The 56,012-nt window shown below is 66.8% G+C and carries 53 protein-coding genes (2 of these 53 running past the window's edge); 27 read left to right on the top strand and 26 right to left on the bottom strand.

The window, feature by feature from the left end:
• Nucleotides 1–136 carry the 5' end (the start) of a DUF4148 domain-containing protein gene (locus BBJ41_RS25290; protein WP_069748979.1) on the bottom strand. 137 nt of this gene lie to the left of the window's left edge, so only the first 136 of its 273 coding nucleotides appear in the window; its start codon is at nucleotides 134–136; the stop codon falls past the left edge of the window.
• A 327-nt stretch (nucleotides 137–463) separates the two neighbouring features.
• Here BBJ41_RS25290 and BBJ41_RS25285 point away from each other — a divergent pair, with 327 nt between their 5' ends.
• A complete protein-coding gene (locus BBJ41_RS25285) occupies nucleotides 464–1,639 on the top strand; it encodes a porin (protein ID WP_069748978.1) in 1,176 nt (391 codons plus the stop codon).
• An 87-nt stretch (nucleotides 1,640–1,726) separates the two neighbouring features.
• On the opposite strand, the gene BBJ41_RS25280 is transcribed toward BBJ41_RS25285, so the two are convergent.
• The 5 genes from BBJ41_RS25280 to BBJ41_RS25260 form a co-directional block, all read right to left on the bottom strand.
• Nucleotides 1,727–3,199 carry an efflux transporter outer membrane subunit gene (locus tag BBJ41_RS25280; protein ID WP_069748977.1) on the bottom strand — a complete coding sequence of 491 codons (1,473 nt, stop codon included), beginning with the start codon at nucleotides 3,197–3,199 and terminating at the stop codon, nucleotides 1,727–1,729.
• Nucleotides 3,192–4,397, bottom strand: a complete 1,206-nt coding sequence (locus BBJ41_RS25275; protein ID WP_069748976.1) for an efflux RND transporter periplasmic adaptor subunit — start codon at nucleotides 4,395–4,397, stop codon at nucleotides 3,192–3,194. The genes BBJ41_RS25280 and BBJ41_RS25275 overlap by 8 nt, the downstream gene beginning before the upstream one ends.
• Nucleotides 4,387–7,641 carry an efflux RND transporter permease subunit gene (locus BBJ41_RS25270; protein WP_069748975.1) on the bottom strand — a complete coding sequence of 1,085 codons (3,255 nt, stop codon included), beginning with the start codon at nucleotides 7,639–7,641 and terminating at the stop codon, nucleotides 4,387–4,389. Before BBJ41_RS25270 ends, BBJ41_RS25275 begins: the two co-directional genes overlap by 11 nt.
• A 157-nt stretch (nucleotides 7,642–7,798) precedes the next feature.
• Nucleotides 7,799–8,473, bottom strand: coding sequence for a response regulator transcription factor (locus BBJ41_RS25265; protein ID WP_069748974.1), 675 nt, complete (start codon nucleotides 8,471–8,473; stop codon nucleotides 7,799–7,801).
• Nucleotides 8,474–8,495: 22 nt separating this feature from the next.
• Complete coding sequence (locus BBJ41_RS25260; RefSeq protein ID WP_069748973.1) at nucleotides 8,496–9,419, bottom strand: LysR family transcriptional regulator; 924 nt, start codon at nucleotides 9,417–9,419, stop codon at nucleotides 8,496–8,498.
• 243 nt (nucleotides 9,420–9,662) lie between these two features.
• Between BBJ41_RS25260 and BBJ41_RS25255 the strand changes: the two genes are divergently transcribed.
• Nucleotides 9,663–10,655 (top strand): IS5-like element ISBmu2 family transposase, encoded by a 993-nt coding sequence (locus tag BBJ41_RS25255; protein ID WP_006412423.1) that lies wholly within the window; start codon nucleotides 9,663–9,665, stop codon nucleotides 10,653–10,655.
• A gap of 37 nt (nucleotides 10,656–10,692) precedes the next feature.
• On the opposite strand, the gene BBJ41_RS41260 is transcribed toward BBJ41_RS25255, so the two are convergent.
• Complete coding sequence (locus BBJ41_RS41260; protein ID WP_167362217.1) at nucleotides 10,693–10,836, bottom strand: hypothetical protein; 144 nt, start codon at nucleotides 10,834–10,836, stop codon at nucleotides 10,693–10,695.
• 125 nt (nucleotides 10,837–10,961) lie between these two features.
• Here BBJ41_RS41260 and BBJ41_RS25250 point away from each other — a divergent pair, with 125 nt between their 5' ends.
• A complete protein-coding gene (locus tag BBJ41_RS25250; RefSeq protein WP_069748972.1) occupies nucleotides 10,962–11,336 on the top strand; it encodes a hypothetical protein in 375 nt (124 codons plus the stop codon).
• Nucleotides 11,337–11,482: 146 nt separating this feature from the next.
• Here BBJ41_RS25250 and BBJ41_RS25245 read toward each other — a convergent pair whose 3' ends face one another.
• From BBJ41_RS25245 to BBJ41_RS40640, 3 genes are all read right to left on the bottom strand, one after another.
• On the bottom strand, nucleotides 11,483–12,580 hold the full coding sequence (locus BBJ41_RS25245; protein ID WP_418222319.1) for a porin: 1,098 nt from the start codon (nucleotides 12,578–12,580) through the stop codon (nucleotides 11,483–11,485).
• Nucleotides 12,581–12,861: 281 nt separating this feature from the next.
• Entirely contained in the window at nucleotides 12,862–13,965 is a 1,104-nt protein-coding gene (alr, locus tag BBJ41_RS25240; protein ID WP_069748970.1) for an alanine racemase, read from the bottom strand.
• A gap of 86 nt (nucleotides 13,966–14,051) precedes the next feature.
• Nucleotides 14,052–14,189, bottom strand: a complete 138-nt coding sequence (locus BBJ41_RS40640; protein WP_122170222.1) for a DUF3563 domain-containing protein — start codon at nucleotides 14,187–14,189, stop codon at nucleotides 14,052–14,054.
• Nucleotides 14,190–14,365: 176 nt separating this feature from the next.
• Here BBJ41_RS40640 and BBJ41_RS25235 point away from each other — a divergent pair, with 176 nt between their 5' ends.
• The gene (locus BBJ41_RS25235) at nucleotides 14,366–15,268 is read left to right on the top strand and encodes a LysR family transcriptional regulator (protein WP_069748969.1); all 903 of its coding nucleotides are present in this window, start codon (nucleotides 14,366–14,368) and stop codon (nucleotides 15,266–15,268) included.
• A gap of 18 nt (nucleotides 15,269–15,286) precedes the next feature.
• On the opposite strand, the gene BBJ41_RS40635 is transcribed toward BBJ41_RS25235, so the two are convergent.
• Nucleotides 15,287–15,541, bottom strand: coding sequence for a hypothetical protein (locus BBJ41_RS40635; protein WP_156814867.1), 255 nt, complete (start codon nucleotides 15,539–15,541; stop codon nucleotides 15,287–15,289).
• 342 nt (nucleotides 15,542–15,883) lie between these two features.
• A complete protein-coding gene (locus BBJ41_RS25230) occupies nucleotides 15,884–16,876 on the bottom strand; it encodes an IS5-like element ISBmu2 family transposase (RefSeq protein WP_006415802.1) in 993 nt (330 codons plus the stop codon).
• A 236-nt stretch (nucleotides 16,877–17,112) separates the two neighbouring features.
• Here BBJ41_RS25230 and BBJ41_RS25225 point away from each other — a divergent pair, with 236 nt between their 5' ends.
• The 6 genes from BBJ41_RS25225 (at nucleotide 17,113) to BBJ41_RS25200 (ending at nucleotide 22,816) form a co-directional block, all read left to right on the top strand.
• Nucleotides 17,113–18,066 carry a choline ABC transporter substrate-binding protein gene (locus tag BBJ41_RS25225; protein ID WP_069748968.1) on the top strand — a complete coding sequence of 318 codons (954 nt, stop codon included), beginning with the start codon at nucleotides 17,113–17,115 and terminating at the stop codon, nucleotides 18,064–18,066.
• 61 nt (nucleotides 18,067–18,127) lie between these two features.
• Nucleotides 18,128–19,057, top strand: coding sequence for a 3-dehydrocarnitine:acetyl-CoA trimethylamine transferase CdhC (gene cdhC, locus BBJ41_RS25220; protein ID WP_069748967.1), 930 nt, complete (start codon nucleotides 18,128–18,130; stop codon nucleotides 19,055–19,057).
• 83 nt (nucleotides 19,058–19,140) lie between these two features.
• Nucleotides 19,141–20,106 (top strand): L-carnitine dehydrogenase, encoded by a 966-nt coding sequence (locus BBJ41_RS25215; protein ID WP_069748966.1) that lies wholly within the window; start codon nucleotides 19,141–19,143, stop codon nucleotides 20,104–20,106.
• A gap of 4 nt (nucleotides 20,107–20,110) precedes the next feature.
• Nucleotides 20,111–20,599 carry a thioesterase family protein gene (locus BBJ41_RS25210; RefSeq protein ID WP_069748965.1) on the top strand — a complete coding sequence of 163 codons (489 nt, stop codon included), beginning with the start codon at nucleotides 20,111–20,113 and terminating at the stop codon, nucleotides 20,597–20,599.
• A gap of 29 nt (nucleotides 20,600–20,628) precedes the next feature.
• The gene (locus tag BBJ41_RS25205) at nucleotides 20,629–21,597 is read left to right on the top strand and encodes an alpha/beta hydrolase (RefSeq protein WP_069748964.1); all 969 of its coding nucleotides are present in this window, start codon (nucleotides 20,629–20,631) and stop codon (nucleotides 21,595–21,597) included.
• A gap of 22 nt (nucleotides 21,598–21,619) precedes the next feature.
• A complete protein-coding gene (locus BBJ41_RS25200; protein WP_069748963.1) occupies nucleotides 21,620–22,816 on the top strand; it encodes a TauD/TfdA family dioxygenase in 1,197 nt (398 codons plus the stop codon).
• Between the two features lie 175 nt (nucleotides 22,817–22,991).
• On the opposite strand, the gene BBJ41_RS25195 is transcribed toward BBJ41_RS25200, so the two are convergent.
• The 3 genes from BBJ41_RS25195 to BBJ41_RS25185 all read right to left on the bottom strand — a co-directional run bounded on the left by BBJ41_RS25195 (nucleotide 22,992) and on the right by BBJ41_RS25185 (nucleotide 24,950).
• Nucleotides 22,992–23,291 carry a DUF4148 domain-containing protein gene (locus BBJ41_RS25195; RefSeq protein ID WP_069748962.1) on the bottom strand — a complete coding sequence of 100 codons (300 nt, stop codon included), beginning with the start codon at nucleotides 23,289–23,291 and terminating at the stop codon, nucleotides 22,992–22,994.
• Nucleotides 23,292–23,505: 214 nt separating this feature from the next.
• Nucleotides 23,506–24,492, bottom strand: coding sequence for an oxidoreductase (locus BBJ41_RS25190; protein ID WP_069750369.1), 987 nt, complete (start codon nucleotides 24,490–24,492; stop codon nucleotides 23,506–23,508).
• 167 nt (nucleotides 24,493–24,659) lie between these two features.
• Nucleotides 24,660–24,950: a DUF3331 domain-containing protein gene (locus BBJ41_RS25185; protein WP_039366241.1), complete on the bottom strand. Its 291-nt coding sequence runs from the start codon at nucleotides 24,948–24,950 to the stop codon at nucleotides 24,660–24,662.
• Nucleotides 24,951–25,617: 667 nt separating this feature from the next.
• On the opposite strand from BBJ41_RS25185, the gene BBJ41_RS25180 reads away from it, so the two are divergent.
• The 9 genes from BBJ41_RS25180 to BBJ41_RS25140 all read left to right on the top strand — a co-directional run bounded on the left by BBJ41_RS25180 (nucleotide 25,618) and on the right by BBJ41_RS25140 (nucleotide 34,858).
• Complete coding sequence (locus tag BBJ41_RS25180; protein WP_069748961.1) at nucleotides 25,618–26,382, top strand: SDR family oxidoreductase; 765 nt, start codon at nucleotides 25,618–25,620, stop codon at nucleotides 26,380–26,382.
• Nucleotides 26,383–26,432: 50 nt separating this feature from the next.
• Nucleotides 26,433–27,275, top strand: coding sequence for an ureidoglycolate lyase (locus BBJ41_RS25175; protein ID WP_069748960.1), 843 nt, complete (start codon nucleotides 26,433–26,435; stop codon nucleotides 27,273–27,275).
• A gap of 23 nt (nucleotides 27,276–27,298) precedes the next feature.
• Complete coding sequence (locus tag BBJ41_RS25170) at nucleotides 27,299–28,576, top strand: L-fuconate dehydratase (RefSeq protein WP_069748959.1); 1,278 nt, start codon at nucleotides 27,299–27,301, stop codon at nucleotides 28,574–28,576.
• 78 nt (nucleotides 28,577–28,654) lie between these two features.
• Nucleotides 28,655–29,431 carry an SDR family oxidoreductase gene (locus BBJ41_RS25165; RefSeq protein WP_069748958.1) on the top strand — a complete coding sequence of 259 codons (777 nt, stop codon included), beginning with the start codon at nucleotides 28,655–28,657 and terminating at the stop codon, nucleotides 29,429–29,431.
• A 21-nt stretch (nucleotides 29,432–29,452) separates the two neighbouring features.
• Nucleotides 29,453–30,991: a sugar ABC transporter ATP-binding protein gene (locus BBJ41_RS25160; RefSeq protein ID WP_069750368.1), complete on the top strand. Its 1,539-nt coding sequence runs from the start codon at nucleotides 29,453–29,455 to the stop codon at nucleotides 30,989–30,991.
• Between the two features lie 21 nt (nucleotides 30,992–31,012).
• Nucleotides 31,013–32,050 carry an ABC transporter permease gene (locus BBJ41_RS25155; RefSeq protein ID WP_069748957.1) on the top strand — a complete coding sequence of 346 codons (1,038 nt, stop codon included), beginning with the start codon at nucleotides 31,013–31,015 and terminating at the stop codon, nucleotides 32,048–32,050.
• 80 nt (nucleotides 32,051–32,130) lie between these two features.
• Entirely contained in the window at nucleotides 32,131–33,072 is a 942-nt protein-coding gene (locus BBJ41_RS25150; protein WP_069748956.1) for an ABC transporter substrate-binding protein, read from the top strand.
• Nucleotides 33,073–33,137: 65 nt separating this feature from the next.
• A complete protein-coding gene (locus tag BBJ41_RS25145; protein ID WP_069750367.1) occupies nucleotides 33,138–34,028 on the top strand; it encodes an L-fucono-1,5-lactonase in 891 nt (296 codons plus the stop codon).
• A 68-nt stretch (nucleotides 34,029–34,096) separates the two neighbouring features.
• Nucleotides 34,097–34,858 (top strand): FadR/GntR family transcriptional regulator, encoded by a 762-nt coding sequence (locus BBJ41_RS25140; RefSeq protein ID WP_069748955.1) that lies wholly within the window; start codon nucleotides 34,097–34,099, stop codon nucleotides 34,856–34,858.
• Between the two features lie 25 nt (nucleotides 34,859–34,883).
• On the opposite strand, the gene BBJ41_RS25135 is transcribed toward BBJ41_RS25140, so the two are convergent.
• Together BBJ41_RS25135 and BBJ41_RS41255 are read right to left on the bottom strand one after the other, a co-directional pair.
• Nucleotides 34,884–36,125, bottom strand: a complete 1,242-nt coding sequence (locus tag BBJ41_RS25135; RefSeq protein WP_069748954.1) for an NAD(P)/FAD-dependent oxidoreductase — start codon at nucleotides 36,123–36,125, stop codon at nucleotides 34,884–34,886.
• Between the two features lie 574 nt (nucleotides 36,126–36,699).
• A complete protein-coding gene (locus BBJ41_RS41255; RefSeq protein ID WP_167362216.1) occupies nucleotides 36,700–37,158 on the bottom strand; it encodes a hypothetical protein in 459 nt (152 codons plus the stop codon).
• Between BBJ41_RS41255 and BBJ41_RS25130 the strand changes: the two genes are divergently transcribed.
• From BBJ41_RS25130 to BBJ41_RS25110, 5 genes are read left to right on the top strand one after another with little or no spacing between them, the layout of a single operon-like run.
• Nucleotides 37,157–40,015, top strand: a complete 2,859-nt coding sequence (locus tag BBJ41_RS25130) for a type VI secretion system Vgr family protein (protein WP_167362215.1) — start codon at nucleotides 37,157–37,159, stop codon at nucleotides 40,013–40,015. The two genes, BBJ41_RS41255 and BBJ41_RS25130, sit on opposite strands and share 2 nt — an antisense overlap.
• Entirely contained in the window at nucleotides 39,990–40,556 is a 567-nt protein-coding gene (locus tag BBJ41_RS25125; RefSeq protein WP_156814866.1) for a hypothetical protein, read from the top strand. The genes BBJ41_RS25130 and BBJ41_RS25125 overlap by 26 nt, the downstream gene beginning before the upstream one ends.
• Before the next feature lie 47 nt (nucleotides 40,557–40,603).
• Nucleotides 40,604–41,428, top strand: a complete 825-nt coding sequence (locus BBJ41_RS25120) for a DcrB-related protein (RefSeq protein WP_083281967.1) — start codon at nucleotides 40,604–40,606, stop codon at nucleotides 41,426–41,428.
• A complete protein-coding gene (locus BBJ41_RS25115) occupies nucleotides 41,425–42,726 on the top strand; it encodes a PAAR domain-containing protein (protein ID WP_069748950.1) in 1,302 nt (433 codons plus the stop codon). Before BBJ41_RS25120 ends, BBJ41_RS25115 begins: the two co-directional genes overlap by 4 nt.
• A 34-nt stretch (nucleotides 42,727–42,760) precedes the next feature.
• A complete protein-coding gene (locus tag BBJ41_RS25110) occupies nucleotides 42,761–43,486 on the top strand; it encodes an SMI1/KNR4 family protein (RefSeq protein ID WP_236872145.1) in 726 nt (241 codons plus the stop codon).
• A 125-nt stretch (nucleotides 43,487–43,611) separates the two neighbouring features.
• Here BBJ41_RS25110 and BBJ41_RS25105 read toward each other — a convergent pair whose 3' ends face one another.
• The 8 genes from BBJ41_RS25105 to BBJ41_RS25070 form a co-directional block, all read right to left on the bottom strand.
• Nucleotides 43,612–44,337 carry a maleate cis-trans isomerase family protein gene (locus BBJ41_RS25105; RefSeq protein ID WP_069748948.1) on the bottom strand — a complete coding sequence of 242 codons (726 nt, stop codon included), beginning with the start codon at nucleotides 44,335–44,337 and terminating at the stop codon, nucleotides 43,612–43,614.
• Nucleotides 44,338–44,351: 14 nt separating this feature from the next.
• Nucleotides 44,352–45,734, bottom strand: coding sequence for an amidohydrolase family protein (locus BBJ41_RS25100; RefSeq protein ID WP_069748947.1), 1,383 nt, complete (start codon nucleotides 45,732–45,734; stop codon nucleotides 44,352–44,354).
• A gap of 82 nt (nucleotides 45,735–45,816) precedes the next feature.
• On the bottom strand, nucleotides 45,817–47,190 hold the full coding sequence (locus BBJ41_RS25095) for a nucleobase:cation symporter-2 family protein (protein WP_069748946.1): 1,374 nt from the start codon (nucleotides 47,188–47,190) through the stop codon (nucleotides 45,817–45,819).
• A 58-nt stretch (nucleotides 47,191–47,248) separates the two neighbouring features.
• The gene (locus BBJ41_RS25090) at nucleotides 47,249–48,364 is read right to left on the bottom strand and encodes a CobW family GTP-binding protein (RefSeq protein ID WP_069748945.1); all 1,116 of its coding nucleotides are present in this window, start codon (nucleotides 48,362–48,364) and stop codon (nucleotides 47,249–47,251) included.
• Nucleotides 48,361–48,975 (bottom strand): UbiX family flavin prenyltransferase, encoded by a 615-nt coding sequence (locus BBJ41_RS25085; protein ID WP_069748944.1) that lies wholly within the window; start codon nucleotides 48,973–48,975, stop codon nucleotides 48,361–48,363. Before BBJ41_RS25085 ends, BBJ41_RS25090 begins: the two co-directional genes overlap by 4 nt.
• Nucleotides 48,972–50,366 (bottom strand): UbiD family decarboxylase, encoded by a 1,395-nt coding sequence (locus tag BBJ41_RS25080; RefSeq protein ID WP_069748943.1) that lies wholly within the window; start codon nucleotides 50,364–50,366, stop codon nucleotides 48,972–48,974. The genes BBJ41_RS25085 and BBJ41_RS25080 overlap by 4 nt, the downstream gene beginning before the upstream one ends.
• Nucleotides 50,367–50,466: 100 nt before the next feature.
• Entirely contained in the window at nucleotides 50,467–51,372 is a 906-nt protein-coding gene (locus tag BBJ41_RS25075) for an amidohydrolase family protein (protein WP_069748942.1), read from the bottom strand.
• A 36-nt stretch (nucleotides 51,373–51,408) separates the two neighbouring features.
• Complete coding sequence (locus BBJ41_RS25070) at nucleotides 51,409–52,311, bottom strand: amidohydrolase family protein (RefSeq protein WP_069748941.1); 903 nt, start codon at nucleotides 52,309–52,311, stop codon at nucleotides 51,409–51,411.
• A 243-nt stretch (nucleotides 52,312–52,554) separates the two neighbouring features.
• On the opposite strand from BBJ41_RS25070, the gene BBJ41_RS25065 reads away from it, so the two are divergent.
• Nucleotides 52,555–53,445 carry a LysR substrate-binding domain-containing protein gene (locus BBJ41_RS25065; RefSeq protein WP_069748940.1) on the top strand — a complete coding sequence of 297 codons (891 nt, stop codon included), beginning with the start codon at nucleotides 52,555–52,557 and terminating at the stop codon, nucleotides 53,443–53,445.
• Nucleotides 53,446–53,482: 37 nt separating this feature from the next.
• Here the strand turns inward: BBJ41_RS25065 and BBJ41_RS25060 are convergent, their stop codons facing one another.
• Nucleotides 53,483–54,376, bottom strand: coding sequence for a LysR substrate-binding domain-containing protein (locus tag BBJ41_RS25060; RefSeq protein ID WP_069748939.1), 894 nt, complete (start codon nucleotides 54,374–54,376; stop codon nucleotides 53,483–53,485).
• A 128-nt stretch (nucleotides 54,377–54,504) separates the two neighbouring features.
• Between BBJ41_RS25060 and BBJ41_RS25055 the strand changes: the two genes are divergently transcribed.
• Complete coding sequence (locus BBJ41_RS25055) at nucleotides 54,505–54,999, top strand: (2Fe-2S)-binding protein (protein ID WP_069748938.1); 495 nt, start codon at nucleotides 54,505–54,507, stop codon at nucleotides 54,997–54,999.
• A gap of 1 nt (nucleotide 55,000) precedes the next feature.
• On the top strand, nucleotides 55,001–56,012 hold the beginning of the coding sequence (locus BBJ41_RS25050) for a xanthine dehydrogenase family protein molybdopterin-binding subunit (RefSeq protein WP_069748937.1). It continues 1,235 nt past the right edge of the window; the window shows 1,012 of its 2,247 coding nt (coding positions 1–1,012); it begins with the start codon at nucleotides 55,001–55,003; its stop codon lies beyond the right edge, outside the window.

Raw genomic sequence — 56,012 nt, 5'->3', positions numbered from 1 at the left:
GTGCGCCGGGCACGCCGTCCTTGGTGGCGGCCGGCGTCATCTGCATCGCCTGGGTGGACGTTTGCGCGAACGCGGGAACGGACAGCGCGGTGAATGCGGCGAGCATGGCGGCGGCAGCGATCTTGGCGGTTTTCATATTCGGATTCCTCATGATGATTGACTGGGTTCATCCCCCGGCGCGGCGTGTCGATGCCGCGCATCGGGTTGAGGACAAGCATAGAGAAGGGCCGCTAGCGGATCGGCATACGCAGGGTGAAAAGAAATTCATGCAGCGGTGACGCGATCTGCACGGACATGAAACCGGCGTATCGCGAGGATGAAGAAGGCTTCATTTTTCGGGCCGTTTTGATAACGGCGCTGTCATGCCCGCTGCCTAAATTGGGCGCCATCGCATCGCAGACGGATCGGCCACGCTACACGGGCCGGCGATGCGAGAAGACCGATCCACTCTAGCGAAACCATCATGAAGAAACATCTGGCAATCCCGGCGGCGATCGCGTGCCTGCTGGCGGGCGCGGCGCATGCGCAGAGCAGCGTCACGCTGTACGGCACGATCGACGCGGGCCTGGACTACATCAGCAACCAGAAATCGGCGGCCGGCGCAGGGCCCGTCTACGGCATGCAGAGCGGCAACGTCAGCACGTCGCGCTGGGGGCTGCGCGGCAACGAAGATCTTGGCGGCGGCCTGTCTGCCGTGTTCACCCTCGAGAACGGCTTCAACGTCGCGAACGGCAAATTCGGCAACGGTGGCGACGAGTTCGGCCGCCAGGCGTGGGTCGGTCTCGCGAGCCGCCAGTGGGGGACCGTGACGCTCGGCCGCCAGTACGACTTCCTGGTCGATTTCGTGGCGCCACTGTCGGCGACGGGTTCGGGGTTCGGCGGCAACCTCGCCGATCACCCGTACGACAACGACAACCTCGCGAACGACACGCGGATGAACAACGCGGTGAAGTTCCGCAGCGCGGACTATGGCGGCTTCACGTTCGGCGGCGCCTATGGCTTCAGCAACCAGGGCGGCGGATTCAGCAACAACAACGCGTACAGCGTCGGCGCGCAGTACGTGAACGGTCCGGTCGACCTCGCCGTCGCGTACCTGCAATCGAACCAGCCGGGCGGCGTGAACGCGCCGCAGAACACGGGCGGCTCGCTGAGCAGTTCGGACGGCGATGCGATGCTGGCAGGCGGCCGCTGGCGCACCTTCGGCGCCGGCGCGCATTATGCGTTCGATCATGCGGCGATCGGCTTCGTCTATACGCGAACGATCCTGAACGACCCGCGCGAGCTGTCGCAGGGCGGCGCGTACGGCACCGTGAACGGCCAGTTGCTGACCTTCAGCAACTATGAGCTGAACGGGCGCTACTTCCTGACGCCCGCCTTCTCGCTGGGCGGCTCGTACACGTTCACGCAGGGCCGCTTCGACGATGCGGGCCGCAATATCGAGCCGAAGTGGAATCAGTTCATGCTGCAGGCCGACTATGCGCTGTCGCGCCGCACCGATCTTTATCTCGAAGGCGTGTACCAGCGCGTGACGGGGGCGGACGGCGTCGCGGTGCTCGGCAACGCGGGGATCTTCAATCTCGCCGCGTCGGGCAACGATCGTCAGGCCGTGGTCGCGGCCGGTATTCGTCACAAGTTCTGATCGGCCGGGCACACGGAAAAAAAACGGCACCCGTCATGACGACGGGTGCCTCGAAACGCGACACGCTCAGTATGTGCCGCGCGCGACTCAGGTCGTCGAACGTGCCGGCAGCGCGACCGGCGCCTTCGCTTCGGCAGCACCCGCTGCTTCATCCGTCGCCCACCCGCCGCCCAGCGCCGCGATCAAACCTACCGATGCCAACTGCCGGCGCGTATTCAGCTCCAGCATCGCGACCTTCGTGTTGAGTTCGGTGGTCTGCGCCGTCACCACGTCGAGATAGCTGACGACGCCGTCCCGATAGCGCGACATCGACAACTGCAACGTGCGTTCGGCCGCGTCGAGCGCCTCCTGTTCGCGATCGGCTTCGTCGCCGAGGTGATGCGTGAGCGCGAGGTTGTCCTCCACCTGCTGGCATGCAGCGAGCACCACCGCGCGATACTGCGCGCCGTTTTCGGCGAGCTTCGCGTGCGCCTGGTTGGTGAGGGCCTGGCGGCGTCCGCCGTCGAACAGCGTCAGCGCGAGATTGGGCCCGAGCGACCAGATTTCGTTCGGCGCGCTGAGCCAGTGACCGAGTCCCGAACTCTGATACCCGCCGATCAGCCCGAGCGTGATGTCGGGGAAGAATGCCGCGCGCACCACGCCGATCTGCGCGTTGGCGGCCGCCATGCGCCGCTCCGCGGCCGCGACGTCGGGGCGCCGCTGCAGCAACGTGGCCGGAATGCCGGCAGGGATCGTCGGCAGGTAACCGGTGCTCAGATCTGGCGCGAGCGAGAACGACGAGGCCGGCACACCCGTGAGCGTCGCGATCGCATGCTCGTAGAGTGCGCGCCGCGCGCGTATGTCCTCGGCCGACGCGCGCGCCGAATCGAGCTGCGTCCGCGCGCGAGAGACGTCGAGATCGGACGCGATGCCGCCGGCGTGCCGGCTCATCGTCAGTTGCAGTGCGCGCTGGTACGTGTCGATCGTGTCGGACAGCAACTGTTGCTGCTGGTCGAGCCCGCGCAGGCTGAAGTACGCGTTCGCGAGGCTGGCCTGCAGGCTCAACTGCACCGACGCGAGATCGTCGGCGCTGGCTTGCGCGTTGGCGCGCCCGGCCGCGACCTCGTTGCGGACTTTCCCCCACAGATCGAGGTCGTAGTCGAAACCGGCGTCGAGCGTGTTGGAGCCATAGACGTTCGGCTGGTTCGAGCCGCGCAGCGGGCGCGTGGCCGATTGCCGGTTGCTCGAGATCTGCGCGCCCAGGCCGATGGTCGGGAACAGGCCCGAGCGCGCCTGATCGAACAGCGCGCCGGCTTCATCATGGCGGGCCACGGCGGCGGCCACGTCGGGGTTGGCTGCGGCCACCTGCGCTTCGAGCCGATCGAGCACGGGATCGCGGAATGCCTTCCACCAGCCGTCGCGCGCGATGCGGTCGGCCGGTTTCGCGGCCTGCCAGCCGCCCGCTTCCTTGAACTGGGCCGGCAGCATGGTTTGCGGCGCGTGATAGACGGGCGCGAATGAGCAGGCGGAAAGGAACGCGATGCTGGCGAGCATCGCGCAGAGCCGACGCGGGTTAGCCATTCGCACGCTCCGTGTCGCGCGCGGCCGAGGCGACGGTGCCGGCCGGCGCCGCGAGCCTGACCGGGTCGCCCGCGGACAACGAGTCGGGCGGATTGTCGATCACGCGATCGTCGGCGGCGAGGCCGGTCGCGATCTGCACGTGCGTGCCGAAGTCGGTCGCGATCGTGACGGGCTTGAACACCGCGCGGTTGTCCTTGCCGACCACGGCGACCTGCAGGCCGGCCTGGCGAAAGATCAGCGAGCTGGCCGGGATCGTCAGCGCATGGCTGCTGTCGGCCGGCAGCGCGAAATGCACCTCGGTGTATTCGCCCGGAATCAGCTTGCCGTCGCGGTTGTCGACCATCAGTTGCACGAGCAGCGTGCCGGTCGAATCGGCGATCGAGTCGTCGGTGTCGGCGAGCGTCGCGTGAAAGGTTTCGCCGGGATGCTCGGGCACGGTGAGCGTCGCGGTCATGCCGGGGCGGATCGCGGCGGCTTCGTTCTGCGGCACGCTCACGTACACGCGCATCTGGTGCACGTCGGACACGGCGAACAGCTCGGGCCCGGTGCCGCCGCCGGCCGAGATCAACTGGCCGATATCGGTTTTGCGGGCCGTGACGATGCCGTCGAACGGCGCGACGATGCGCTTGAACGCCTCCAGCGCATCGAGGCGCCGCACGTTGGCCTCGTTGGCCGCGACGATCGCCTGCTTGGCGGCGAGGTCGCTGGTTTTCTCGTCGGTTTCCTGCTGCGACACCGAATCCTGCGCGAGCATCCTGGTCCAGCGCGCGGCTGTGGATGCAGCCAGCTTCTCGTTGGCGAGCGAGCTTTGCAGGTCCGCACGCGCCTGCTGAAGCTGCTGGTCGAGCTCGGGCGTGTCGATCAGGCCGAGCAACTGGCCCGACTTCACGTGCGCGCCGATATCGGTGTACCACGCATGCAGGTAACCCGACACCTGCGCGTGGATCGGCGCGCTCTCGAACGCGGACAGGTGGCCCGGCAGCACCAGCGTGGCGCCGTCGGCGCCGGTCGTCGGCATGTACGCGACCACGGTCGGCACCGCCTGTTCGGCGGACCAGGCGGTCATTTCCTGTTTCGCGTGCGCGCGGCCGACGATGCCGCTCGTCACGATGCCGACCGCGATCAGCGCGGTGATCGTGGCGACCAGCTTGAGGTTGGGCAGCCGTTTCGGCGACTTGATATCGATCTCAGTGGACATGGGAAGCTCCGGACGCGGAAGAGGAGGAAGCGCGGGTGGCGTCGTGTTTCAGCGCATCGCGCCGATGCACGAGGCTGAACACGACGGGAACGAAGAACAGCGTCGCGATCGTCGCGCACGCGAGGCCGCCGATCACGGCGCGGCCGAGCGGCGCGTTCTGCTCGCCGCCGTCGCCGAGGCCGAGCGCCATCGGCGCCATGCCGATGATCATCGCGAGCGCCGTCATCAACACGGGGCGAAAGCGCGTGAAGCCGGCCTCGAGCGCGGATGCCAGCGCGTTGCCGGTTTCGGCCAGGCGCTCGCGCGCGAAGCTGACGACGAGGATCGAGTTCGCGGTGGCCACGCCCATGCACAGGATCGCGCCGGTCAGCGCCGGCACCGACAGCGGCGTGTGCGTGGTGAACAGCATCCAGACGATGCCGGCCAGCGCGGCCGGCAGCGCCGAGACGATCACGAATGCGTCGGCCCACGAGTGGAAATTCACGACGATCAGCAGATAGATCAGCAAGATCGCGCCGACCAGGCCGAGCAGGAGGCCCGCGAACGCGCCGTTCATGGTCTGCACCTGGCCGCGCAGCGTGACGGTCGAGCCCTTCGGCAGATCCTTCGCGGTGGCCTTGACGATGCCGTCGATATCGGCGGCGATCGCGCCGAGGTCGCGCCCCTGCGTGGTCGCGTAGATGTCGAACAGCGGCTCGATGTTGTAGTGCGACACCACCGCGTTGCCGACGCCGCGCGTGAGGGTGGCGAGACCGCCGAGCAATTGCGACTGGCCGTTGGCGCCGGTGACCGACAGGTTCTGCAGCGCCGACAGCGTGGTCATCCGGTACTGCGGCGTCTGCGCGACGATCGGATAAGACACGCCGTTGCGCGGATCGAGCCAGTAGGTCGGGTCGACCTGGCTGGTGCCCGCCAGCGTCGCGACCACCGAGTTCGTCACGTCCTGCTCGGTGATGCCGAGCTGGTCGGCGCGCGTGCGGTCGACCGCCACCGTGAACTGCGGGTAGGTGCTGGCCTGCTGGATGCGCGGATCGGCGACGCCGGCGATCAGGCGCAGCTTGCGGTACAGCTCGTGTGCATACGCGAGGTTGGCCTGCTGGTTCGGGCCGGCCACTTGCAGGTCGACCGGAGCCGGCGCGCCGAAGTTGAGGATCTGGCTGACGATGTCGGCCGGCAGGAACGAGAACGTGGTGCCCGGATACGCGCGCGGAAGCAGTTCGCGCAGCGTGCGCACGTAATCGGCGGTCGGCGCGTGATCCTTCGACAGCGAGATCAGGATGTCGCCGTCCTGCGGCCCGAGCGTGCCGCTGTTGTTGTAGGTCAGGTTGATCCCGCTCTTCGGCAGGCCGATGTTGTCGAGCACCTCGCGCAACTGGGCAGGCGGAATCACGCCGCGGATCGTGTTCTCGATATGGTCGAATTCGGCGGCCGTTTCCTCGACGCGCGTGCCGACCGGCGCGCGTACGTGCAGCGAGATCTCGCCCGAGTCGATCGTCGGGAAGAAGTTGCGGCCGAGCCACGGTGCGAGCAGGAACGACGCGGCCACCACGCACAGGAACGCAATGACGAACGGCTTGCGGCGCGTGAGCGCGAGGCCCAGCAGGATCCGGTACGACGCGCGAATCGCCTCGAAGCGGCGTTCGAACGCGCGCTGGAAACGCACCAGCGGATTGCGCGACGGCGGCACGTCGTGCGCGCCGGCGTGGCCCGCGTGCGAATCCATGATCGCGGCCAGCTCGCCCGATGCGTGGCCCGCCGACGCGTGCGGCTTGAGCAGGTACTGTGCGAGCATCGGCACGAAGGTGCGCGACAGCACGAACGACGACACCATCGAGAAGATCACGGCCTTCGCCATCGGCACGAACAGGAAGCGCGAGATGCCGTCGAGCATCAGCATCGGCACGAACACGATGCAGATGCACATCAGCGACACCAGCGCCGGCATCACGATCTGTTTCGCGCCGTCGACGATCGCGGTGCGTGTGTCCTTGCCCTGTTCGAGGTGCCAGTTCACGTTTTCGATCGTCACCGTCGCATCGTCGACGAGAATCCCGACCGCGAGCGCGAGGCCGCCGAGCGTCATCACGTTGAGCGTTTCGCCGGTGGCCGCGAGCAATGCGATCGCGCAGAGCACGGCCAGCGGGATCGACGCGGCGATGATCAGCGTCGAGCGCCACGAGCCGAGGAACAGCAGGATCATCAGCGAGGTCAGCGCGGCGGCGATGATGCCTTCGCGCGCCACGCCGCTGACCGCGCCTTTCACGAAGGTCGACTGGTCGCCCATCGTGACGAGCTTCAGGCCCGGCGGCAGCGTCTGCTCGATCAGCGGCAGCTTGGCCTTCACGCCCGCGATGATGTCGAGCGTCGACGCCGAGCCGTTCTTCAGGATGCTCATCAGCACCGCGCGGTGGCCGTCGACGCGCACGATGTTGCTCTGCGGCGGGAAGCCGTCGCGCACGTGCGCGACGTCGCGGATCGTGATGGTGGTGCCGTCGACCGACTTGATCGGCAGGTCGTTCAGCGCATCGAGCGCGAGCGGGCTGTTGTTGAGCTTGATGTTGTATTCGAAGCGGCCGATCTTCTGCGTGCCGGCCGGGATGATCTGGTTCTGCTGGGCGAGCGCGTGCGCGACGTCCTGCGCCGACAGCCCCTTCGATTGCAGCGCCTGCGGGTCGAGGTCGATCTGCACTTCGCGCGCCTTGCCGCCGTACGGCGTCGGGATCGCGACGCCGGGCACCGACAGCAGCTGCGGGCGGATGAAGTTCTCCGCGTAGTCTTCCAGCTTCTGCTCGTCGAGCGTGTTGCTGCTCAGTGCGATCTGCAGCACCGGCACGGTCGACGCGTTGTAGTTGAGAATCTGCGGCGGCGTGGTGCCGGGCGGCATCTGCTTCAGCACGGTCTGCGAGATCGACGTGACCTGCGCGGTGGCGGTGCGGATGTCGACGGTCGGCTGGAAGAAGATCTTCACGATGCCGAAGCTGCGGAACGACTGCGATTCGATGTGCTGGATGTCGTTGACGGTCGTGCCGAGCGTGCGCTCGTAGTACGTGACGATCCGTCCGGACATGTCGTCCGGCTGCAGGCCGGAGTAGTTCCAGACGACGCTGATCACCGGAATGCGGATATCCGGAAAGATGTCGATGGGCGTGCGGAGTGCGGCGAGCGGACCTGCGATCAGGATCAGCAGCGCCAGCACGACGAACGTATAGGGCCGGGTGAGCGCGAGCCGGACAATTTTCAGCATGAGGTGCTGCTCCGTTCAAAAGCGTCGTGAAGAAGAGCCGGCTGCGCGCGATGCCGGGAAAACACCGATGCGCAGCCGATGACCGTATTCTGCGGAGCGGACCCTAACAGCCGGTCGCTAAAAAGATGAAACAAGTTTTAGGCAGCGGCGCGCGGATTCAGCCGAGCATGTAGCCCGAGCCGCGGATCGTGCGGATCAGCGGCGCGTCGCCCGGCCGGTTCACCTTCCTGCGCAGTCGGCCGACGTGGACGTCGATCAGGTTCGTGCCGGGATCGAAGCGGCAGCCCCACACCGCCTCGAAGATCATCGTGCGCGTGAGCACGCGCCCGGCGTGGCGCATCATGAATTCGAGCACGCGGAATTCGGTCGGCAGCAGCGCGAGTTCGTGCGTGCCGAGCGTGACGCGACGCCGCACCAGATCGAGTTCGAGCTCGCCCGCGCGCAGGACCGTCTCGACCTGCGGGCCGCGCGGCCGCCGGCGGATCAGCACGTCGATGCGCGCGCACATCTCGTCGAGCGAGAACGGCTTGACGAGGTAGTCGTCGCCGCCCGCGCGCAGCCCCTGGATACGCTGGTCGACGTCGGACATCGCGCTCATCACGAGCACCGGCGTGTCGAGGCCGACGCCGCGCATCGTCGCGAGGATCGCGAGCCCGTCGAGATCCGGCAGCATGCGGTCGAGCGTGACGACGTCGTAGTCGGCGCTCATCGCCTTGGCCATGCCGTCCCGCCCGGTGCGCGCGACGTCGACCTGGTGGCCGGCGGCGCGCAGTGTGTGCGTGATGTGATCCGCGATCAGCGGATCGTCTTCGATCGTCAGGATGTGTGTCATCGATGAAGCGGCCCGGGTGGCGTCAGGCGGCGGCCAGCCGCGCGGCGGTGCGGTCGGGCGCGCGATAGTGTTCGACCACGTAGTCGATGAAGCTGCGCACCTTGGTCGACAGATAGTTGCGGCTCGGATAAAGCATCGAGACGCTGCGCGGCCCGCCGTTTACTTCGTAGCGTTCGAGCAGCGGCAGCAGCGTGCCGCGCGCGAGATCGTCGGCGACGAGCGGGTGCGGCAATTGCGTGATGCCCATGTGATTGAGCGCCGCGATCCGCACCATCATGCTGCCGGACGACGCGAGCGCGTTGCCGGTATAGACGCGGTAGGAGCCGTCCACATCCGAGAACTCCCAGCTGCGCGCGGTGCCGTTCGACACGGTCAGGAGGCTGTGCTCGTTCAGCTCGACGGGGTCGTTCGGCGTGCCGTGGCGCGCGAGGTATTCGGGCGATGCGACCACCACGTCGCGCACGCTCGTCAGCATCCGCGACACGAAGGTCGCGTTGACGAGGCGGCGATCGTCGCAGAAGCACACGTCGTAGCCGCCCTCGACCATGTCGACGTGCGTGTCGAACGTCGTCACGTCGAACCGGACGCGCGGATGATCGGCGCGGTACGTCGACAACAACGTGCCGAGGCCGGCCGCAACCGAGGTCGCCGATGCGGCGATCCGCAGCGTGCCGCGCGGGTCGCGGGTGGCCTGCACGAGATTCGATTCGATCTCGTCGAGCTTTTCGATGATCGTGCGGCAGCCGTCGAGATATTCGCGGCCGGTTTCGGTGAGCGACAGGCTGCGCGTCGTCCGGTTCAGCAGGCGCATGTTCAGGTGCGCTTCGAGCATGCCGACGCTGCGCGTGACTGCCGCAGCCGACATCCCGAGCTGGCGCGCGGCGAGATTGAAACTCGACAACTCGACTACGCGCGTGAAGACGCGCATCGCTTGCAGTTGGTTCATGGTCCGCGAAGGGAAGAAGTTGTTCCGGTGCACGCGCCGGCGGCGATCCGTCGGCGCGTTCCGCTGTGCGCGGCCGGCACGGTAGCGATGAATTATGGAATTCGGGCCGGCATCGGACGCTTAAGAAACGGCGCGGGATGGATGAAATTTCGTTTAAGGAAACGCTGATTTATTCGGCTCGGCGGTCATCGCAGACGTAGCCGAGGACGTTTAGAAGACAGCTCACGGAACGGACCCACGACGATGAAGAGGCAGATCGGCTTCGCGGAAGCGGAAATTGCAGGCAAGAAGCGAGTGACGAGGCGCCAACGCTTCCTGGAAGAGATGGAGAAGGTCGTTCCGTGGCAGCGCTTGCTGTCGGCCATCGAACCGCACTATCCGAAGGGCACGCGAGGTCGCCCGCCGATTGGCCTTGAGCGGATGCTGCGAATCTACTTCGTGCAACAGTGGTACGGACTGTCGGACGAAGGACTGGAAGACGCGCTGTATGACAGCATCACGCTGCGAGCCTTCGCCGGCATCGATCTGGCGATCGAGAACGTGCCTGATGCAACCACGCTGTTGAAGTTCCGGCGCCTGCTGATCGAACACGAACTGACACGGAAGTTGTTCGACGAGATTGGCATCTCGCTGTGCGAGCGTGGGCTGATGATGAAGGAAGGCACGCTGGTTGACGCGACGATCATTGAAGCGCCGCCGTCGACCAAGAATGCCGGGAAGAGCCGTGACCCGGAAATGCATCAAACGAAGAAGGGCAACGAATGGCACTTTGGCATGAAAGCCCACATTGGCGTCGACGCCGACTCGGGCCTGATTCACAGTGTGGTTGGCACGGCGGCCAACGTGTCGGATGTATCGCAAGCTCATGCCCTGCTGCACGGGCATGAAGAGCAGGTGTTCGCCGACGCGGGCTACATTGGCGTCGACAAGCGCGAGGAAATGGCGGGCAAGGCCGTGAAGTGGCACGTCGCTGCCAGGCGGGGAAAGATCAAGGCGATGCAAGAAGGAGCGCTGAAGGACCTGGTGATCGCGCTCGAGCGAACCAAGGCGCAGATCCGTTCGCGGGTTGAGCATCCGTTTCATATCGTCAAGAATCTGTTTCAGCATCGCAAGACCCGATACAAGGGCTTGGCCAAGAACACCGCGCAACTGTTCAGCCTGTTCGCTCTGGCGAATCTGGTGATTGCGCGAAATCTGTTGCGATCGGTCCATGGGAGCAGTCCGTCATGCGTATGAAAAATGCGAGCAGGGGAGGCTCGCTTACGCGCCAAATTCACTGAATTGAGCGCCGATTCGCTTCGTCATCCAGAAAATTTGAAGCCATCTCGCCTGCAACTTCGGAAGTTGGTCCATTGATCAGCGTTTCCTTAAGGAAGCGGCGGATGAAAACGATCCGCAAGCCGCGCAGGCGCGACATGAATGGTCGTGCCGAGCGGTTCGCTCTCTAAAAAAAACTTCATGAAGCGACACCAAATCTTCAGGTGGGCGCGTTGTGCCGCTGCCGATAATAAGGCGACGTATGTAGCCACAAGGAACGCAGAAATGATGCAGCCGCTGAGTATCAAGATGATCCAGGAGCACGGCAAGCCGGTGGTGCTGGTGTCGATCGAACGTGGCGCCGCGGTGCTCGACCCGGAGGATGTCGACGCGGTCATCCAGTATCTGAGCCTGCTGCGCGCCTCGATGCAGCCCGCGGTGCCCGAGATGCCGCCCCGCGCGCAGCAGTTCGTGACGGAGATGGACCCGTGCTGGTATGCGGAGCGCCATCCGCTGTATGGCGGCGCGGTGCTGCTGCTGCGGCACACCGGGCTCGGCTGGGCGAGCTTCGCGCTGCCGCCGCAAAGCCTCGAGCGCCTGCACGGATCGCTGACGCAATTGCTCGAAGACGAACAGCAGGTGGTCAGCCTGCCGAATTGAAGCGCGTTCGTCGGCTTTGCCCGCCTTCGCGACGGCGGGTGATGGGTCGTCACGCGATCGCGTGACAGGTGGGCACGGTATCGGATGGCAGCGCCGCTGCGCTCGACTTTCGTGAACACCGGAAGCCGAGCGCGGCGCAACTCCGCCTAGAACGTGTGACGCAGCCCGATCCGGCCGACTGCCTGCCGGCCGTTCGACGACGGGTCGAAACCCGCGACCTGCGCGACGGCGCCGCCCGATGCCATCTGCAATGCCGCGAGCGCGTAGACCGCCGTGCGCTTCGACAATTCGTATTCAGCGCTTGCGTTCAACTGGCGGTATTTGGGCTCCTGGCCGGTCGCGTGGTCGCGGCCGGTCGTGTAGGTATAGCCGAGACCGAAATCGAGCTGGCTCGTCGCGGCGAGCGTGCCGGCGATTTCGTAGTTCTGGAACTTCACGTCCTGCTCGTCGTCGCCTTGCTGGAAATCGACGTTGGTGAAGTTGCCCATCGGCTTGACGATGCCGAGCTGGTACGACGCGCCTGCCGCGAAGATGTTCTGGCTGCGGGCGTTCTCGAGGGCGTTGCCGTACACCGCGTTCGTGTATCCGCTGCCGTTCTGGTAGCTCTGGACCGCCTGCTCCGGATCGTTGACGCGCAGATAACCGACGCCGGCCGAGAACGGCCCGTTCGTGTACGCGACGGCCGCGCTGTAGGCGGAATTGTCGGAGAAGCGGCCGGGCTGGCCGCCGAACGAGTAGAGCGCCTCGCCGGTGAAGCCGGCGATCGTCGGGCTCGTGTACTTCACCGCATTGCTGAGCGCGAAGCCGTTGTCGAGGTTGTCCATGTCGTTCGGGTGCGAGAAATACCAGCCCCCGTAATAGCTGTTCAGCGAGTACGGCTCGATCAGGTCGACGATCGGGTCCCACTGGCGGCCGAGCGTCAGCGTGCCCATGCGCTCGCTCGACAGCCCGACGTACGCGTTGCGGGAGAACGCGAGGCCGCTGCCGAGCCCGCCGTTCGTGGAATTGAAGCCGCTTTCGAGATCGAAGATCGCCGCGAGCCCGCCGCCGAGATCTTCCTTGCCGCGCAGCCCCCAGCGGCTGCCGGCGCTGACGCCGCTCGCCATCTGCCACAGGTGCTGGTCGCCGACGTTCGACGCGAAGTCGATGCCGGTATCGATGATGCCGTACAGCGTGACGCTGCTTTGCGCATGCGCGTGGGTGAACAGGCCGCAGCAGGCGAGTGCGCAAGTCATGCGCAGCAGCCGTGTCGTTTTATTCATGGATGGAATTCTCGAACGGGGTTGACGGATATTGTTCGCAGTCCTTCTGTAGAGGGCTGGTCGTCGACAATATATCTGCGCCAATCACGCGCGAACCGGCAATTCAGTCTTTCAGTTTTCGCGTTGGATTCGTGCACGCGGGCGGTCGACAACGGCGGTTGTCCGGCGCATTGAACAGCGCGAGCTTCGATCGCGCCGCTCAGTCCGCCAAGCCCGGTCGATCGGGATCGATCAGTCGTTCCCCGGCGACAAGTCGACGACGATCAAGCGGAGTGAAGTTCGAGCCCGCTCGATGTAAGCGCATCGATGCGCACGGGCACGCGCGGCGCGAGCGCACACATCAGCTCATAACCGATCGTGCCCGATGGCTCGGCTACCGTGTCGACCTTGATTCGTTGTCCCCACAGCTCCACCGGCGAACCGATGCCGGCCGACGGGCAAGGCGTGAGATCGACGGTGAGCATGTCCATCGATACACGCCCGACGACGCGTGTGCGCACCCCTTCCACCAGCACCGGCGTTCCTTCCGGCGCATGACGCGGATAGCCGTCCGCATAGCCGCATGCGACCACGCCGATCTTCGTCGGACGAGCCGCCGTGAAAGCGCTGCCATAACCGGTCGCCTCACCGGCTTCGAGTGTCTGGATGCCGATGATGCGGCTTGCCAGTGTCATCGCGGCGTGCAACGAGAAACCGTCGATATCGCGGGCGCACCCCGTCGGTGAAGCACCATAGAGCATCGTTCCCGGCCGCACCCAGTCGCGGTGTGCACGCGGATGCCACAACACGGCAGCGGAATTCGACAGCGATCGCGTGCCGGGCAGATCGCGTGTGGCGCTGTCGAATTCGTCGATCTGCCGGCCGACGCTGCCGTCATCTGCATTCGCGAAGTGGCTCATGAGGCCGATCGAGCCGATGGCCTGGATGTCCGATGCGCGCTGCCATGCGTGCCGGTATTCGCGCGGCCGGAAGCCGAGCCGGTTCATGCCCGAGTTCATCTTCAACTGGATATCGATACGCTCGCGCGGGCTGGCCGCGTTCAGCAGCGCGAGTTGTTCGTCGCAGTGAACCGTAACGGTCAGCCGATGATGGTCCGCGATCTCGATATCGCCGGGTTCGAAAATGCCTTCGAGCAGCAGGATCGGTTTGGTCCAGCCCTGCTCGCGCACGCGCACGGCCTCGTCGAGATCCAGCAGCGCGATACCGTCCGCTTCCGCGAGCGCAGGACAGATGTGCGCGACGCCGTGACCGTAGGCGTTGGCCTTGATGACGGCCCAAACGCGCGACGATGCCGCCATGCGTTTGGCTACACGAAGGTTGTGCCGGATGGCGTCGAGATGGATGTGCGCGGAAATCGGGCGTGGCATGGATGCTCCGGGGGCGGTGCGTATCAAGCGCACCGGTTTGAGTGAACAAGGCAAAGAGGCTGGCCGGCCCGGGAGCCGGCCTTCGATCAGCGGCATCTTTCCAGCGAGCGCATTCGGCGTTCCAGCTCGGCCAGGTCGCGCGTGTCGGCGAGGGGCCGTTCGTTCCGTCGTTGTTCGGTGCGCTCGAACCAGCGCGTCATCCGGGTGAGAAGGAAGTTCAGCATGACGACCTCCGGCAATGGGCTCGCAAGGGAAGCAGTTGGCCGGAAGCGCTGTGGGCACATTCGTTTCCGGCTGCTGCTATCCGGACTGTAGACAGCAAATATGCTCACGTATATTTATCAATTTTGGAGTAATACATTAGCGTTATTGTTCAATTGGACGTTAAGGGAGATGCACGGTGGACGTCGGACGATTGCGGGCGCTGCTGGAACTGGAGCGGTGCGGCACGATGGCCGCCGCCGCCGAGGCGCTGTTCCTGACGCCATCGGCGGTGTCGCAGCAGATCGCACAACTGGAAGAGGAGGCCGGCGTCGAGCTGACGGAGCGCGTTGGCCGCGGGGTCAGGCTGACGCCCGCCGGGCACGCGTTGGCCGGGTATGCCGAGCGGGTCATGGTCGTGCTCGACGAGGCGCGCTCGGAACTGGCGGAACTGCGACGCGAGATTGCGGGAGAGCTGCGCGTCGCCGCGTTTCCGTCGATCGCTTCCGTGGTGCTTCCCGATACGGTCAAGGAATTGCGCCGCGCGTTTCCGCGCCTCTCGATCGAAATCGAAGAACTGGAGCCGATCGATGCGGTCGCGGCGCTGCGGTCGTGGCGAGCGGACATCGCATTGATCGACGATCTTTCGATCGCAGCCGGCAATAACCGGGAGAACATCGAGGTCGTGCCGCTGGCGGAGGATGCGCTGTACGTGGCAGTCGCGACCGATCATCCTCTGAGCAAAAAATCGTCGCTGACCATCGCCGATCTCCGGCAGGAAACCTGGGCGATCGAATCGACGTGGAGCACGTTCGGCCGCTTCGTCGCCGATCTGTGCCGCCGTGCCGGGTACGAGCCGCGGATCAACGCCAAATGCCGCGGGTCCGAAATGGTCGAAGCGATGGTGGCGTCCGGCTGTTCGGTGTCGGTCGCCCCGGGGCTCAGGGTGCTGCGTGCGCCGGCGGGCGTTGCATGGATCAAGCTGAAGCCGGAGGTCCGCCGCAAGATCTACGTCGCCTATCGCCGCGGAGAGCGCAGCCACCCGACGATCAGGGTGTTCGTCGACGAAATCGTGCGGACGACGGCGAGACTTCTCGGTTAGCTGAACGGCCGCCGATCCTCAGACGCGGTATCCCGATTCACGCATCAACCGTCGCGACGTTTCTCCACGCGGGCCTTCCGCGTCGAAGCGCGCGCGAAGCTGCACATCCGCGCCGCGGATTACGCCGCGCTGCATGGTCACGATGATCGCGAAAACGGCGACGAGAAAGATAACGGGAAGCATGATGTTGTCCGTGGCGGGTCGGGCCGGATACGCATGGGGTGATGGCCGGGCGCGACGGCATCGCAAAGCGTCGATGCCGACGGCGCGCAAGATCGGGCTCGAACCGGCCGCGGCCACTGCCCGCCGCCACCGGACGCCCCGACGGTACCCAGCATAGGGCCGATCGACGGCGCCGCAGAATGTGTCCGGAATTTGTCAGCCTCCGCGCGCCGATTCGAAAGCCGCACGCCGCATCCGGGCAACCCCTTCGCCGCCCGTAAAAGCCACAAACCGCCATCCGACAAGCCTCGAGCGAAACCTAGGGAAACGCTGATCAATGGACCAACTTCCGAAGTTGCAGGCGAGATGGCTTCAAATTTTCTGGATGACGAAGCGAATCGGCGCTCAATTCAGTGAATTTGGCGCGTAAGCGAGCCTCCCTGCTCGCATTTTTCATACGCATGACGGACTGCTCCCATGGACCGATCGCAACAGATTTCGCGCAATCACCAGATTCGCCAGAGCGAACAGGCTGAACAGTTGCGCGGTGTTCTTGGCCAAGCCCTTGTATCGGGTCTTGCGATGCTGAAACAGATTCTTGACGATATGAAACGGATGCTCAACCCGCCAACGGATCTGCGCCTTGGTTCGCTCGAGCGCGATCACCAGGTCCTTCAGCGCTCCTTCTTGCATCGCCTTGATCTTTCCCCGCCTGGCAGCGACGTGCCACTTCACGGCCTTGCCCGCCATTTCCTCGCGCTTGTCGACGCCAATGTAGCCCGCGTCGGCGAACACCTGCTCTTCATGCCCGTGCAGCAGGGCATGAGCTTGCGATACATCCGACACGTTGGCCGCCGTGCCAACCACACTGTGAATCAGGCCCGAGTCGGCGTCGACGCCAATGTGGGCTTTCATGCCAAAGTGCCATTCGTTGCCCTTCTTCGTTTGATGCATTTCCGGGTCACGGCTCTTCCCGGCATTCTTGGTCGACGGCGGCGCTTCAATGATCGTCGCGTCAACCAGCGTGCCTTCCTTCATCATCAGCCCACGCTCGCACAGCGAGATGCCAATCTCGTCGAACAACTTCCGTGTCAGTTCGTGTTCGATCAGCAGGCGCCGGAACTTCAACAGCGTGGTTGCATCAGGCACGTTCTCGATCGCCAGATCGATGCCGGCGAAGGCTCGCAGCGTGATGCTGTCATACAGCGCGTCTTCCAGTCCTTCGTCCGACAGTCCGTACCACTGTTGCACGAAGTAGATTCGCAGCATCCGCTCAAGGCCAATCGGCGGGCGACCTCGCGTGCCCTTCGGATAGTGCGGTTCGATGGCCGACAGCAAGCGCTGCCACGGAACGACCTTCTCCATCTCTTCCAGGAAGCGTTGGCGCCTCGTCACTCGCTTCTTGCCTGCAATTTCCGCTTCCGCGAAGCCGATCTGCCTCTTCATCGTCGTGGGTCCGTTCCGTGAGCTGTCTTCTAAACGTCCTCGGCTACGTCTGCGATGACCGCCGAGCCGAATAAATCAGCGTTTCCCTAGTGGTTTCCACGCATAGTCGCAAACAGTCAAGAACAGGTCGCCGGCGGTCTTTTCGTGGCGAATATGGCTCGTTACTTTTACTCCCACGATGCAGGCCGGCGCACACCCCGCGCACCGGCTGCCCACCAGTCCAACCGGGAGGAACCATGAAGTCGACGAAGATCGCCGCGCTAGCCGCGGCCGTGCTGGCGACAGGCGCGTTCACGAATGCGGCGCTGGCCGAAACGGATGCCGCGACCTGCCGCACCGTGCGTTTCGCGGATATCGGCTGGACCGACATCACGTCGACCACGGCGCTCGCGTCGACCGTGTTCGAGGCGCTCGGCTACAAGCCGACGACGACGATCGCGTCGGTGCCGATCTCGTTCGCCGGGCTCAAGAGCAAGCAGCTCGACGTGTCGCTCGGCTACTGGTGGCCCGTGCAGCAGAAGCAGCTCCAGCCGTTCCTCGACAGCAAGTCGATCAACGTCGTCGAGCCGCCGAACCTGTCGGGCGCGAAGGCGACGCTCGCGGTGCCGAGCTACGAATACCAGGCCGGCCTGAAGACCTTCGAGGACATCGCGAAGCACCGCGCGGAACTGGACGGCAAGATCTACGGGATCGAGCCGGGCAGCAGCGCGAACGCGACGATCCAGAAAATGATCGACACGAACCAGTACGGGCTCGGCGGCTTCAAGCTCGTCGAATCGAGCGAAGCCGGGATGCTGGTGACGGTCGAGCGCGCGATCCGCGAGAAGAAATGGGTCGTGTTTTTGGGCTGGGAGCCTCATCCGATGAACATCCAGCTCAGCATGAACTACCTGTCCGGCGGCGACGCTTCGTTCGGGCCGAACTACGGCGAAGCGCGCGTGTACACGCTGACCGCGCCCGATTTCATCGGCCGCTGCCCGAACGCGGGCAAGCTCGTCACGAACCTGCGCTTCTCGACGCAGCTCGAGAACCAGCTGATGCAGTCGGTGATGAACAAGACGAAGCCGGCCGAGGCCGCGAAGGCGTACCTGAAGAAGAATCCGCAGGTGCTCGATGCGTGGCTCGCGGGCGTCAAGACGTACGACGGCAAGGACGGGCTGCCGGCCGTGAAGGCGTATCTCGGCCTGTGACGGCCCGCGCCAGCGAAACACCCGCAATGCGATACAACCCGAATCAAGCGAGGCATCCAGCATGAACCATGACGTCATCATCACCTGCGCCGTGACCGGCGCGGGCGATACGGTCGGCAAGCACCCGGCGATTCCGGTCACGCCGAAGGAGATCGCGGCCGCCGCGATCGAGGCCGCGAAGGCCGGCGCGACCGTCGCGCACTGCCACGTGCGCGATCCGCAGACGGGGCGCGGCAGCCGCGACCCGAACCTGTACCGCGAAGTGGTCGACCGCATCCGCTCGGCCGACGTCGACGTGATCATCAACCTGACGGCCGGCATGGGCGGCGATCTCGAGATCGGCCCCGGCGAAGACCCGATGCGCTTCGGCAAAGGCACCGATCTCGTCGGCGGCCTCACGCGCCTCGCGCACGTCGAGGAGCTGTTGCCCGAGATCTGCACGCTCGACTGCGGCACGCTGAATTTCGGCGACGGCGACTACATCTACGTATCGACGCCCGCGCAATTGCGCGCCGGCGCGAAGCGCATCCAGGAACTCGGCGTGAAGCCGGAGCTGGAGATTTTCGACACGGGCCATCTGTGGTTCGCGAAGCAGCTGTTGAAGGAAGGGCTGCTCGACGATCCGCCGCTGTTCCAGCTTTGCCTCGGTATTCCGTGGGGTGCGCCGGCCGATACGGGCACGATGAAGGCGATGGTCGACAACCTGCCGCCGGGCGCGCACTGGGCCGGCTTCGGGATCGGCCGCATGCAGATGCCGATGGTCGCGCAGGCGATGCTGCTCGGCGGGCACGTGCGCGTCGGCCTTGAGGACAACGTCTGGCTCGATCGCGGCGTGCACGCGACCAACGGCACGCTCGTCGAGCGCGCGAGAGAGATCGTCGAGCGGCTCGGCGGCCGCGTGCTGACGCCGGCCGAAGGCCGCCGCAAGCTCGGCCTGCCGGCGCGCGGCGAGCGTGCGCTCGAACGCCGCGCGATCGCCGAATTCGCGTGAGTGGTTTCGCTGACTGATACGACACGGCGGCGCGCACGGGCGCGTCCGCCGACCGATTTCCCCTGATTCGAAGGATGCGTGACATGGCAGTGAAGACCGACATCAAGACGTTCGCCGCCATCGGCACCGGCGTGATCGGCAGCGGGTGGATTTCCCGCGCGCTCGCGCACGGTCTCGACGTGGTCGTGTGGGACCCCGCGCCGGGCGCGGAAGCGCGGTTGCGCGCGAACGTCGCGAACGCGTGGCCGGCGCTCGAACGCGTCGGCCTCGCGCCGGGCGCCGATCCCGCGCGGCTGCGTTTCGTGCCGACGATCGAAGCGTGCGTCGCCGACGCGGATTTCATCCAGGAAAGCGCGCCCGAGCGCGAGGCGCTGAAGCTCGAACTGCACGAGCAGATCAGCCGCGCGGCGAAACCCGACGCGATCATCGCGTCGTCGACGTCGGGGCTGCTGCCGACGGATTTCTACGCGCGTGCGACACATCCCGAGCGCTGCGTGGTCGGCCATCCGTTCAATCCGGTCTACCTGCTGCCGCTCGTCGAAGTGCTCGGCGGCGAGCGCACGTCGCCGGAAGCGGTCGAAGCGGCGATGGAGATCTATCGCAAGCTCGGCATGCGGCCGCTGCACGTGCGCAAGGAAGTGCCGGGCTTCATCGCGGACCGGCTGCTCGAAGCGCTGTGGCGCGAGGCGCTGCACCTCGTCAACGAAGGCGTCGCGACGACCGGCGAGATCGACGACGCGATCCGCTTCGGCGCGGGCATCCGCTGGTCGTTCATGGGCACGTTCCTGACCTACACGCTGGCCGGCGGCGACGCGGGCATGCGACACTTCATGCAGCAGTTCGGCCCCGCGCTCGAACTGCCGTGGACGAAGCTGGTCGCGCCGACGCTCACCGACGCGCTGATCGACAGCGTCGTCGAAGGCACGACCGAGCAGCAGGGCACGCGCAGCATCAAGGAGCTCGAGCGCTATCGCGACGAGTGCATCACCGAGGTGCTGAAATCGATCGCCGCGGTGAAGGCGCGGCACGGGATGCGATTCGAGGACTAAGACGATGACGGGCGATACCCCGCTGACGATATACCGCGACGTGGTGCGGCCCGAATGGGTCGATTACAACGGCCACCTGCGCGACGCGTTCTACCTGCTGATCTTCAGCTTCGCGACCGATGCGCTGCTGGACCGCATCGGGCTCGACGACGCCGCGCGCCGCGAGCGGGGCCGCTCGGTTTATACGCTCGAAGCGCACGTGAACTATCTGCACGAGATCAAGGAGGGCACGCAGGTGCGCGTCGATGCGCGCGTGCTCGCGCATGACGCGAAGCGGCTGCACCTGTACCTCGAACTGTTTGCGCAAGGGCACGACGACGCGGTATCGGCGAGCGAGCAGATGCTGCTGCACGTCGATACGCGCGACGGCGCGAAATCGGCGCCGTTCGACGACGACGTCGCCGAGCGCGTGGCCGCGCTTCATGCGTTGCAGCGCGATTGCGCGGCGCCTGCGTATGCGGGCCGCGTGATCGGCCTGCCGCCGCGCCGCTAGCGTTTACCTTCAACCGCGGAACGCATCCGATGCTCGAACCGGAAATCGCGGCGTTCGTCACGGCCGTCGACGCGTGGTATCCGGCCGACGCGGCCGCGCGTTCGGCCGCCGAGCAGCGCCGCCTGTACGACCGCTTCGCGGCCGAGTGGACACCTGCTGCGCTGCCGCCCGGCATCGTGCAGCAGGACGCGGTGTGGCACGCGCCGGACGGGCACGCGATCGCGCTGCGGCGCTATACGGCCTCGTACGGCGCGCCGCGCGGCACGGTGCTGTTCTTTCATGGCGGCGGTTTCGTCGTCGGCTCGCTCGACAGCCACGCGCTGATTACCGCGCAACTGGCGGCCGATACGGGGCTCGACGTGATTGCGGTCGACTACCGGCTGGCGCCCGAGCACCGCGCGCCGGCCGCGCTCGACGACTGCCTGGCCGTCACGCGTGCGGTGCGCGATACGCGCGGGCCGTTCGGGCCGTGCGTGCATCCGCTGACGCTTGCCGGCGACAGCGCGGGCGGCATGCTCGCGGCGGCCGTCGCCACTGCATTGCGCGATGCAGGCGAAGGCGGCATCGACGGCATCGCGCTCGTTTATCCGATGCTCGGGTTCGAACCGCAATCGCCTGCGCGCGAAACGGAAGCGCATGCGCCGATGCTGACGCTCGACGACGTGCATCGCTATCGCGCGCTGTACTGGGACGGCCCGTTGGACGGTGACGCGTCGGATGCACTGCTGGACGGCAACCCGCTGTTGCGCGCATCGGTGCCGCTCGAGGCGGCGCGTTTCGACGGCTTGCCGCCGGTGCTCGCGATCGGCGCGGAACACGATCCGCTGCGCGACGATGCGCGCGTCTACGTCGAACGGATTCGCGCGGCCGGCGGGGCTGCGCACTACTGGATGGGAGAGGGGCTGGTGCACGGCTGCTGGCGCGCGCTCGGGACGAGCCCGCAGGCGGCGCGGCTGCACCGGATGGTCGGCGGTTTTTTGCTCGCACCACACGCGTAGCGGGCGTTTCCGGGAGGCAACGATGCAGGCAGCGCAACACCGTATCGAAGACTGGCGGACGTTTTCCGCCGACGCGGCCATTACGGCGGCCACGATCGGCGACGGAGCGGTGGACGTCGAATGGAGCGACGCGCGACGATCGCCGTTTCATTTCGACTGGCTGCGCGACAACTGCGCGTGTTCCGCATGCGTGCATGCGATCACGCGCGAGCAGGTGTTCGAGATTGCCGATGCGCGCGAGGATCTTGCCGCGCGCTCCGCACATGTCGAAGCCGATGGCGCGCTGCATGTCGAATGGAACGACGGGCATCGCAGCGCGTGGACGCCGGGCTGGTTGCGCGCGCATGCGTACGACGATGCGTCGCGCGCGGAGCGCCAGGCCGCGCACGGGCGGCACGTATGGGCAGGCGACGATGCGACGGCGATCGGCGTATTCGCGTGGCACGACGTGATGCGCGACGACGACGCGTTGCTCGCGTGGCTCGGCGCGCTGCAGCGCACGGGGCTCACGCTCGTCGAAGGCGTGCCGGCCGAGCGCGGCCGTGTCGACGAGATCGCGCGCCGTGTCGGCCTGATCCGCGAAAGCAATTTCGGCGTGCTGTTCGACGTCGAGTCGAAGCCGCGCCCGGACAGCAACGCGTATACGTCGCTGAACCTGCCGCCGCACACCGATCTGCCGACGCGCGAGTTGCAGCCGGGCGTGCAGTTCCTGCATTGCCTCGCGAACGACGCGACGGGCGGCGACAGCGTGTTCCTCGACGGCTTCGCGCTCGCGGATGCGCTGCGGCGCGAGCATCCGGCCGATTTCGCGCAGCTTGCGTCGACGCCGTTCGAATTCTGGAACAAGAGTGCGAACAGCGACTACCGCTGTTCGGCGCCGGTGATCGGGCTCGATGCGCGCGGCAACGTGACCGAGGTGCGCGTCGCGAACTTCCTGCGCGGGCCGCTCGATGCGCCGGCCGGATCGGTCGCGGCCGTCTATCGCGCGTACCGGCGGTTTCTCGCGCTCGCGCGCGAGCCGCGCTTTCGCGTACAGCGGCGGCTGCGCGCGGGCGACATGTGGGCGTTCGACAACCGGCGCGTGCTGCATGCGCGCACCGAGTTCGATCCGTCGACCGGCCGCCGGCATCTGCAGGGCTGCTACGTCGATCGCGACGAACTGCTGTCGCGGTGGCGCGTGCTGTCGCGCGCGGCGCCAGCCGCGGCCGTGCCGCGCTGAGCGGCGCGCATACCCCGGAAAGGAAAAAGCGCCCGGACGCAAAGCGCCCGGGCGAAGCCACCCGCTGCCGGGCGGCGGAGGTATGCGTTCACAAAAAAGACGAGCCCCGCAAAGGGGGCTCGTCTGTACGCGGCTTCATCGCGCGATGCGCGGCGCCCGCCGGGGGCGCGTCGGCTTACTGGCCGAAGAAGATCGAGTCGCGTGCGTTCGACGACGCTGCGGCCGGGGCGCCCGAGTGGACGACCGGCGCCGGTTGCGCGCCGTAGCCGCTGGTGTCGGCACCATGCACGCGCGCTTCGGCGCTCTGGATGTCGTTCGGGTAGTACGGGCTCGACAGGCCCGGCTTGTAGCCGGCCTTTTCGAGCTGAACGAGTTCGTTCTTCACTTGAGCGCGGGTCACGGTGCTTTGTGCGAATGCGCCGAACGAAGCGGACAGGGCGGCAGCGGCAACGACTGCGGAAACGAGCGATTTCATGATGACCTCCGGTGTTTTATTGAGTTCGCTCTCGACACCATGTCTGAAGCGATTGACTAAATCTTAGTCACCGGAAGGTGCAGGGTAAACGCTGATTTTGACGATAGATTGTTTCCTGGGCGGTAACAGTGGCGCGTCGAATCAGGCTTTCAACAGGCTTTCTTTTCGGTTGGCGTAATAAGTATGAAGAATGATGCGAAAAGTGGCGCGTGGCTCAGCGCGCCTGGGCTGCGGTGTCGAACGGCCTGCCCGACGAGCGCCCGGCGGGCGCGCCCGAGCTGAGGAAACGCACGCCCGTCGCGGCTTCCGATGCCTCCCACAGCAGCGCCGCCGAAGCCACGTCGCGCGCCGCGCGCGGCACGCTCGCGGGCGCCGGCAGCCCGCGCGATTCGAACCAGCCGGACGGGCCGATGTAGGCGCCGCCGGCGAGATCGGGCGACGTCGCCGCATGAATGGCCGGCAGCGCGCCCTGGTCGGCCGGCTGCGCGAGATAACGGTTCGCGGCGCGCATCAGTGCGGCGCGCGCGGGTGAGCTGTCCATCGCGGGGCCGGCGAACTGCAGGTTGGTCGCCGCGTAGCCGGGGTGCGCGGCGACGCTGATCCCCGCGAATGCCGCGCGCTCGAAGCGGCGCTGCAACTCGATGGCGAACACGAGGTTCGCGAGCTTGCTGTCGCAATAGGCGAGATAACGGTTGTAGCGGTGCGCGGCGCGCAGGTCGTCGACGCGAATCCGGCCGCCGCGGTTGAAGCCGCTCGACATCGTCACGACGCGCGCTCGGCGGGCGGAGCGCAGGGCCGGCAGCAGATGGCCGGTCAGCGCGAAATGGCCGAGGTGGTTGGTGCCGAACTGCATCTCGAAGCCGTCGTGCGTATGGCGCAGCGGCAGGAACATCACGCCGGCGTTGTTGCAGAGGATGTCGACGCGACCGTGGCGTTCGGAGACGTCCGCCGCGAAACGTTCGATAGACGCGAGATCGGCGAGGTCGAGTGCATCGACTTCGACGCGCGCATCGGGATGAAGCTGGCGGATCGCATCGGCCGCCTGCGCGGCGCGCGCGGCGTCGCGGCAGCCCATCACGACCGTCGCGCCTTTGGCCGCCAGCGTTTCGGCGAGCTGCCAGCCGAGGCCGCTGTTGGCGCCGGTCACGACCGCGACCTTGCCGCCCTGCGCCGGGACGTGGCGCGCGCTCCATGCATGCATGTCTGCCTCCATCGGCGCGACCGGTCGGTCGCGGCACGTAATCGTTACATTGAGTGGTGTAACGATAGTGTGCGCAGGCGTGGCAGACAAGCGGGGGATTTAGACCGGTGCTTCTAGGGCTCGCGCGTGACGTGGCGCAGCGGGCTCCGGCGCGCGGCCGGCAGGATTTACCTGCCTCCGGCGAGGGCGAGCACTTCGGCGGCGGAGATCATCGCCGCTGCGTTCGCGGGCGCCGGGCGTTCGGCCGGGCGGAATACTTCGTCGCCGCGATGGATGACCTGGCGCGACAGCGCGCAGGTGCCGGTGCGTTGCGCGAAGCGGCGGCGCCAGCGCTGTTCGCCGTAGTGGCAGCGGCCGGGTTCGACCCAGCGGACGACGAGCAGCGTATCGGAACGTTCGAGAATTTCGACGTGAACGTCGGCGGGATCGAGCGCAGGCAGGGATTTGGAGGCCTTCATTTTGCCGTTTCCTAAAGCTCGTGCGGTTCGGCCTTGGCAGTGGATGTCACTACCCGATGGCGAATCCGTAGCGGTTTCCATGAGTGGTGCGCTAAATGTAAGCGTCTGTGACCGGAAAAAACATCCTGTCTGGCTCAAATTACCTTTTGCCGATTTAGAAACAATCCACGCTTATTTTCTTGCAAACCATGGACAAAAACGCCCCGGACGGGGAGTCCGGGGCGGAAAATCGGCCCGCGCAGCCGTGTCTGCTCGCCCAGTCACGGGGTACATCGCCGGGGGACGGAGGTGCCCGCGGGGATCGGATGCGGGCGGAGGAGGCGGTGTACCGGAAGCGCGATCCGGCAACGCCATGATGGCGCGCACACGCCGTTGAGACCCTGACGCGGACATGACGTTTTTGTCAGTTTCGCGCGGCCCACGCGCCGGGCGCGTCCGCGGAATCGGCTGGAAAGCCCGCCGGTATTGGGTTTGCGCGAACTGACGAGCGCGCTGCCGCGACCTGCCGGCGGCCGGACGATGGCCCGTCTGCCGGATCTACCTGCCCGGGTAAATACTGAATTCCGAATTCGTGACAAACGCGCGATCACTTCCTATGATTGGTTGGACCTTTAGTCCTTTGTGCCAATCGGCCGGCTGACGGCCGGCTTTTTCGGGAGAGACGCTCATGAGATTGCAGGGCAAGCGCGCGCTGGTCACGGCGGCCGGGCAGGGCATTGGCCGCGCCACCGCGCTGCGGTTCGCGAGCGAGGGCGCCGACGTATTGGCGACCGACATCAACGAAGCCGCGCTCGTGCGGCTCGAGGCCGACGCCGAACGCGCGGGCGGCCGGCTGGCCACGCGGCGGCTCGACGTCACCGACGCGCACGACGTCGCGGCGCTCGCCGCGAGCGAGCGCGCGTTCGACGTGCTGTTCAACTGCGCGGGCTACGTGCACCACGGCTCGATCCTCGACTGCGACGACGAAGCCTGGGCGTTCTCGCTGAACCTGAACGTCACGTCGATGTACCGGCTGATCCGCGCGCTGCTGCCGGCGATGCTCGAAGCCGGCGGCGCGTCGATCATCAACATGGCGTCGGCCGCGTCGAGCGTGAAGGGCGTGCCGAACCGTTTCGTCTACGGCACGACCAAGGCGGCCGTGATCGGGCTGACCAAGGCGGTGGCCGCCGATTTCGTCGAGCAGCGCATCCGCTGCAACGCGATCTGCCCCGGCACGATCGAATCGCCGTCGCTGGAGCAGCGGATCGCGGACCAGGCGCGCACGCGCCACGTGTCGACCGACGAGGTGCGCCAGGCGTTCGTCGCGCGCCAGCCGATGGGCCGCATCGGCAGCGCCGACGAAGTGGCCGCGCTCGCGCTGTATCTGGCATCCGACGAAGCGTCGTTCACGACCGGCGCGATTCACCTGATCGACGGCGGCTGGTCGAACTGACCGTGTCGAACTGACCTTTCCCATTCACTTTCCGGTTCCATCCAGACGACATGAAACTGCTGAGATTTGGCGACAAACACCATGAAAAACCGGGCCTGCTCGATGCGCAGGGCCACATCCGCGACCTGTCCGGCGTGATCGACGACATCGCCGGCGACGCGCTGGCGCCCGCATCGCTCGCGCGGCTGCGCGACATCCCGCCGTCGTCGCTGCCGCTCGTCGAAGGCGCGCCGCGCATCGGCGCGTGCGTCGGCCGCGTCGGCAAGTTCATCTGCATCGGCCTCAACTATTCGGACCACGCGGCCGAATCGGGGATGGAGGTGCCGAAGGAGCCCGTCGTGTTCGGCAAGTGGACGAGCGCGATCTCGGGGCCGAACGACGACGTCGAGATTCCACGCGGCTCGGAAAAGACCGACTGGGAAGTTGAGCTCGGCGTGGTGATCGGCCAGGGCGGCCGCTACATCGCGGAAGCCGACGCGCTGTCGCACGTCGCGGGCTATTGCGTGGTCAACGACGTGTCGGAGCGCGAATTCCAGCTCGAACGCGGCGGCACGTGGGACAAGGGCAAGGGCAACGACACGTTCGGCCCGCTCGGCCCGTGGCTCGTGACGGCCGACGAAGTGCCCGATCCGCACGCGCTGCGGCTGTGGCTCGACGTCGACGGGCACCGCTACCAGAACGGCACGACCGCGACGATGGTGTTCCGCGTGCCGCACCTGATCAGCTACCTGAGCCGCTTCATGAGCCTGCAGCCGGGCGACGTGATTTCGACCGGCACGCCGCCGGGCGTCGGCCTCGGGCAGAAGCCGCCGGTCTATCTGCGCGCCGGGCAGGTCATCACGCTCGGCATCGACGGGCTCGGCGAGCAGCGCCAGCGCACCGTGCAGGCCTGATTTCCTTTAACGGACGGTTCGTCATGCCTATCATTCGATCGATGCGCGTCCTCGACGTGCGCTTTCCGACTTCGCGCCAGCTCGACGGTTCCGATGCGATGAATCCGGACCCCGATTATTCGGCCGCCTACGTCGTGCTCGAAACCGACCGCGACGGGCTCGAAGGTCACGGGCTCACGTTCACGATCGGGCGCGGCAACGAAATCTGCTGCGCGGCGATCGACGCGATGCGTCACCTCGTCGTCGGCCTCGATCTCGACTGGATCCGCGAAGACATGGGCCGCTTCTGGCGGCACGTGACGTCGGATAGTCAACTGCGCTGGATCGGCCCCGACAAGGGCGCGATCCATCTGGCGACGGGCGCCGTCGTCAATGCCGTGTGGGATTTGTGGGCGAAGGCGGTGGGCAAGCCGCTGTGGCGGCTCGTCGCCGACATGAGCCCCGAGGAGCTGGTGCGTGCGATCGACTTCCGCTACCTGACCGATTGCCTGAGCCCGGACGAGGCGCTCGACCTGCTGCGCCGGCAGGCGCCCGGCAAGGCCGCGCGGATCGCGGCGCTGGAGCGCGACGGCTACCCGTGCTACACGACGTCGGCCGGCTGGCTCGGCTACAGCGACGACAAGCTGCGCCGGTTGTGTCACGAGGCGGTGGACGCCGGTTTCGAGTACGTGAAGCTGAAGGTCGGCGCGAACCTCGAGGACGACATCCGCCGCGTGACGATCGCGCGCGAGGTGATCGGCCCCGAGCGCAAGCTGATGATCGACGCGAACCAGGTGTGGGAAGTCGAAGAGGCGATCGACTGGGTGCGCGAGCTGGCCTTCGCGCGGCCGTGGTTCATCGAGGAGCCGACGAGCCCTGACGACGTCGAAGGGCATCGCAAGATCCGCAAGGCGATCGGCCCCGTGCAGGTCGCAACCGGCGAGATGTGCCAGAACCGCGTGCTGTTCAAGCAGTTCATCGCGCGCGGCGCGATCGACGTCGTGCAGATCGACGCATGCCGGCTCGGCGGCGTGAACGAGATTCTCGCGGTGATGCTGATGGCCGCGAAGTACGGGCTGCCCGTGTGCCCGCATGCGGGCGGCGTCGGGCTGTGCGAATACGTGCAGCACCTGTCGATGATCGACTACGTGTGCATTTCCGGCACGAAGGAAGGGCGCGTGACCGAATACGTCGATCACCTGCACGAGCATTTCGTCGAGCCGTGCGTCGTGCGCGGCGCGGCCTACATGCCGCCGACGGCGCCCGGTTTCTCGATCGAGATGAAACCGGAATCGCTGGAGCAGTACCGGTTCCGCGGCTGACGCATGACGACGCCTGGCGGCGCGCGATGCAAGACGCGCGTCGCCAGGCGCCGACAACATGAAAGACGGAGACGCGAAGTGGATTTGAACCTGCAAGACAAGGTCGTGATCGTGACCGGCGGCGCGTCGGGCATCGGCGCCGCGATCTCGATGCGGCTCGCCGGCGAAGGGGCGATTCCGGTGGTGTTCGCGCGCCACGCGCCCGACGACGCGTTCTGGCGCGCGCTTGCGCAGAAGCAGCCGCGCGCCGTGTGCGTGTCCGTCGAGCTGCAGGACGACGCGCAGTGTCGCGATGCCGTTGCACAGACGGTCGCGCGCTTCGGCCGCCTCGACGGCCTCGTCAACAACGCGGGCATCAACGACAGCATCGGGCTCGATGCCGGGCGCGACGCGTTCGTCGCGTCGCTCGAGCGCAATCTCGTCCACTACTACGTGATGGCGCATTACTGCGTGCCGCACCTGAAGGCGGCGCGCGGCGCGATCGTCAACATCTCGTCGAAGACGGCCGTGACCGGCCAGGGCAACACGAGCGGCTATTGCGCGTCGAAGGGCGCGCAGCTCGCGTTGACGCGCGAATGGGCCGTCGCGTTGCGCGACGACGGCGTGCGCGTGAACGCGGTGATCCCGGCCGAGGTGATGACACCGCTTTACCGGAACTGGCTCGCCGGCTTCGACGATCCCGATGCGAAGCTCGCCGACATCGCGGGCAAGGTGCCGCTCGGCAAGCGCTTCACGACGGCCGACGAGATCGCCGACACGACCGTGTTCCTGCTGTCGGCGCGCGCGTCGCACACGACGGGCCAGTGGTTGTTCGTCGATGGCGGTTATACGCATCTCGATCGCGCGATCGGCTGAATGAAGCGGAACCCCGACCCCATGCAACCCGAACCGAACCTGAACGATGCGCCGCCGCTGATTGCATTGACCGGCATCGGCAAGCGCTTTCCGGGCGTGCAGGCGCTCGACGATTGCCGTTTCGACCTGCGCGCCGGCGAAGTGCATGCGCTGATGGGCGAGAACGGCGCCGGCAAGTCGACGCTGATGAAGATCCTTGCGGGCGTCTACCAGTGCGACGACGGCGAGATCCGGATGGACGGCCGCGCGGTGGAGATCGCCGATCCGCGCGCCGCGCAGGCGCTCGGGATCGGCATCATCCATCAGGAGCTGAACCTGATGAACCACCTGAGCGTCGCGCAGAACATCTTCATCGGCCGCGAGCCGCGCGGCCGCTTCGGCGTGTTCGTCGACGAAGACAAGCTGAATCGCGACGCCGCCGCGATTTTCGCGCGGATGCGGCTCGACCTCGACCCGCGCACGCCGGTCGGCCGGCTGACGGTCGCGAAGCAGCAGATGGTCGAGATCGCGAAAGCGCTGTCGTTCGAGTCGCGCGTGCTCATCATGGACGAGCCGACCGCCGCGCTCAACAACGCGGAGATCGCCGAGCTGTTCCGCATCATCGGCGACCTGCGCGCGCATGGCGTCGGCATCGTCTACATCTCGCACAAGATGGACGAGCTGCGCCAGATCGCCGATCGCGTGACCGTGATGCGCGACGGCAAGTACGTCGCGACCGTGCCGATGGTCGGCACGTCGATGGACACCATCATCGCGATGATGGTCGGCCGCCAGCTCGAGTCGGAATCGCGCACGCCGCCCGATACGTCCGCGAACGACGTCGCGCTCGAAGTGCGCGGGCTGTCGCGCGGCCGTGCAATTCGCGACGTCGGCTTCACGCTGCGGCGCGGCGAGATTCTCGGCTTCGCGGGGCTGATGGGCGCGGGCCGCACCGAGGTCGCGCGCGCGGTGTTCGGCGCCGACCCGGTCGATGCGGGCGAAATCCGCGTGCACGGCAAGACCGTGACGATCCGCACGCCGGCCGACGCGGTCGCGCACGGCATCGGTTACCTGTCCGAAGATCGCAAGCACTTCGGGCTCGCGGTCGGGATGGACGTGCAGAACAACATCGCGCTGTCGAGCATGCGCCGCTTCGTGCGGCGCGGCGTGTTCCTCGATGCGCGCGAGATGCGCGACACCGCGCAGGCTTACGTGCGGCAGCTCGCGATCCGCACGCCGTCGGTCGCGCAGCCCGCGCGGCTGCTGTCGGGCGGCAACCAGCAGAAGATCGTGATCGCGAAGTGGCTGCTGCGCGACTGCGACATCCTGTTCTTCGACGAACCGACGCGCGGCATCGACGTCGGCGCGAAAAGCGAGATCTACAAGCTGCTCGATGCGCTCGCCGCCGACGGCAAGGCGATCGTGATGATCTCGTCGGAACTGCCCGAGGTGCTGCGCATGAGCCACCGCATTCTCGTGATGTGCGAAGGGCGCGTCACGGGCGAATTGCGCGCGGCCGAGGCCACGCAGGAAAAGATCATGCAGCTCGCGACGCAGCGCGAGTCGACCGTCCTGTCTTGAATCGCACACGTTCATTCGATCATGTCCAACGATACGCATCCCGTTCCGCCCCTCGCGTCCGGCGATACGCCGGCCGCCGCATCGAGCCTGAAGTCGCGCTTCTTCAACCCCGCCGCGCGGCAGAAGCTGCTCGCGTTCGCGAGCCTCGTGCTACTGATCGTGTTCTTCAGCATCGCGTCGCCGAACTTCCTCGAAGTCGACAACCTCGTGTCGATCCTGCAGGCCACGGCCGTGAACGGCGTGCTCGCCGTTGCATGCACCTACGTGATCATCACGTCGGGCATCGACCTGTCGGTCGGCACGCTGATGACGTTCTGCGCGGTGATGGCCGGCGTCGTGCTCACGAAATGGGGGATGCCGCTGCCGCTCGGGATCCTGGCCGCGCTGTTGTTCGGCGCGCTGTCGGGCAGCGTGTCGGGCTTCGTGATCGCGAAGATGAAGGTGCCGCCGTTCATCGCGACGCTCGGCATGATGATGCTGCTCAAGGGGCTGTCGCTCGTGATCTCGGGCACGCGGCCGATCTACTTCAACGACACGCCGGGCTTCACGTCGATCGCGCAGGATTCGCTGATCGGCACTCTGATCCCCGCGCTGCCGATCCCGAACGCGGTGCTGATCCTGTTCCTCGTCGCGATCGGCGCGTCGATCGTGCTGAACCGGACGATCTTCGGCCGCTACACGTTCGCGCTCGGCAGCAACGAGGAAGCGCTGCGGCTGTCCGGCGTGAACGTCGACGCGTGGAAGATCGCCGTCTACACGTTCAGCGGCGCGGTGTGCGGGATCGCCGGGTTGCTGATCGCGTCGCGGCTGAATTCCGCGCAGCCCGCGCTCGGGCAGGGCTACGAGCTCGATGCGATCGCGGCCGTCGTGATCGGCGGCACGTCGCTGTCCGGCGGCGCGGGCAGCATCGTCGGCACCATCATCGGCGCGTTCATCATGAGCGTGCTGACGAACGGCCTGCGCATCATGTCGGTCGCGCAGGAATGGCAGACGGTCGTGACGGGCGTGATCATCATTCTCGCCGTCTACGTCGACATCCTGCGCCGGCGGCGCCGCTGACCGACGCGACCGATGCAGGCATGCGCTTCACCGCCGGTTTCGGCCGGCATTCCATTCGATACGAAAAAAGGAGACGCGAAGTGATCAGGAGCAAGGTGTTGAACGCGATCGTCGGGCTGACGTTCGCCGTCGGCGTCACGGCCGGCGCGCAGGCGCAGGAAACCTACATCCCGCTGATCTCGAAGGGCTTCCAGCATCAGTTCTGGCAGGCCGTGAAATCGGGCGCGCAGCAGGCCGCGAAGGACTACAAGGTGAAGGTGACGTTCGAAGGCCCCGAAACCGAGGCGATGGTCGACAAGCAGATCGACATGCTGTCCGCCGCGATCGCGAAGAAACCGGCCGCGCTCGGCTTCGCGGCGCTCGACAGCAAGGCCGCGCTGCCGCTGCTGAAGAAGGCGCAGGCCGAGAAGATCCCGGTGATCGCGTTCGACTCGGGCGTCGACAGCGACATTCCGGTGACGACCGCCGCGACCAACAACAAGGCCGCCGCATCGCTCGCCGCCGACAAGCTCGCCGCGCTGATCGGCGACGAAGGCGAGGTGGCCGTGGTCGCGCACGACCAGACGAGCCGCACCGGCATCGACCGCCGCGACGGTTTTCTCGAACGGATGAAAGCGGCGCACCCGAAGGTGCAGGTCGTGACCGTGCAGTACGGCGAAGGCGATCAGCTGAAATCGACCGAGGTGACGAAGTCGATCCTGCAGGCGTATCCGAAGCTCAAGGGGCTGTTCGGCACCAACGAAGGCTCGGCGATCGGCGTGGTCAACGGCGTGCGCGAGATGAAGCGCAAGGTCGTGATCGTCGGCTACGATTCGGGCAAGCAGCAGAAGGATGCGATCCGCAGCGGGCTGATGGCCGGCGCGATCACGCAGAACCCGATCGGGATCGGCTACAAGACGGTCGAGGCGGCCGTGAAGGCGATCAAGGGCGAGAAGCTGCCGAAGGTCATCGATACCGGTTTCTACTGGTACGACAAGACCAATATCGACGATCCGAAGATTGCGGCGGTGTTGTACGACTGAACGTAGCGTTGCGTTGCGCGGCGGCGTCGCAAGCCGCCTCCGCGGCGATCGAACACGAGGACACCATGGGCGCAGTGCGCATCGATTCCCATCAGCACTTCTGGCGTTATCGCGCGGCCGACTATCCGTGGATCGGCCCCGGCATGGGCGTGCTCGCGCGCGACTACCTGCCCGACGCGCTGCGGCCGCTGATGCACGCGCAGGCGCTCGGTGCATCGATCGCGGTGCAGGCGCGCGCCGGGCGCGACGAGACGGCATTCCTGCTCGACCTCGCACGCGACGACGCGCGCATCGCGGCGGTGGTCGGCTGGGAGGATCTCGGCGCGCCGCAGCTCGCGGAGCGCGTCGCGGAATGGGCCAGCCCGAAGCTGCGCGGCTTTCGGCATCAGGTGCAGGACGAAGCCGATGCCGGCGCGTTCGTCGCGGACCCGGCGTTCAATCGCGGTGTCGCGTGGTTGCAGGCGAACGATTACGTGTACGACGTGCTCGTGTTCGAACGCCAGTTGCCCGACGTGCGCGCGTTCTGCGCGCGGCACGACGCGCACTGGCTCGTGCTCGATCATGCCGGCAAGCCCGCGCTCGCCGAATTCGATCGCGACGACACGGCGCTCGCGCGCTGGCGCGCTTCGCTGCGCGAGCTGGGCGCGATGCCGCACGTCGCGTGCAAGCTGTCGGGGCTCGTGACCGAAACCGACTGGCGGCGCGGGTTGCGCGCGCAGGATATCCGGCACATCGAGCAATGCCTCGACGCGGCGCTCGACGCGTTCGGCCCGCAGCGGCTGATGTTCGGATCGGACTGGCCCGTGTGTTTGCTTGCCGCGTCGTATGACGAGGTCGCGTCGCTGGTCGAGCGCTGGGCCGAAGCGCGGCTGTCGCCGGCCGAGCGCAACGCGCTGTGGGGCGGCACCGCCGCGCGTTGTTACGTGGTGCCGGGCGAGACGAAGCGCGGCATATAAAATAGGCGCGGACGGTCTGCCCGATTCGTCAGACCGTTCGCAATGCAACCGATCACCTGCATCAACGTATGTCCATCCAGCCGATTCAGAACCGCCGCCTTTACCAGCAGATCGCCGACAAGCTCAGTGCGATGATCGAGTCCGGCGATTTCCCGCCGGGCAGCTATCTGCCGCCCGAGCGCGAACTGGCCGAACAGTTCGGCGTGTCGCGCACGTCGGTGCGCGAGGCGCTGATCGCGCTCGAAGTGAGCGGGCTCGTCAGCGTGCGCGTCGGCGACGGCGTGAAGGTGCGCCATCCCGAAGCGGCTGCCGCGCCCGAGCCCGAACCCGATGCGAAGGCCGCGCCCTTCACGATCGTCGAGATCGATCCCGAACTCGGCATCGCGCTCGATCTCGACACCGAAATCCCGCCGTTCGCGCTGTTGCAGGCGCGCCGGCTGATCGAGCCGGAAGCCGCATCGCTCGCCGCGAAACACGGCTCGGACGCGCAGATCGAAGGGATTCACGACGCATTCCTGCGCAACCAGGAAGACAACCGCAGCGGCTCGCTCACGCACCCGGGCGACCGGCTGTTCCATATCCGCATCGCGGAAGCGAGCGACAACCCCGCGTACGCGCTGATGATCAAGCAGTTGCTCGCGCACAAGTACGACCTGATGTTCCAGCGGCTGCAATCGCTGTACATGCCGAACGACATGCCGCACCGGTCGGAACTCGAACACCGCGCGATCCTCGACGCGATCCGCGCGCGCGACCCGGAGGCCGCGCGCCGCGCGATGGCCGAGCATCTCGACGAAGTGATCCGCATCTTCGGCCGCGCGCTCGACTGAGCGCGCGCATTCACACCTCGAACCTTCAGAAGCGGTCGGCGCGATAGGGCGCGGGATCGGTGAACGGCGTTTCGCCGGTCATCATCTCGGCCAGCAGGCGGCCAGTGACGGGGCCGAGCGTCAGCCCGTGATGGTTGTGCCCGAACGCGAACCACAGCCCGCGATGCGCGGGCGCGGGGCCGATCACCGGGCGCATGTCGGGCGTGCACGGCCGGAAGCCGAGCCACGGCTGCGGGTCGAGCCGCTCGCCGAAGCCGAACACGGGCCGCGCGATGCGTTCCGCGCGTTCGAGCTGCACGCCGGTCGGCGGCAGGCCGCGCCGCGCGATCTCGACGCCGGTCGTCAGCCGCAGCCCGCGCCGCATCGGCGCGATCACGTACCCGTATTCGCGATCGACGATCGGCGCCGACGGCATGCCGCGCGCGGACGGCGCGTAGTGCATGTGATAGCCGCGCTTTTCGCGCAGCGGAATCTTGTAGCCGAACTTGCCGAACACCGTGTCCGACCACGGGCCGAGCGCGACGACGACGGACGGCGCGGCGGCCGTGCCGTCCTGCGTCGTGACCTGCCAGCCGGGCGACAGCGCGTCGAGGCTCGCGGCGTCGCCGGTGAGCAGCGTGCCGCCGCCTTGCACGAAGAGCTGTGCGTACGCTTTGACGAGCTCGGACGGATCGACGACGCTTTTCGGATCGAGCCAGTGCAGCGCGCCGCAGAAGCCGGGCGCGAGGCTCGGTTCGTGCGCGAGCAGCGCGGCCGCGTCGAGCGGCGTAATGCCGAGCCCGTGACGGCGCGCGGTGAGGCCGGCTTCGGCCACGCCGCGTTCGAACGCGGCCGGCGTGCGGAAGGCTTCGAGCCAGCCGTTCGCGCGGATGAGCGCGCCGGCGCCGGCCCGCGCGATCAGCGCGTCGTGCTCGACGATGCAGCGCTCGATCAGCGGCAGCATGTCGCGCGACGCCGCCGCATGACGCAGCGGCGCCGATTCCCACCAGAAACGGGCGAGCCACGGCGCGAACGCAGGCAGCGACGCGCTGTGCCAGTAGAGATCGGTCGAGCGGTTCAGCGCGTAGCGCATCAGCGTGAATGGGCTGCGCGGGAACGGATACGGTTCGACCGACGAGCGCTCGATCAGCCCCGCGTTGCCGAAGCTGGTGCCTTCGCCGGGCGGGCCGCGATCGACGAGGGCGACCTTGTGGCCGCGATCCTGCAGGTGCAGCGCGGCGGAGACGCCGACGATGCCTGCGCCCAGAACGATGACGTCGAAATCCATGGAGGGTGGCGAGATAGGGTGGTTGGGCGGACGGGCCGCTTTCGGAGCGATGCACGAGCCATTCAGAGCCCAAGGATACCCCCGATGGCCGCGCGTACGCCGGACGGTTGTCCGCGGCGCGCGGAAACGGCGATTCTTGCCGCCAAGCCGGCGGCGCATCGGGGTTGCGCGGCGCGCTGCCCTTTGCCCGGGGTACGTATCGGGCTTCATGAGCGTCGTACCGCAAGGCGACATATTCGGCAGCGAAAATCGGATCGGGCGCATTCCCGAAACGCGTAAATCGCGCGCGCGAAAAGAGGCCCGTGAAACCCGATTGCGTGTTCGACAATGCCGGAACTTAAGAAAGTACGTGAAGCGCGGCGACGTTGCGCTTTTTCACGAAAGGATTTGTTTTTAAATCACCGGCATGCGGTTATCTGGCATATCGGTAATTTATCCCGTATTGCGCGGCAGCAATGTCAAAATTACTCGTATTGTGTCGCGGCAGGCAACGATGGGAAGGCGCGGCCGGTCAGCCGGAAATATTCGAGTGAACATGCTATTTGACAGGTATGGACTCGCCTGAAACATGCCGTTATGATGGCGCCGCCTGTCGTGATGGACAGCGATTCGCCGCCCAGAAAAAAACAAACAGGCCGCGGAAAATACTGATTTTCTCGAATGTCCGCCGGTTGGCGAACGCGATTGCAGGCATGACAAAAAAGCCGTGAAGAGTGTCCCGTCGAAGATGCATTTCGAAATTAATATTTCGGACATCGATATGTAGTAAAACCGCGCCGCATGCGTCGTGGTGACGAGAATAGAAAGCGAGAGGGCCCATGAAAGAGTTGCCAGGAATCGCCGGGATAGCCGAGTCCGCGGGATCGTCTCCGCTTGCCGGCGCGCTGACCTCGGGCGCGATGCAGATGGCGGCGGCGGCGAATCCCGTGGCCGGCAAGATCGCGCCAACCGCATCGGCCGTGATGAAAGCGCTGGCCGCCGGCGGTAGTCCCGCCCAGATCGCCGCATCGATGGCCGCGCCGGCGGCCGGCATGCTGAATCCGCTCGCCGGTCAGCTCGCGTCCGGCGCCCTGTCCGGCCTGCAGGGCGCGACCGCGTCGGCGTTGCCGGCTGCATCCGCGGCTGCCGCGCCGTCCGTCGACGATCACCCGCTCGCCGGGCAACCGCTTTCCGATCTTGCCTCCGCACCGCAGTTTTTCATGCCCGGCCAGACGCAGGCCCAGCCCGGCACGCACGCCTCGGTTTTGCCGTTCAGCGAGACGACGCGGCTGCTGCGCCTGCAGTCGTCGCTGACCGGCAACCGGGCACTGTCGATCGCGGCGATCAAGGGCGGCGAAGCGCTGTCGGAGATGCCCCGCTACACGCTCGACCTGATCACGCAGAACCCGTCGATCGATCTCAAGGATGTGCTGAACCAGGCCGTCACCGTGAACATCGCGCTCCAGGACGGATCGGAACGGCAGATACACGGCTACCTGGTCCGGTTCGGTTTCGAGCGCAACGATGGCGGCATCGCGCACTATCGCGGCGAGCTGGTGCCGTGGCTCTGGTATCTCGGCAAACGGGTCAACAGCCGGATCTATCAGCAGGTCACGGTGCTCGACGTGCTGCGCAAGGTCTTCGCCGACTACGGCGCGCTGGTCGATTACCAGACGCACATCAAGCAGGAGCCGAAGCCGGAGGACTACGTCGTCCAGTTCCAGGAAAGCGACCTGAACTTCGTCAGCCGGCTGCTCGAGCGCCATGGGCTGTTCTACTACTTCGAATATCGGCAGGACGGTCACACGCTCGTGATCGCCGACGATTCGGCGTCGTGCCCCGATCAGGCGCACGATCCTGTCGTGACCTACAACGCGGCGAGCGGCGTGCAGCAGGCGGACCGCCTGACCGCGCTGTCGGCGAGCCGGGAAACCCAGCCCGGCGTGGTCGCGCTGCACACCTTCGACTACAAGCACCCGAAGAGCCGGCCGTACGTCGAGCTGCCGACGCTGGCCGACCAGGGCAACGCGCCGAAGCTCGAGGTGTACGACGGCAGTTCGGCATTCGCGTACAAGGACACCAGCGACGGCGAGGCGGAAGCCAAGCGCCGGCTCGAAGTGTTCGAATGGCAGGCCAAGGTGTTCCGCGGCGAATCCGGCTGCCGCGGGCTCACGGTCGGCCGCAAGTTCAAGATCGACGGGCACTTCTGGTTCGACCCGGCCAAGCAGGACGACAATCAATTCCTGGTCGTCGGGCTCGAGATCGACGCGAAGAACAATTTCGACGATGCGTCGGCGCAGCCCGGCAGCTTCAGGAACACGCTGACGCTGATCCGCAGCAAGATTCCGTATCGTCCGGTGCGCCGGCATGACAAGCCGGTCATGCCCGGGCCGCAGAGCGCGATCGTGGTCGGCCCGAAGGGGCAGGAGATCCACACCGACGGGATGGGCCGGATCAAGGTGCACTTTCCGTGGGACCGCTACGGCAAGAACGACCAGGAGAGTTCCTGCTGGATTCGCGTGTCGCAGCCGTGGGCCGGGCGGGGCTGGGGTACCGTCGCGATTCCGCGCGTCAACCAGGAAGTCATCGTCGATTTCCTGAACGGCGATCCCGATCGGCCGATCATCGTCGGCCGGATGTTCAACGCCGAGCAGACGCCGCCCTATGCGTTGCCCGACGGCGCGCACCAGATGGGCTTTCACAGCAACTCCACGCCGGGCGGTGGCGGATTCTGCGAGGTCGTGATCCACGACAAGAAGGGCGAGGAACTGGTCAATATCCACAGCCAGAAGGATATGGCCACGACGGTCCAGAACAATCACGTGACGGTGGTGAACGGCCCGAACCAGACGAACGTCGTCACGCAGGGCCAGCACGCGAGCATCGTGCGCAAGGCGATTTCGGTGCAGTCGCAGGACGAGCATATTCAGCACACCGCAAAGACGGCGGTGATCCTGCATGCGCAGGAACAGCACATGGCGCTCAAGGCGAAGGGGCCCGTGCAGATCGAATCCGATACGCAGCACGTGCATGTGAAGGGCTCCCAATCGATCGTGCTCGAATGCGGGAAAGCCAAGATCACGCTGTCGGCCAACGGGGAGATCGTGCTCGACGGCACGCGCGTGGTCGTGCTGGGTTCGCAAAGCGTCGACCTGAATCCCGACGGCGCGACCGGGCCGGCATCGCCGCCGCTCGTGCCGGTGACCGACCCGGCCGCGCCCGCGCAGGATCTCGCGGCGCCCGCCGCGGGCGGTGGAGGCGGCGGCGGTGGAGGGGGCGGGGCGGCGGCCGCCGCCCCGGCGCACGGGAAAAAGCACGCGAAAGGCGCGCCGAAGAAGGCCGTGGCGACCGGGCTGGGCGCTGGCGTCGACCAACTCGCCGCGAAGTCGCCGACGCTCGAACGCGACATCGCGAAACTGCAGAAGGACGGCTGGCATATCCAGTACGGGCCGGCCAATCAGGGCTCCTCCACGAACAAGAGCGGCCAGCCGCCGACGATCGTGATCGACGGCAGCGAACGGGGGAATCCCCAGGCCGTCGTCCAGGGGCTCGCGCACGAAACCGGGCACGCGCTGTATCAGGGCGTGCCGGATTATTCGACCAAGACGAATTACGTCAACAGCGAACTGGCGGACGAAGGCGCGGCGACCATGAACAACATCAAGGTGCAGCGCGAGATCGTCACGCACGGCGGCCCCGACATCCACATCGCCGGCGATCCCGCCAATGCGCCGGCCTACAACGCCGCGTACAACCAGTTCGTGCAGAACGGCGACGCGAACGCGGCGCGTGCCGCCATCGGCCATGTGTACGGCACGGGGGAGCATGCGTCGGTGCCGGTCAATGGACAGTATGTCAATTATCAAACGTACTACGGAAGCTGGTATGACCGTAACTACCCGTCCCACTAGGCGCGGCCGCGGCGCAGCGATCGTCGCGCCGCTGCTGCTTGCCCTGTCGCTGGGCGTGACGCCCGCTTGTTCGGAAGGATCGAAGAAGATGCACACAACCGTTCAACTCAGTCTCTGGCAGGTGATCGACCAGATCGGCGCGCATCAGCCGATCCAGCGCGAGCCCGTCGAGCACCTGCTCCACACGAAGTTCGCCCGCACCGAATCGAGCAACGAATACTTCACGTTCTGGAGCAACGGCGAGCGCGGCCCGATCGCACTCGACGACGGCACGCAGATCGAGCGCGTCGTGCTGCGCACGAGCAATGAAGGGGACGCGCGCGGCGCGCTCACGCTGACGCTGTCCGGTCGTTGCGTCGGCCGCGAGGACGTGAAGGCGCGTTTCGCCGGGATGCGGATCGCCGGCGCGCCGTCGGGCCGCTCGCCGAACGAGGAGACGACGTTCCGCTCGGAGACGGCCTGGGGCGAACTGGTGTTCGGGTTCGCGGAGCGCAACCCCGATTGCCTGTCGAGCGTCGGCTTCGGCGAGAAGGCGAAATAACGCGCGGCCCCGGCGCATGCGCGCGGATCAAGGAAAGGAAGAACGGAATGGTGGTTTACCGATTGCATGAAGGGCGCATGGCGTTGCCCGACGGCTGGCGCGACCAGACCATGAACGTGTTTCATCTGCCCGACGCGTCCGGCCGCAAGGACGTGGCCTTCGTGGTGACGCGCGACTACGACACGCCGCTCGACGATGTCGGCGCGTACGCGGACGCGCAGCAGGCGGCCTTCAAGCGTCAGTTTCCCGGCTACAAGCCGCTCGCGCGCGAGCCCGTCACGATCGGCGGGCTGCCGGGCCTGATGCTCGACTATCAGTGGCGCAGCGACAAGACCGTGTTGCGGCAGCGGCAGGCGATGGTCCGGCTCGACGAGGCGATGCTGGTGTTCACGCTCAATGCGCGCGTGGAAGATTTCGAGCGGCACGTTCCCGCCTGGACGTCGATTCTGTCGTCGTTCGCCGTGATGCCGCCGGAGCCGGATGAAGCCGCTGCGCCGGCGGCCGCGCACGAAAGCCTGCCGCACGTGTTCGCGCTGTCGGCGAAGACGCGCGTGCTGCGCGTCTATCCGGACCTTCGCGCGGCGTGCGAGCGGATCAGCGCGCGGGAAGTCGAAAATCACGACTGGGTGTTCTTCGCGAGCGACGGCTCGCCGCTCGAGCCGGCGATCGTCAAGCACAGCCGCCAGGGATTGTTCAAGGCCGACGGGCGCTACGAGCTGCGCCCCCATCCGGGCTACACGGGGCTCGAGTTGCGGCGCCGTCTCGATGCGGTCAGCGCCGTGGAAGGCGTGCCGCCGCTGGTATCGCTGCAGGACATCGAAGCGCATCTGCGGCGGCAGTCCGCCGCGCGGCCGGACGGCGCGTCGTCATGAGCGGTGCCGAGGCGGCCCTGCGCGCCGCCCGTATGGGCGACGAGATCGGGCATGGTTTCGGCCTGCTCGGGATGATCGCGGGCGCCGTGGTCGGCGCGGTGGTCGCCGCGGCCATCGTGACGGCGACCGCGGCCACCGGCGGCCTCGCGCTGGTCGCGATCATCGGCGGCTGCGTGGCGGGCGGCGGCCTCGCCGGCGGCGCGCTGGTGCGCGGCATCCAGAAGGCGGCCAATCTGCCTGGTCCGACCACCGGCACGCTTCATCCGGGATCGACGAACGTCACGGTCAACAATCGCTCGGCGCTGCGCGCCGGGCTCGACTATGCGGACGAATGCAACGGCCTGCCGTTCAATCATTTCCCGCAGGCGCGGCTGCTGATTGCGCAGGGCTCGCGAACCGTGACCGTCAACGGCAAGCCGATGGCCCGGTTGTCGATGAAGATGGAATGCGGCGCGGCCATCAAGACGGCGAGCGACAACGTGACGGTCGGCGGCGAGACGGTCACCGTCGTGGAGATCCACGATACCGAGGCGATGTTCGAGACGGCGCTCGAAGTGCTCGGCTTCGTCGCGCTCGGCGCGGCCGGGCTGGGGGCGCTCGCGGCCGGACTGGGCGCCACCGCGCTGTTCGCGGGCACCGTGATCGGCGCCAACGTCGGCCTGAATGCGCTCCATTCGTGGGGCGAATCGCTGGGCCCGGGCTACGGCGACATCATGGTCGGCGTCGCGGGATTCGCGCTGCTCGGGCTGGGCGCGAAGGGCGCCGACACGGAAGCCGCGAAGAACGCCGTCGACGTGCTGAACCGGACCAAGGTGGAGATCGAGCCGAACACGCTCGGCGCCAACGGCGGCAACGTCCGGGTCACGACCAAGGGCGTGCCGCGCACGCTGTACGACCAGCTTCGCGCCAAGACGCCGAGCTCGAAGATCCAGAAGATGGTCAACGAAAACTACGAACCGGGCATGAAGGATCCCGCGCTGCCGGGCCTGACGATCGACAAGCCGCTGCATGCGGACCACATCGTGTCGATGAAGGAGATCACGGAGATGCCCGGATTCAAGGATCTGCCGTTCGACGACCAGGTCAAGGTCCTCAACAATCCCGACAACTTCACGGGCCTGAGCGAGACGGCGAACACGTCGAAGGGCTCGAAGTCCTATGCCGAGTGGACCGAATACAAGAAGGGCGGCATCAAGGTCGATGAAGGATTCCGGCAGCAGATGATGCAGCGCGAAGCCGACAACCGCACGATGCTGCAGAACCAGATCAACGATTTGCTCGGCAATCAGCCGAAGTAGAATGTCCCGATCACGAATTCAAGGGTGAATGGCAATGATTGAGCTATCCGCTGCGACCTACACGGCCGAACTGAAGCGCTTCAAGTTGCGCGGCCAGGTGTGGCTGGCGTCGAACGAGATTCCCGCCGACGTGCCGGTGCCGACCGCATGGCGCGTGCTGCTGGATACGCCCGATGCCGCGCTGGGCAACTGGCTCGGGAAGATGTGGGCCGGCGTCGCCGGCCGCCTGCCGGCGGTCGAGCAGTTCTTCACCGACAAGCTGCGGCGTCCGGCGGTTTTCCAGAAGGAAAACGGCGACCTCTGCCTGCTCTATCCGTACACGGTCGAACAGGACGACCTGAACTTCTTCATCGGCCATCCGCCGCTCGGCGATCTCGTCTCGGACGACATGCCGCTCTGGCGCGCGCTGCCCGACGATCTGCGCAGCTTCTACCAGTTCACGCACAACGGCTGGACTTTTTTCCCGGCCAACTCGATGGGCCCGTTGCCGATCGGGGATCAGACCGCGCTGACCGACAAGCTCGACCTGACGGCCGACGAGACGCGCAAGCTGGGCGTGAACCCCGATCTCGTGTGGACGGTATTCCAGAATGGCGGCGGCGACTATCTGTGCCTCGACCTGCGCGACAGCGCCGGCGACGGCAGCGACGCAGGGCGGATCTGGTGGCACGAGAACCCGACCGAACTCGAGCCGGTGGACTTCTGGGCCGTCATGAACGCGTGGTTCGAGATTTTCGTCGAGGAAGCCGACAAGCGATGATCCGGCACGCCCGGCGCGGCAGGCGCCGGGCGTGTTCGCGCATTCGGCCCGGCGTATGCGGGGCCGTCGATTCCGGTGGCGTCGCGCCGCCGGCCTCCCGGGCAGCGGCCGGCCTCCGCCGCCGCTCAACCCATCCCGAACAGCTTCCCCCACCGCGTCAACACGCGCGTATCGACGCCCGCCATCCTCAACGCCTTCCACACCACCGTCGACACCGTGTCGTAGGCCGGGATCCCGGTTGCCTGCTCGAACGGCGCGGCGAGATGCGCAGCATGCAGGTTCGTGCAGAACGTCGCGACCGCGTCCGGCCGCGCCTGCGCGGTATTGCGCATCAGTGCGGCAATCTGCGTATCGGGCACTTCCGCGAAGCTGAAGTTGTCGCGCAGCCCGAGATGGCGCTCGGCCACGCACTCGATGCCGAGCTGCGCGTACTGGCGCACGATGCGCTGCTGCACGTCGTCGAGATACGGCGTGACGAGGCCGAGCCGCCGCACGCCGGTGCGCTCGAGCAATTCGTTGAGCGCGAGCACGGAGGTCGTCGCCGGAATGCCGGTGGCCTTCTCGATACTGCGGCACAGTGCGGCGTCACGCTCGAAGCCGAGCCAGCCAGCGGACGTGCCGCTCCAGCCGATCACGTCGACGCGCGCATCCGCAAGCTGCCGCGCCGCGACGAGAATGCGCTCGGCGTCGAACTGGTCGAGCGCGTCCGCGCTCAGCGCGATCTCGGTCACCGTGAAGCGCGCGAAGTGCGCGCTGACGTTCGGCAGACCGGCGACGATCGCGGTCGTCAGCGGTTCGAGCGCGGTGTTCGACGATGGCGTCAGGATGCCGATGCGGATGCGCGGATTCATCGCGTGGCCTGCGTTCAGTCGAGCAGTTGCCGCACGGCATCGGCGGCCGCGCGGCGCAGCGCGGGCAGGTCGAGGCCCGGAATCTCGCCGTTGTCGACCGCGACGCGGCCGTTCACGATGCTGTACTTCACGGGCGCCGGTTCGCCGGCCGCGACCGGCGCGATCGCGTGGTCGTGGAAGCCGTTGAAGCGCGGGCCGCTCACGTCGTACAGCACGAGATCGGCGGCCTGGCCGACTTCGAGCGTGCCGACCGCGTCGAGCCCGAGCACGCGCGCGCCGCCCTGCGTGCCCCAGTGCAGCACTTCCTCGGCCGTGGTCGCCGACGCGCCGTGCGCCGCGCGATGCACGAGCCACGCGAAATTCGCCTCGTGCGTCATGCTGCCCGATTCGTTCGACGCGACGCCGTCCACACCGAGCGACACCGGCACGCCGGCCGCCGCCATGCGCGGCGCGGGCGCGATGCCGCTGCCGAGCCGTGCGTTGCTGACGGGGCAGTGCGAGCAGCCGGTGCCCGTATCGGCGAGCATCGCGATCTCGTTCGGTTCGAGGTGCACGAGGTGCGCGAACCATACGTCGGGGCCGAGCCATTCGTGCTCCGCGACGAATTCGACGGGCAGCTTGCCGTAGCGTTCGCGGCAGAAGTCGACGTAGCGCGTCGTCTCCGACAGGTGCGAATGCAGCCGAAGGCCCATGCCGCGCGCCGCGCGCGCCACTTCGGGCAGCAGGTCGGGCGGCAGCGAGAAGGTCGGCGTGGTCGGCGCGACGACCACGCGGCGCATCGACGCGCTGCCGGCATCGTGATAACGCGCCTTCAGCCGTTCGATGTCCGCGAGCATCTGGTCGAGCGTTTCGGGCTGCAGCGCGGTGCCGGCGAAACCCGGATGATCGCCGGCCGCCTGCAACGCGCCGCCGCGGCACAGCACGAAGCGCATGCCGAAGCCGGCCGCTTCGTCGAACAGCAGGTCGCCCGTTTCGGTCGTGCCGCCCGCGTGATACAGGTAATGGTGATCGGCGCAGGTCGTCACGCCCGACAGCAGCAGTTCCGCGAAGCCGAGCCGCGCGGCGATGCGCGCGAGTTCCGGCGTGAAGCGCGCGACGCGCGGATACGGCACGGCCGCGAGCCATTCCTGCAGATCGGCGTTGATGCCGGCCGGCACGCCTTTCAGCAGGTTCTGGAACAGGTGATGGTGCGTGTTGATCCAGCCCGGATAGACGACGCAGTCGCTCGCGTCGATCACGCGCTCGCCGGGCAGCGGCGCAAGGCCGGGCGCGATCGATTCGATGCGGCCGTCGCGGATGCGCAGGTCGGCCTGGCCGAGCCGCGCGGCGTCACCGGCGCGGCCGCTCATGACCGCGATCGGGTTGCGGATCAGCAGCGAAGAAGAAGGAAGGCTCATGGTCGGGTCTCCTCGGATTCGGATGATTGTTCCCGGTCATGCGCCGCTCGCAGGCACGATGCCGCGCGCGGCGCAAGGCCGGTCAGTCGCACTCGCGCGCCATCGGGCTGCGGTGCGCGGCGTCGGCGTGTGCGTGCGATTCGACCGGTTCGGCCGCGGGCACGCCGTTGAGCAGCGCGTTGAGCAGCACCGACACGAGACACGCGAGCACGACGCCGCTGTGCAGGAACGGTTGCGTCCAGTCGGGCATGTGCGCGAACACCTTCGGCGCCATCACCGGGATCAGCGCGGTTGCGATCGTGAAGCCGACGATCAGCACGTTGTAGCGGTTGTTTTCGAAGTCGACTTTCGCGAGCGTCTGCACGCCGGCCGCGACGACCACGCCGAACATCGCGATACCCGCGCCGCCGAGCGCGGCGGACGGCGTCGACGCGACGATCGCGCCGATCTTCGGCACCAGCGCGACGACGCACATCAGCACGCCGCTGACCGCGACGATCCAGCGGCTGCGCACGCCGGTCAGGATCACGAGCCCGACGTTCTCCATGAACGCGATGAACGGGAACGCGGCGAACGTGCCGGCGATCGCGCTCGCGACACCGTTCGCGCGCAGCCCGCGCACGACGTCCTCCTCGCTCACCTGCTTCTCGACGATGTCGCCGATCGCGACGAACAGGCCCATCGACTCGACCATCTGCACGATCATCACGACGACCATCGTCAGCACCGGCACGATCGCGAACACCGGCGTGCCGAAGTGGAACGGGTAGGGCACGGTGAACCACGGCGCCGCCGCGACGTTGGTGAAGTTGCCCATTCCGAGCGCGATCGCGAGCAGGCTGCCCGCGACGAGCCCGATCAGCACCGACAGGTTGCGCAGGAACGCGTTCGCGAAACGGTTGACCGCGAGGATCACGACCGCGACGACGAGCGCAACCGCGAGGAACGACAGCTCGCCGAACTGCAGCTTCGCCGCATCGCCGCCGCCGGCCCACTGATACGCGACCGGAAACAACTGCAACCCGATCACGGTGACGATGCAGCCCGTCACGACCGGCGGGAACAGCCGGCGCAGCCGGCCGACCAGCGGCGCCGCGAAGGTCGTGATGATGCCCGCGCCGATCACCGCGCCGCACACGCCGGCGAACCCCACGCCCGGCGTCAGGCCGATCGCGATCACCGGGCCGACGCTGCTGAACGCGACGCCCTGCAGGATCGGCAGGCGCACGCCGAGCTTCCAGACGCCGACCGTCTGCAGGATCGTCGAGATGCCGGAACAGAACAGCGCGGTGCTGATCAGCACGGTCGTATCGGCGGGCGACATCTTCAAGGCCGACGCGACGATCAGCGGCACCGCGATCGCGCCGATATAGGCGACGAGCATGTGCTGCAGGCCGAGCGTCAGCATCTGGCGGCGCGGCAGGACCCGATCGACGGGATGTGAGGCAGAGTTCATGGGCGTGTCTCCTGATGTTCGTTATCGGGCGGGCGCATCGCGCCCGCCTGGCGTCCCGTCAGGCCGCGACCGATGCGGCGAGACAGGCATGGAAACGGTCGGTCAGCGCGGCGCGATCGAGATCGCGGCCGATGAAAACGATGCGCGACGAGCGCGGCTCGCACCCCCACGCCTGCGCGGCGCGCAGTTCGATCACGCCGTGCACGCCCTGCAGCACGTAGCGCTGCGCGCGGCCCTGCACGGCGAGGATGCCCTTCATCCGGAACAGGTTCGCGGTGTCGGCGCTGCGCAGTTCGCCGAGCCACGCTTCGAGCGCGTCGAGATCGACGTCGGCGTCGACTTCGATGCCGACCGACGACACGCTTTCGTCGTGCTCGTGGTGGTCGTGATCTTCGTCGTGAGCGTGGGCGTGCGCGTCGTGTTCTGCGTGCGCAGGGTCGTCGTGCTCGTCATGACCGTGCTCGTCCGCATGCGGCGTATCGGCGTGCAGCCCGTCGCTCTCGACGAGGATCTGCGCGAACTCGTTCGCGCCGATGCCGAGAATCCGGTCGAGATCGATCTGCGCATAGCTCGACGTGACGATCTCGGCCGTCGTGTTCAGCTCGCGCAGCCGCGCGGTCAGCGAATCGACGTCCGGCGACTCGACGAGATCGACCTTGTTGATCACGATGCGATCCGCGCAGACGATCTGGTCGACCGCCTGGTTGTCGCGGCCGTCGAGCACGAGATCGTCGAGGTGCGCGCGGATATGCTTCGCATCGACCATCGTGACGACCGCGTCGAGCGCGACTTCCTTCGCGATCGGATCGTCGAGGAAGAAGGTTTGCGCGACCGGATACGGATCGGCGAGGCCGCTCGTCTCGACGATGATGTGATCGAGCCGGTCGGGGCGCTCGACGAGCATCCGCACGATCCGCACGAGATCCTCGCGCACCGCGCCGACGCAGCACACGCAGCCGTTGGTCATCTCGTAGATTTCCTCGGTCGATTCGAGCACGAGGCCGCCGTCGATGCCGATTTCGCCGAACTCGTTCTCGATCACCGCGATCTTGCGGCCGTGCTTCTCGCGCAGGATGTAGTTCAGCAGCGTCGTCTTGCCCGCGCCGAGAAAGCCCGTGAGCACGGTGACCGGAATCTTTTCGACGTCGCTGTGGGTGGTGTGGATGTGGGTCATGATGCGTCTCCGTTGAGTCGGTTGGGCTGCGGATTGGGCCGGGATTCGCTTTCTTTCCAGCGATGGACGGTGCGGGAATCGAGGTCGAACAGGTCGAGCACGCGGCCGAGCGTGTGGTCGATCATCTGGTCGAGCGAAGCGGGGCGCGCATAGAACGCCGGCACCGGCGGCGCGACGATCGCGCCCATCTCGGTGACGGCGGCCATGTTGCGCAGGTGCGTGAGCGTGTACGGCGTTTCGCGTGCGAGCAGCACGAGCCGGCGGCGCTCCTTCAGCACGACGTCGGCCGCGCGCGAGATCAGGCCGGACGACAAGCCGGTCGCGATCTCGGCGAGCGTCTTCATCGAGCACGGCGCGACGATCATCCCGAGCGTGCGGAACGAGCCGCTCGAGATCGGCGCGGCGATGTCGTCGCTGCGGTACAGCGCGCTCGCGAGCGACGTGACGTCGGACAGCTTGAAATCGGTCTCGTGCGCCATCGTCAGTGCGGCCGCGCGCGACACGACCACATGCGTCTCGATGTCGAGTTCGCGCAGCAGCGCGAGCAGCCGCATTCCGTACACGAAGCCGGATGCGCCGCTGATGCCGACCACGAGCCGGCGCGTGCTCATCGCGCGGCTCCGCCAAGCTGCGCGATCACGTGCGCGGCGCGCTGCATCGCCGCGTCGCCGACGCGCGCGCGTATGCCGTCGAAGCGCGAGCCGCGTGTCGCGTCGATGCCCATTCGCGACGTCGTGCCGTCGGCCGACGACGAAGGATCGAGCGGGCTGCCCGGCAGGCCGTCGACGACGAACAGGTCGCGATGCGGCTGGAAGTGCGTGGCGATCGCCCACAGCACCTGCGCGTCGTCGGTGATGTCGACGTCGGCGTCGACCGCGACGACGTTCTTCAGGTACGGGTCCCAGCCGAGCATCGCGAGCATGATCTGCCGCGCCTCGCCGTCGCGCGTCTGCTTCAGCGCGACGTAGCAGTGGAAGTGCGTGCCGGAGTTCGGATAGTGGATCGCGGTGACGGCCGGAAAGCGCGCCTTCAGCTTCTCGCTCATCTCGGCTTCGCGCGGCAGCCGCGCGAGCGTCAGATGTTCCGCATACGGGCCGCCGACCACGTCGACGAGCCACGCATCGTTGCGCCGCATCATCGCGTCGATGCGCAGCACGTTGTTGGTCGAGCGGTCCGACGAATAGCCGGTGAATTCGCCGAACGGGCCTTCTTCGGCATGGGCGTCGGGATCGATCGTGCCTTCGAGCACGAACTCGGCCGCCGCCGGCACGCCGATGCCGTGGCGCGGCGTGCGCACGAGCTGCAACGGCGCGCCGAACAGGCCGCCGGCGATCGCGCGCTCGTCGGCGCCGAACGGCACGCGCGCGGCGGCCGCGAGCATGAACAGCGGATGCGCGCCGATCACCATCGCAACCTTGAGCGTGTCGCCGCGCGCCTTCGCGGTTTGCAGCATCCGCCACAGATGGCCGCGCGAATGCAGGCTCGTCGCCAGCGCATTGCGCGCATGCGGCATCGAGCGGTGGTAACTGAGGTTCGCGACGCCCGTCACCGGATCTTCGGCGACGATCACCGCGTTGGTGACGTATGGCCCGCGATCGGTTTCGAAGTGGCGGATCATCGGCAGTTGCGCGAGATCGACCGCATCGCCTTCGACGACATGATCGAGCACCGGGCCGTGCGGCACGACGACCGGCGCGACGGGTGCGTTCGCGCGCTGCTGCCATGCGTCGAACAGGCCGTTCGCATCGACGCCGAACAGCCGGCCGATACGGGGGCGGGACGCGAATACATTGGTGACGAGCGGAGTCGCAAGACCGTCGACGCGCTCGCAGACGAGCATCTCGTGCCGGCCGCGCGCGGCGAGCGATGCGACGACGGCGGTGACGTCCTGGTCGGCGGACAGCGGCTCGGCAATCGTCAGCACGTCGTCCGGGAAACGTTCGCGATACGCGTTCGCGAAGTGATGGAAATCCTGCTGCTCGGCGAAAAGACTGGACGCCATGATGCACTCCGTCGGAAGCGGAACGGGAAGGGAAACGGCAGCCGCGACAGGCCGGACCGCGCACGTGCGTGCGCCAGCGCGCGATCCGGCGGGCGGCGCGTTACACGTAGGTCGCCGTCAGGCGTTTCTGCGCTTCGTCGAGATCCTTCGGCGGCTTGGTCGGCTCGATGCCGACGAGGCGGGCGATGTTGTTGCCCATGTAATCCTCGAGGCCGTCTTCATCGAGATCCATCCCCTGCGGCGCGGGCCCGCACAGCATTTCCAGCTCGCGCAGCCACATGCCGGGCTCGTTCGGCGGCGAATCGGTGCCGAACACGATCTTGTTGCGCGGCAGCTCGCGTGCGAACTCGACGATCCGTGCCTGGTAGCACCAGCCCGATTCGCAATACACGTTCGGCGTATCCATCGCCATCCAGAACGCCTCGAACGAGTAGTTGCCGCCGGTCTGGATGCCGAAGTGACCGATGATGAAGTTCACCATCGGGAATTCGCGGATGATCGGGTAGAACTGCGTCGGGATCGTGTACGGCCCGTCGCCGGTGTGAATCAGCACGACGATGTTGTACTTCGCGCAGACCTTCATCGCGGGGCGCAGCCAGTCGAGCGCGCGATCGGGCCGGTAGCCGTGCATGTTCGCGTGCAGCTTCACCATCTTGAAGCCGTACTCCTTGATGTGGAACTCGAGTTCCGCCGCGCCGTTTTCCGGGCCCCAGCGCGGGTTGTACGTGAAGTTGCCGATGAAGCGGTCGGGGTATTTCTGCGTGAGCTCGGCGATGTACGCCATGTAGTCGCGAATACCGTCGCGGCCGCGGCGGTTGCCGTCGCGATAGCCGGTGTTGCCCGGCGGCGGCTGGATGAACCCCATGTCGATGCGGCGCGGCTTGCCGTTGATGATGTACGGGCCGTCCATCATCTTCAGCAGGCGTTCGCCGGTGAACGGTTCGCCGGTGTGGCGCCACGCTTCGTCGACGAGGTTGGTCGGGTGCAGGTGCGTATCGATGATCATGCAATGCTCCGGAATCGGGAATGAGGGGCGCGGGTGTCAGGCGGCGAGCAACGCTTTCGCTTCGTCGACGGTGCGCGGCGCGGGCGTCGGTTCGAGGCCGATCATTCGCGCAGTGTTGTTGCCGAGGTAATCCTCGAGCGTGTCCTCGTCGAGATTCATCCCCTGCGGCGGCTCGAAGCACAGCACTTCGAGCAGGCGCAGCCACATGCCCGGCTCGTTCGGCGGCGTGTCGGAGCCGAACAGGATCTTGTGCTTCGGCAGCACCTTCGCGAATTCGACGATGCGCGACTGCAGGCACCAGCCCGATTCGCAGTACACGTTCGGCAGATCCATCGCGAGCTGGAACGGCTCGAAGCAGTAGACGCCGCCCGTCTGCACGCCGAAGTGCGCCATGATGAAATTGACGGTCGGGAATTCCTTGATCATCGGCACCCACTCGGTCGGGATGCTGTACGGGCCGTCGCCGGTATGCAGCTTCACGAGCACGCCGAGTTCCGCGCATTTCTTCAGCGCGGGGCGCAGCCAGTCGAGCGCGCGGTCGGGGCGATACGCGTGCATGTTGGCCTGGAACTGCACCATCTTGAAGCCGAGCTTGCGCACGTAGTGATCGATCGCGTTCACGCCGTTCTCCACGCCGCAGCGCGGGTTGTAGACGAAGCAGCCGATGAAGCGGTCGGGATGCTTGCGCACCATCTCGACCGTGTACGCCATGTACGCGTCGATCGATTCGGTGCCCGTCTTCTCGCCGTCGGTATACGTATAGATGGTGTTGCCTTGCGGCGGCTGGATGAACGCCTTGTCGACGCGGCGCGGCTTGCCGTTGATGAGGAACGGGCCGTTCATCGTCTCGATCAGGCGCTCGCCGGTGAATGGCGGGCCGTCGTGACGCCACGCGAGGTCGACGAGATTCGTCGGGTAACAGCTGGTGTCGATGATCATCTACTCGATCTCCTTGAGAGGAACCGGAAAAGCCGGTTGCCGGGTCGCGGGCAGGCACGTCGATGAAGCGACCGTGTCGGTCGGATTCATGCGGCCCTTTGCAAGGCGCATTATTTTTTGCGCCTTCCCCTCGCCGGCATCGAGTGACACACTGCGACGTGCACTGCTGCTTGGGATCGAGTGTCACCAGCCGAATGTGCTCTGTACAATATTTTTTACTGACGCTCTTGATACGTTTGCGATATGGACATGCGTGTGTTGCGGTACTTCGCGGTGCTGGCCGACGAACTGCATTTCGGGCGCGCAGCCGCGCGGCTCCATATCTCGCAGCCGCCGCTGAGCCAGCAGATCCGGCTGCTCGAGGAGCAGCTCGGCACCGCGCTGTTCGTGCGCTCGCAGCATCGCGTCGAGCTGACCGAGGCAGGGAAAACACTGAAGGAGCAAGTGCCGCTGATCGTCGCGCAGTTCGATCGCGCGATCGATCTCACGCGCTGCGCGGGGCGCGGCGAAGTGGGGCGCCTGGCGGTCGGCATCATCAGCTCGGCGATGGTCGCGCCGATCCCGCATGCGTTGCGCGTGTTCGCCGAACGCCATCCGCACGTGCACTGGTCGCTGCACGAAATGACGCCCGCCGCGCAGATCGACGCGCTGAAGGAGAAGCGGCTCGACGTGTGTTTCTTCCGGCTGTTCCAGGACGATCCGTCGATCCGCAGCGAGATCGTCGTGCACGAGACGGCCGTGGCCGTGCTGCCGCCCGGCCATCGGCTCGCGTCGCGCGACGCGATCGCGCTCGGCGAGCTGGCGGGCGAGCAGTTCGTGTCGTTCGGCCTGCGGCATTCGCAGCTCGCGCGGTTCCTGCAGCAGAGTTGCGTCGATGCGCGCTTCACGCCGCAGATCGCGCACGAGGTCGTCGAAGTGCACACGCTGCTGTCGCTGGTGCGGGAGGGATTGGGCGTCGCGCTGCTGCCGGCGTCGTCGCGGCAGATCTCGACGGGCGGCGTTGCGTTCGTGCCGCTGTTGCCGCCGGCGCTGGAGGTGTCGTTGCAGGCGCGTTACCGCGCGGATGATACGTCCGCCGTGCTCGGCGCGTTTCTCGATACCGTGCGTGAAGTTGCGGCGGCGTTCAGTGCGTGATTCGGTGCGTGATGTGGTGCATGACGCACTGCATGAATCAGCGCGCGAGCGACTGCGCGACCAGCGCGCCGACTGCATCGATCAGCGGCTTCACGCGTGCATGCCGCTCGCGCGGCCAGATCGCATGGAGGTTGTAATGCGTCGGAATCGCGATCGTGCAAAGCTCGACGAGGTGGCCGTCGCGGCGCGCGTCGGCGGCGAGCAGGCCGCGCACCAGCCCGGCGCCGAGCCCTGACGCGAGCGTCGCGACGAGTCCCGCCGCGTTGTCGAACACCGCGATCGTCTCGGGCTCGACCGGCTCGAGGCCGGCCGCTTCGAGCCACGGAATCCACGAACGCTTCGTATAGCCGAGCAACGGCAGCGCCAGCACCTGCTCGGGCATGAGCGGCGCTTTCAGCCCGTAACGTTCGAGCAGCGCCGGCGCGGCCATCGCGGTCAGCCGGTCGGGACAAACGAGCGCGCTGTCGACGCCTTCCCATTCCCCATAGCCATAACGCAGCGCAACATCGACGCGATCGAACGCATCGCGGTCGTGGCGCGGCGCCGACAGCACCGTCAGCGTCACGCCGTCGAGCGTGCGCATCAGTTCCGGCAGCCGCGCGGGCAGCCAGCCCTGCATCAGTTCCGGATCGACGTCGAGCCGGATCGATGGCCCGGTCGTGCGGCCCTTCACCGACGACAGCGCGCGATCGATCTGTTCGAGGCCGTCCGACAACTGGTTCGCGAACAGCGTGCCCGCGTCGGTCAGGATCACGCGGCCGCCGGCGCGCGCGAACAGCGGCTGGCCGATGAATTCCTCGAGCGAGCGGATCTGCTGGCTGATCGCGCTGTGCGTGAGCGCGAGCTGGCGCGCCGCGCTGGAAAAGCTGCCGACCCGCGCAGCCTGCAGAAACGCCTGCATCGACTGGATCGAAGGGTATCGCTTGAGCATCTGTTAGTCCGACTGACAGGGAATCGACGAAATGATCGCTGGCGCGCCTGCGCATCGCGTTTCGATAATGCTGCGAACCGCGCCACGTGCGCGGGCCGACCCCATGAATACGAATCAGGAGACAGCGCATGATCGACATCGTCGTGAACGATACACGCCATTCGCTCGAGAATGTACCCGAGGATATGCCGCTGCTCTGGGTGCTGCGCGACCGGCTCAAGCTCACCGGCACGAAGTTCGGCTGCGGCAAGGGGCTGTGCGGCGCGTGCACCGTGCATCTCGAAGGGCAGGCCGTGCGCGCGTGCCTGATCCCGGCCGTCGCCGCGAACGGGCGGCACGTGACGACGATCGAAGGGCTGTCGCCGGACGGGCGCCATCCGCTGCAGCTCGCGTGGGTCGCGGAGGACGTGCCGCAATGCGGCTACTGCCAGCCGGGGCAACTGATGCAGGCCGCCGCGCTGCTCAAGGGCGGGCAGCCGGTCGACGATGCGGCGATCGTGTCGGCGATGTCGGGCAATATCTGCCGGTGCGGTACGTATGCGCGGATTCATCGCGCGATCAAGCGTGCCGCGTCGGGTGATCCGGCGCTAAAGGCCGCGGCCGAACCCGCGAAGGAGGCGTGACATGCGCGACGATCACGCACCGGATGCCCAACATACCGACGGCTCGCCGCGCCGCCGTTTCCTCAAGCAGAGTTCCGCATTGCTCGCGGCAGGCATCGCGATCGGCTTCCGGCTGCCCGACGCAATGGCGGCCGGCAAGAGCGCGAGTGGCGATCCTCATCCGTCGGCCGGCGAATTCGAACCGAACGCGTGGGTGCGCGTGCTGCCCGACGACACGATCAAGCTCGTCGTGCACAAGCACGATTCGGGCACCGGCACGCGCACCGCGCTCGCGGCGGTGGTGGCCGAGGAACTCGACGTCGATCCGTTCAAGGTCGACGTGATTACGCCCGAAGATCCATTTTTCGCCGACTACATCCATCCGTTGTGGAAAGTGTTTTCGACCGGCGGCAGCACGAGCGTCGCGATGGAATACGACCGGCTGCGCCACGCGGGCGCGACCGCGCGCGCGATGCTCGTCGAAGCGGCCGCGCAGCAATGGAGCGTGCCGATATCGTCGTGCACGGCGGCTGATGGTGTCGTGTCGCATACGGCGAGCGGGCGTCGTGCGACGTATGGTTCGCTTGCGTCGGCGGCCGCGCAGTTGCCCGCGCCGAAGCAGGTCGCGCTGAAAGACCCCTCGCAGTTTCGCTACATCGGCAAGCTGCGCAAGAAGCGCGGCGCCGCGCAGAAGGCGGACGGTTCGTTTCCGTACAGCATCGACGTGTCATTGCCGGGGATGCTGGTCGCCGTGGTGACGCGCGCGCCGGTGATCGACGGCCGCGTGCGCAGCGTCGATACGAAAGCCGCGCTCGCGATTCCCGGCGTGCGCGACGTGCTGCAGATCCCGGCGCGTCCCGACATACTCGGCGGCAACCAGGCCGGCGTCGCGGTGCTCGCGGACGACTACTGGTCCGCGCATCGCGGGCAGGCCGCGCTGACGATCGAATGGGAGGACAGCCTGTTCGAGACGTTCGACAGCAGCACGCTCGCCGCGCGCCAGGCCGCGTGGGTCGACGATTCCGCCGCGCGTG

Origin of the sequence: Burkholderia stabilis, from assembly GCF_001742165.1 — a bacterium.
Taxonomy (GTDB): Bacteria; Pseudomonadota; Gammaproteobacteria; order Burkholderiales; family Burkholderiaceae; genus Burkholderia; species Burkholderia stabilis.
Note: the sequence above shows the minus strand (reverse complement) of the source record. Positions and strands in the feature narration are given on the sequence as shown.

Bases quoted from the DNA above. Each gene is read 5' to 3' on its own strand.
- BBJ41_RS25285 (WP_069748978.1), top strand. From the start codon at position 464: ATGAAGAAACATCTGGCAATCCCGGCGGCGATCGCGTGCCTGCTGGCG.
- BBJ41_RS25280 (WP_069748977.1), bottom strand. From the start codon at position 3,199: ATGGCTAACCCGCGTCGGCTCTGCGCGATGCTCGCCAGCATCGCGTTC.
- BBJ41_RS25275 (WP_069748976.1), bottom strand. From the start codon at position 4,397: ATGTCCACTGAGATCGATATCAAGTCGCCGAAACGGCTGCCCAACCTC.
- BBJ41_RS25270 (WP_069748975.1), bottom strand. From the start codon at position 7,641: ATGCTGAAAATTGTCCGGCTCGCGCTCACCCGGCCCTATACGTTCGTC.
- BBJ41_RS25265 (WP_069748974.1), bottom strand. From the start codon at position 8,473: ATGACACACATCCTGACGATCGAAGACGATCCGCTGATCGCGGATCAC.
- BBJ41_RS25260 (WP_069748973.1), bottom strand. From the start codon at position 9,419: ATGAACCAACTGCAAGCGATGCGCGTCTTCACGCGCGTAGTCGAGTTG.
- BBJ41_RS25255 (WP_006412423.1), top strand. From the start codon at position 9,663: ATGAAGAGGCAGATCGGCTTCGCGGAAGCGGAAATTGCAGGCAAGAAG.
- BBJ41_RS41260 (WP_167362217.1), bottom strand. From the start codon at position 10,836: ATGTCGCGCCTGCGCGGCTTGCGGATCGTTTTCATCCGCCGCTTCCTT.
- BBJ41_RS25250 (WP_069748972.1), top strand. From the start codon at position 10,962: ATGATGCAGCCGCTGAGTATCAAGATGATCCAGGAGCACGGCAAGCCG.
- alr (WP_069748970.1), bottom strand. From the start codon at position 13,965: ATGCCACGCCCGATTTCCGCGCACATCCATCTCGACGCCATCCGGCAC.
- BBJ41_RS40640 (WP_122170222.1), bottom strand. From the start codon at position 14,189: ATGCTGAACTTCCTTCTCACCCGGATGACGCGCTGGTTCGAGCGCACC.
- BBJ41_RS25230 (WP_006415802.1), bottom strand. From the start codon at position 16,876: ATGAAGAGGCAGATCGGCTTCGCGGAAGCGGAAATTGCAGGCAAGAAG.
- BBJ41_RS25225 (WP_069748968.1), top strand. From the start codon at position 17,113: ATGAAGTCGACGAAGATCGCCGCGCTAGCCGCGGCCGTGCTGGCGACA.
- cdhC (WP_069748967.1), top strand. From the start codon at position 18,128: ATGAACCATGACGTCATCATCACCTGCGCCGTGACCGGCGCGGGCGAT.
- BBJ41_RS25215 (WP_069748966.1), top strand. From the start codon at position 19,141: ATGGCAGTGAAGACCGACATCAAGACGTTCGCCGCCATCGGCACCGGC.
- BBJ41_RS25210 (WP_069748965.1), top strand. From the start codon at position 20,111: ATGACGGGCGATACCCCGCTGACGATATACCGCGACGTGGTGCGGCCC.
- BBJ41_RS25205 (WP_069748964.1), top strand. From the start codon at position 20,629: ATGCTCGAACCGGAAATCGCGGCGTTCGTCACGGCCGTCGACGCGTGG.
- BBJ41_RS25200 (WP_069748963.1), top strand. From the start codon at position 21,620: ATGCAGGCAGCGCAACACCGTATCGAAGACTGGCGGACGTTTTCCGCC.
- BBJ41_RS25195 (WP_069748962.1), bottom strand. From the start codon at position 23,291: ATGAAATCGCTCGTTTCCGCAGTCGTTGCCGCTGCCGCCCTGTCCGCT.
- BBJ41_RS25190 (WP_069750369.1), bottom strand. From the start codon at position 24,492: ATGCATGCATGGAGCGCGCGCCACGTCCCGGCGCAGGGCGGCAAGGTC.
- BBJ41_RS25185 (WP_039366241.1), bottom strand. From the start codon at position 24,950: ATGAAGGCCTCCAAATCCCTGCCTGCGCTCGATCCCGCCGACGTTCAC.
- BBJ41_RS25180 (WP_069748961.1), top strand. From the start codon at position 25,618: ATGAGATTGCAGGGCAAGCGCGCGCTGGTCACGGCGGCCGGGCAGGGC.
- BBJ41_RS25175 (WP_069748960.1), top strand. From the start codon at position 26,433: ATGAAACTGCTGAGATTTGGCGACAAACACCATGAAAAACCGGGCCTG.
- BBJ41_RS25170 (WP_069748959.1), top strand. From the start codon at position 27,299: ATGCCTATCATTCGATCGATGCGCGTCCTCGACGTGCGCTTTCCGACT.
- BBJ41_RS25160 (WP_069750368.1), top strand. From the start codon at position 29,453: ATGCAACCCGAACCGAACCTGAACGATGCGCCGCCGCTGATTGCATTG.
- BBJ41_RS25155 (WP_069748957.1), top strand. From the start codon at position 31,013: ATGTCCAACGATACGCATCCCGTTCCGCCCCTCGCGTCCGGCGATACG.
- BBJ41_RS25145 (WP_069750367.1), top strand. From the start codon at position 33,138: ATGGGCGCAGTGCGCATCGATTCCCATCAGCACTTCTGGCGTTATCGC.
- BBJ41_RS25140 (WP_069748955.1), top strand. From the start codon at position 34,097: ATGTCCATCCAGCCGATTCAGAACCGCCGCCTTTACCAGCAGATCGCC.
- BBJ41_RS25135 (WP_069748954.1), bottom strand. From the start codon at position 36,125: ATGGATTTCGACGTCATCGTTCTGGGCGCAGGCATCGTCGGCGTCTCC.
- BBJ41_RS25130 (WP_167362215.1), top strand. From the start codon at position 37,157: ATGCTGAATCCGCTCGCCGGTCAGCTCGCGTCCGGCGCCCTGTCCGGC.
- BBJ41_RS41255 (WP_167362216.1), bottom strand. From the start codon at position 37,158: ATGCCGGCCGCCGGCGCGGCCATCGATGCGGCGATCTGGGCGGGACTA.
- BBJ41_RS25125 (WP_156814866.1), top strand. From the start codon at position 39,990: ATGACCGTAACTACCCGTCCCACTAGGCGCGGCCGCGGCGCAGCGATC.
- BBJ41_RS25120 (WP_083281967.1), top strand. From the start codon at position 40,604: ATGGTGGTTTACCGATTGCATGAAGGGCGCATGGCGTTGCCCGACGGC.
- BBJ41_RS25115 (WP_069748950.1), top strand. From the start codon at position 41,425: ATGAGCGGTGCCGAGGCGGCCCTGCGCGCCGCCCGTATGGGCGACGAG.
- BBJ41_RS25110 (WP_236872145.1), top strand. From the start codon at position 42,761: ATGATTGAGCTATCCGCTGCGACCTACACGGCCGAACTGAAGCGCTTC.
- BBJ41_RS25105 (WP_069748948.1), bottom strand. From the start codon at position 44,337: ATGAATCCGCGCATCCGCATCGGCATCCTGACGCCATCGTCGAACACC.
- BBJ41_RS25100 (WP_069748947.1), bottom strand. From the start codon at position 45,734: ATGAGCCTTCCTTCTTCTTCGCTGCTGATCCGCAACCCGATCGCGGTC.
- BBJ41_RS25095 (WP_069748946.1), bottom strand. From the start codon at position 47,190: ATGAACTCTGCCTCACATCCCGTCGATCGGGTCCTGCCGCGCCGCCAG.
- BBJ41_RS25090 (WP_069748945.1), bottom strand. From the start codon at position 48,364: ATGACCCACATCCACACCACCCACAGCGACGTCGAAAAGATTCCGGTC.
- BBJ41_RS25085 (WP_069748944.1), bottom strand. From the start codon at position 48,975: ATGAGCACGCGCCGGCTCGTGGTCGGCATCAGCGGCGCATCCGGCTTC.
- BBJ41_RS25080 (WP_069748943.1), bottom strand. From the start codon at position 50,366: ATGGCGTCCAGTCTTTTCGCCGAGCAGCAGGATTTCCATCACTTCGCG.
- BBJ41_RS25075 (WP_069748942.1), bottom strand. From the start codon at position 51,372: ATGATCATCGATACGCACCTGCACCCGACCAACCTCGTCGACGAAGCG.
- BBJ41_RS25070 (WP_069748941.1), bottom strand. From the start codon at position 52,311: ATGATCATCGACACCAGCTGTTACCCGACGAATCTCGTCGACCTCGCG.
- BBJ41_RS25065 (WP_069748940.1), top strand. From the start codon at position 52,555: ATGGACATGCGTGTGTTGCGGTACTTCGCGGTGCTGGCCGACGAACTG.
- BBJ41_RS25060 (WP_069748939.1), bottom strand. From the start codon at position 54,376: ATGCTCAAGCGATACCCTTCGATCCAGTCGATGCAGGCGTTTCTGCAG.
- BBJ41_RS25055 (WP_069748938.1), top strand. From the start codon at position 54,505: ATGATCGACATCGTCGTGAACGATACACGCCATTCGCTCGAGAATGTA.